Raw genomic sequence first — 57671 nt, forward strand, 5'->3', positions numbered from 1 at the left:
TTTTTTATCCCGCATCATCCTGAGGATTTCACCCACAGGAGTGTCCCCTGCTCCCCAAGGAAGGTTGCCTTTTCCATTTTCTGGCGTTTGACGGTCTTTGATATGCATGCTCCAGATTCTGGTATGCTGTTTTTGAATAAGTTCCATCATATCAGTATGGCCTGCTGCTACATAGTGACCTATATCGAAATTCAATCCATTGCTTTTGTTTTGGCCTAAGGCTGTATCCCAAAAGGTAAAAGTCTGCTGCTCATGTCCATGATAGCCTACTTTCATTCTATTGGAATCTCCCAATCTGCCTAAACGCTGGGTTTGATTATCATCCGAAGGATGTTCTAAAGTAATATGGCTGGCACCGAGAATTTTGGCAGCTTTCATACCGTAAGCTACTTCTGCATCTGTATTATTCACCCCAAATGCATTGGGCTTGAAAGCATAGACCTCAATTCCGGCATCTTTAAACATTTTTGCGGCTTGCTCAAATTTCTTGAAATCGGTTTTGTTTCTCCAATCCGTCACCAATTTGGAATAGGCCTCTGATTGGGATCTGATATCTGCCAATTCTTCTTTTTCAGTTACGGTCAATTCCTCACCCCTTCTTTGCTTACCTCCAAGCTGAAAGGCACGCATTCTATTAAATGCCGGCTGTGGCATCCCTGCAAAATATTCTACAGGTTCTCCCATCATTTCTACAGCACTGATTCCTGATTCCCTGATATACTTGATGTTTGCCTCAAGACTTTGGTCCTGCATAGTTCGGTAAGAGTAGGTAATGCAACCTATCTGTACCCCGTTGATTTTTGAGTTTGGTTTATTGTAGGATTTGATAATGGAAGGAGCCCCTTCAAGCCACATGGGTGCCAAAGACAAGCCTGTTGCTCCCAATAAGGTGGTCTTCAAAAATTCTCTTCTGTTTTTCATTATGAATCGGATTTGAGGTTAGAGCAAATTGAGGTAATTTTAACCCTATATGTACTAACAACATAATGAAAATCGAATGAATGAGAAATCAATCATTTAACTGGTGAAAATCTGGTATGGATGAATGATAGAATTTAAATCTGCAATATGCCTTATAATTACTGTTCCACGGTTCATAATTTATTTACTTGGCCATCCTTCCCGGCCTCATAATCAATTGCTTCTCTGAATAGCTTCATTCACCAACCGGTATGTACAGGATGCTTCATTCTCTAAAAATTTGATTCTTTTGTTTCTTGGCCTCTTTCCGATCTATTTTGACAGTCAGGTTGTCATTGTAAAACAATGATATTTGCAAATTTCATCACTTAGTCTTCAGTTTGATGCCTAACGTAGTGATTTTAAAATTCTTAGAATCCGGGTGAATAATTTCTGTGTTTGATTTTTAGCTTTTTGATGAGGAAATAATAGGAGAGGGCCAATAGAATTGCCTGGAAAAAGAAGGAAATCGGAATGACTTCCCAACCAAATGGATCAGTAAGAAATCCTGAAACAGCCGGTAGGATAGCTCCTCCAATCATTGCTGCAGAAATCTGGAAACCAATGATATTCGCTGCGAATTTTTCTCCAAAGAGCCCGGGAACCAAAGCAATCATGGAAGGAAATACAGGGGCGCATGAGAATCCGATCAAAAAAATTCCTAAAAAGCTCATAGTATTGGAAACATCAACCAGAAATGCTCCTGACCCAATTATTATCCCAAACATAGCCAGATGAAGAACCTGCACTGTGCTGATTTTTTTAAGGATAAATCCGAACAAAATTCTTCCTAAAGTAAGGCTCCCCCAAAAAGTACTAACCCATAGGCCAGCGGATTCTTCAGCAATACTCCTGGACTTGGTCAGGATGGTAAAGGTCCATTGACCTACACACACCTCCAACCCGGTGTAAACGAAAAAAATCAGTATACTAAGCCAGACCAAAGGTTTTTGGAGGGTCAACCTATATGAAATTTTTTCCTGGTTAATTTCTTTGGTTTTCTCTTTTACCAACCACATTTTGGAACTGAGAATGAAAAGGATGCCAAGTGAAATTTGGATAGAGCCTACAAAGTAATATCCTGATTTCCAGGTCTGGCCCATGGTGAAAAACCAGGTAAGGATCAAAGGGCCTGAAGTGGCTCCTATTCCATAAAAAGCATGCAGCCAATTGACAACACTGGGACTGAAATTAGCTGATGCAAAAATATTGAGTGAGGTATCTATGGCTCCACCTCCGGATCCCAGAAAGTATGCGGAGAAAATCAGAAAAATCCATTGATTGGATAAGGCAAATCCAAAAAGGCTTACCCCTGTAAGGAAACAACTGAAAGCAAGAAGCCAGCCCAGACTTATCCATGACATAATTTTACTGCTTGTCATACTGGAACTTAGATACCCCGCGACAAAAAACATCAGCAACACACCCAGATTTTCCAAAGGAATATCCAATTTATCTGAAATAAATGGCCAAGCAATACCCAATAACCCGTCCGGAAGTCCAAGACTAACGAAAGCGATAAAGGAAATAAGAATTAGAAACCTGAGTTTGAGAGATGTTGTCATAGAATGAAAATTAAGCATTTTTGGTTTTTTCTTAAATCAAATTCAATTGATTTGGAGATAATAATTAACCTATCTAAAATAAATTTTCTAAAAGCTTTATTCATGAGGCTCTTCATCCTATGTATTGTTTATCATTTGACATTAACAAATCTGCCAGCCCATAATCCAACAAATATTGATTTACCAACAGAACTACTTCGTACATATCCCAATGGGATGGACAGTGGATCAGCTCGTGGGAATGAGTTCAGTTATGTCCCTATTTTGGGAATCACAACCAGAGCATGAAACCATTTTGACATTCACAAGATTAAAAGGAGGGCCTAAGGACTATTTCCTGGGATTTTTTCATTTTGAACTCAACCAATGTGAGAAGGAGAGAACTACCCGGGTCAATTACTGCCAATTCCAAGCAGGAAGCCTTATTTGTCTTTTTTTACAGTCCTGAATACATGATTGGGTACATTCCGGAAAACCTTGAAAAATACCCTGACCTTTTGAAATTTATGGTGGATATCTCTATGACTTGGGAGGAAAGTATCGTGTTGGATTCCAAACCTGGTGATTATGTGGTTTATGACAGAAAGGACAAATATGGAGTTTGGTATATAGTTGACATTTCAGATGAAGAGGAAAGGGAGGTCACTTTAGACTTGACTTTCCTGCAGAAAGGGAAAAAAATACCATGCCCTTTTTGTTATAGATGCCATTGATGCTTCATACGATCTCAATCCTACTGCATATGAGCAAAATTTCATAACAATTCAGGCGGAAAGCCTTTCAATATCAGGATGGCCAAGGGCGGAGGATTTGCATTGAAAATTTTTTAAGATTAGGGATTAATCAGTAAACCAGATTTAATGTGAGCAATTATTTGCAACAAACTATTTTTTTGTTGCCACAATCACGCCCCGGAAATATCCGATGGATTCAGCGATTCCGGAGAAGGGATTGTCAAAATTACGTTCATGTTCGAGGCTGCACACCCCGGAATAACCTGTTTTTCTCAGCATCTGTACAAAGGCAGGGATATCTAGGATGCCTCTTCCGATTTCTATAGATTTCCCTTCCTTGGTGGCGGCTGTGACATCTTTGATGTGCATGTCAAATATTCGGTCCTTGTATTTCTCCAGATCGGCTACAGGGTCTTTTCCGTTTCGTGCCGTATGGCCTATATCCAGACACATGCCCATTCTTGTGTCCAAGTCCTTGATATGGGACCAGATATCATCGGCATCCGGATAAAGGGCTATATCAGGTCCGTGCATATGAATTGCATATTTGAAATCATAGGCCTTTACTTTTTCATTGATGTAGGGGAGGAGTTCGGTATTAGGTACCCCTACGATCAGTTTTACCCCAACTCTTTTTGCATAGTCAAAAGCATTGTCCACATCCTCTTTGCTTCTCATGTAGATAGGGCCTACCGCATAGCCGGTCACCCCCTTTTCGGCCAGTTTTTGGTGGAAAGCGGCGATTTCCTGTTCTGAGCTGTTGAATGGCAAATGAAAATCCTTGATGCAGAGGTATTTGACCTGATTGGTGGCCAGGTCTTCCAAAGTCCTGTCCAGGTCAAATTTATGGTAAGTATATCCTGCCATCCCTATTTTGAAGGGTTCATTGGCCTCCGGGAGTTTTTGGGAAAAAGAAAGAAAATGGATGCAAAGGAAGAGGGTTAAAGAAATACAAAGGGTAAGGTAAGTTTTGCTCATGGTTTTTCGGGATCTTGTGGATTGTGGTTAAAATTAAGCTTACTTAGCATAAAAAGAAACTCTTTTTATTTTGTGCCTTATGATGTTTCAATTAAGGCCTGATGCCATTTAATACAGCGTTAAAAATTTTATTTTTTAGTTGGTTATTTAAAAGTTATAGTTTATGTTGAAATAGTTAAATAATGCACTATGAAAACAAACAAAAAAACAAACAAAAAAACAAACAAAAAAACAAACAAAAAAACAAACAAAAAAACAAACAAAAAAACAAACAAAAAAACAAACATTTATTATTTAAATGCTTTGTTATCGGACTGATGCTTTCAGTAGCAATTTCAGCAAATACTGATTTTTACTTTTTAGGAACTTGTAATGGTATGACTTTGCCATCAAGTATTAGACCTGCCCTTACAGCTATGGGGATGCAATCTAATGGAAGTGTTTCAACATTTAATCCTAATTTGTTAAGAAATGAATTTTCTCAAGGTTATCCAGCTATTTTTTATGGTTATGATAATGTTTTTACAGAATGGCACATATGGACAAGTGATGGATATAGGAGACATAATTATAAATCTTACAATTGTGATACAGATGGCTGCGTAGAGTGGCATTATTCATGGTTTTATATGAATTGGGGCTGGAATAGTGGGGCAAATGCTTGGTATGCTTCTGGTATGTTTCAACCCAATGGATCTAATTCCAATTACAACAATAATTTAAGAATGATAATCGGTATCCGATGAAAAATCACATTTTATTAATAATAGTTATTCTATTTGCCAGTTGCGATAGAATCAAATATCCTGAAGGTTCATTTTCTGTGACGCCAGTAAACCTTGATTTTATAAACTCTTCCTCAGATGATATCAATTCAAATGCCCATTTTTTTGAAGATAGGATTGAATTTGTTTTTTCAACCAATAGACCTGGACCATTTGGCAATGATTTTAATCTATTGACTTTCAATATTGCTTTTTCCTGGGATCAAAAGGAGGGTATATTTGCGGTAAGAGAATTGAGTCCAAATTTTCAAACTGCTAAATATACCAGTATAAAAAGGTTAGCAGAAAGTACAGCATCTCCCTCTGATGAAAAGGGGCCTTATAGTTATCAAGAAGCAAAAGATAATATGATTTTATTATTTTCTCGTAATTATGAAGGAGTACATTCAATTACTGCATTACCTCAAAAGCCTGTAATTTCATTAAATTCCAATACCCTCCCATACTTTCGTGTGAAAGAAGATTCCTCCAATGAAATGTATCCCTGTTTTTATGGGAAGGAATTTATCAAGGGAAATTTGAACGGAGACGGAATTCCTGAAAAAATACTCTTTAGTTCGGATAAGGATGGTCAATTTGATATTTATGAGATGGACATTCCAACAGGAATGACACCTTTGGAATTTCTGGCCGATGCCGCACCCAAGGAAATCAGGAAGCTATCTATCAATACTTCATCCAATGACCATATGCCTTTTGTGTTGGGAGATAAGCTTGTATTTGCTTCGGACAGACCTGGTGGATTGGGAGGGTATGACCTTTATTATGCCAAGAAAACAGCAGAGGGCTGGTCTAGTCCTGTTAACTTTGGGCATCCTATTAATTCTGAGTTTGACGAATACAGGCCTATTATTTCCCCATCAGAAATGTTTCAAAATAACCTTATGATATTCTCTTCCGACCGACCGGGAGGTAAGGGAGGCTTTGACCTGTACTATGTAGGGGTGCCTAAGTGAGACTAATTTTCATTTGAATTAACCAATCTATTAAAATTAGCTCAGACTCTTTTTCGGAATTTTATTTCTGAAGTTAAGGGTCTGAGTTTTTATTTTAAAAAATCAGTCTGAAAGTAGTCAATAACTTAATCATCATAACATTTGGAGGGAACGGCATTGACAGGTTATAAGTCCTTCATTAACTTCAAATAGATTATTTGGCATTTATTTCCATTCTTGTAATAAATGTTCCGTAAATCCCGGGCAAATCTTAATTTTCAAAGACCAAACTCACACCCAAAATGAAAAAATTACACTTCTTGATCTTGCTGATTTCCGGCCTTGGCCTTTGGATTCATCCGGTTTTTGCTTCTCTGCCCAATGATGCGCCTTCCACAGGAGGGGACTACCGCTGGGTAGTAGAAGGTTTTGATTGGGGGCCAGCAGTCAATAAAGTCATTCTTTCCTTACCGGAAAATACCAAGGAAGCCCATGTGGCCCATTACCAGGTATTTGCCAAAAGGTCATTGGAGGGAGTGGAAATTCCTGCGGAAAATGCCTCTGGAATGCGTTCGGTGGTCTATGCCTATGTGTCTGATGAAAATGGCAACAGGCGTGAAGAAGGAAAGCATATTACCTTGGTGCTATCTGTGAGCCCTGTTATGCCACTGAGTTCACCCTTCCAATATACCAGGATCAACAACAGGGGAGGGAACTATTGGGTAGATTACGGTTTAACCGTCATTCATACCAAATCCGGTCAGGTTTGGAACAATCCTGTGGGCAAGATCATGCCTTTGGTGGATGATTTTGATCTTAGGGGAAAATTTACTTATGGTAACAACCAGTCCATGTCCTATGCGGCTTTCACCCCATCCACTATCAAAGGGAAGGTGCCATTGATCATCTGGCTCCATGGAGGGGGTGAAGGAGGATATGATCCCACAGTTGCCTTGCTTGGCAACAGAGCAGCGAACTACGCCTCACCTGAAATCCAGTTACTTTTTGGTGGAGCTTATGTTTTGGCTCCCCAAGCCCCAACCTTTTGGATGCAGGCTGCTGAAGGGATGACCAGAGGAAAAGACAATGATGTGTACAATGAGGCACTTTTTAACTTGATAAAGGATTTTGTGTCCAAAAATCCCAATATTGATCCCAAAAGAATCTATGTGGGCGGTTGTTCAAATGGGGGCTATATGGCCCTCAAACTGATCTTGGAGCAACCGGATTTTTTTGCTGCGGCCTATATCAGTGCTTTGGCTTACAGCAATGAGTTCATTACTGATGCACAGATCCAAAAGATCAAAAACGTACCCCTGTGGTTTATCCATGCCAAGGAAGATCCCACCACAGTGGCAGATCAGACGGTGCTTCCGTTATACCATAGGTTGAAGGCCGGAGGGGCAAAAAATGTTTACTTTACTTTCTATGACCATGTCACGGATATTACTGGATTTTATGGAGGGGAAAATTACCGCTACAATGCCCATTGGTCCTGGATTTACAGCCATGCCAATCTGGCCAGGACAGATTTTGATGGTTCGCCGGTAATGGTCAATGGCCGTCCTGTCACTATTATGGAATGGATGGCAGCGCAGCGAAAAAAGTAAACAATTGAGTTCAGCTATTGCAGAATTTTAATCTGGGCCAAATAAATGATTTTGGCCCAGTCATTTTTTATTTTTCTCAGATAAAACCTTAATTTGGTAAATATTACCTCCCTAAGCCACTGAAGTGTCTGCCTTAAGTCAGGCCCAAATTTAAAGCACTAATTTTCAGGTTTCTTGATTGCCAGTAGGGGCATTTTCTACCATTGGTTTCTGATGCCAATCTGGAAAAAAGCTTCCTGCTCCAATTGATTTTATCAAATAGGTATCGAAAAAATCGATTTCATTAGCCCGGATTGAGAAATTAAATTTGTCTTTCAATCTGATCATCCATTAAATACAAAATAAAATATATATGAGAAAATTTATGCTAATCAGCTTCCTGTCTTTTGCCTTGGTTTGGTGTGTAAATGCACAGGAAAGCTACAAAGAAGCTCATGTGGACGGTTGGTCCGGTGCTACTAAAAAGAGTAGTAGTGCAATGAAGGCTACAGGGAATATTGATTGGTGGCCCAACCAATTGAATCTGGGGATTTTACGTCAGAATTCCTCCCTTTCCAACCCGATGGGTGCAGATTTCAATTACATTGAAGCATTCAAAAGTTTGGATTATGAAGCACTTAAGGCTGACCTCCGTACCTTGATGTCCGATTCTCAAGACTGGTGGCCTGCTGACCATGGCTATTATGGAGGTCTGATGATCCGTATGGCTTGGCACAGTGCCGGTACCTATCGTACAGGTGATGGCCGAGGAGGTTCACGTGCGGGACAGCAGCGTTTTGCACCATTGAACAGCTGGCCTGACAATGCCAATTTGGACAAAGCAAGAAGATTATTATGGCCTATCAAGCAGAAATATGGTAACAAAATCTCCTGGGCTGACTTGATGATCCTTGCCGGTAATGTGGCTTTGGAAGCAGCTGGCTTTGAGACATATGGATTTGCTGGTGGTAGAGAGGACGTATGGGAACCTGAGATTGATGTTTATTGGGGTGCTGAAGGTGAGTGGCTAAGTGATGCCAAGCGTTATTCAGGAGATAGGGAATTGGAAAATCCTTTGGCTGCTGTTCAAATGGGTCTTATTTATGTCAACCCAGAAGGTCCAAATGGTAATCCTGATCCGCTTTTGGCAGCAAAAGATATCAGAGAAACTTTTGGTAGAATGGGTATGAATGACGAAGAAACTGTGGCCTTGATCGCCGGTGGTCATACTTTGGGTAAAACCCATGGAGCTGGCCCTGCCAGCCATGTAGGCCCAGAGCCAGAAGCCGCACCTATTGAAGAACAAGGTTTTGGATGGAAGAGCTCCTACAAATCAGGTAAAGGCGCCGATGCCATCACCTCAGGTCTTGAGGTAATATGGACTTTGACACCTAATGAGTGGAGCCAAGGATATTTCAAGAGTTTATTTGAGCATGAGTGGGAGCTTACCAAGAGCCCTGCAGGTGCCCATCAGTGGGTAGCCAAAGACCCTAAGGTATTGTATCCGGATGCTTTTGATCCAAATGTGAAGCATAAGCCAACAATGTTGACTACTGACCTATCCTTAAGAGTTGATCCAGTTTACGAGAAAATCTCCAGGAGATTTTACGAAAATCCAGAGGAGTTTAACAAGGCATTTGCTAAAGCTTGGTTCAAGTTGACGCATAGGGATATGGGGCCAAGATCTACCTATATTGGACCTGAAGCGCCTAAAGAAGATTTGATCTGGCAAGATCCTATTCCGGTTGTGAACCATGAATTGGTAAATGCTCAGGATATCGCTGCATTGAAAACTCAGCTTTTAAACTCTGGTTTGTCTCTTTCTGAAATGGTCTCTACCGCGTGGGCATCCGCTTCAACTTATAGAGGTTCTGATAGAAGAGGGGGTGCCAATGGTGCCAGAATCATGTTGGCTCCTCAGAGAAACTGGGAGGTTAACAATCCTGCACAATTGAACAAAGTATTGGCAGCATACGAGAAAATCCAGAAGGATTTCAATGCAAAGTCAAGGAATAAGAAAGTTTCCATGGCTGATCTGATTGTATTGGGAGGAACTGCTGCAGTAGAAAAAGCAGCTGCCAATGCAGGGTATAAAGTAAATGTTCCATTTACACCTGGCAGAATGGACGCCAGCCAAGAACAAACAGATGAGGTTTCCTTTGCATTGCTTGAGCCAATGGCTGATGGTTTCCGTAACTACTTGAAAAAGCAATATACGGTGTCTACTGAAGAACTATTGGTGGATAAAGCGCAGTTGCTGACCCTTACCGCTCCTGAAATGACCGTCTTGGTAGGTGGAATGAGGGCTTTGCATGCCAACTATGATGGTTCTAAGCATGGCATCTTTACTGATAAGAAAGACATGTTGACGAATGATTTCTTTGTAAACCTTTTGGATATGAGCACAGAGTGGAAAGCTGCTGATGAAACCAAAGAGAAGTTTGAAGGAAGAGATAGAAAGACAGGTGCATTGAAATATACTGCCACCCGCGCTGACTTGATCTTCGGCTCTCACTCCGAACTGAGAGCATTGTCTGAAGTTTATGCTCAGGAAGATAACAAAGAAAAATTTGTAAAGGATTTTGCTGCAGCTTGGGCCAAAGTAATGAACCTAGACAGATTTGATCTGATCTATAAATAACGGTCCGCTTTCAAATTCTAATCAAATTTAAGTGCCTCCGCATTCCTTTGACTATTGTTGGTAGTTTAAAGAAGCGAAGGCACTTTTCTTTTTTCTTTATAGAAAAGTCCTTTTGGTTCCTAAATTTGAATGGATATGGGAACGGGCACACTTTTAATATTGGCAATTTTGATTCGGATAATTTCCAATCCGATTTCTAATGTCGTCCAGAAAAAACTTACGGTATATCAGCATCCTTTTTTTGTAAATTTTATTTCCTATTCCTGCCTTGCTGTCATAAGTATTATTTTGGTTTGGGATTACCCAGTGATGGAATTATCCTCAGGATTTTGGGCTTATGCCATTTTTGGTGGGATATGTGGTGCTTTTGGAAATGGATTTTTGATTAAGGCTTTGGAAATGGGGCAGTTGTCTGTTTTAGGGCCTATCAATTCCTATAAATCCGTAGTGGGGATAATCATAGCTTATTTATTGATGGGTGAAATTCCAAGTATTTGGGGCTTCTCAGGAGTAACTCTAATTATAGCTGGAAGTTATTTTGTCTTGAATGACTCAAGGGGTAAATTTTCTTGGAACTTGCTACGTCAAGAGGCAATCATTTATCGTTTCATGGCTTTGATATTGACAGGAACACAGGCAGTTTTCGATAAACAAGTAATCCTCCATTCCAACCTTACTTTAGCTTTTGCCAGTTGGTGCATTTTTGGTGCACTTTTTTCATTCCCTGTTTTGGTACTATTTAAGGTGGATATTCAAAAGGAATTCCGGAAAATCAATCAGTACTCTATACTGAAATATTTTTGGCTTATTATCTCTATAGCAATAATGGTGGTATCCACTAATTATACCTTTAGTCATATGCAGGTTGGGCCCGCACTTGCTTTATTTCAGGGTTCAATTTTGGTGACTGTCTTTTTTGGTTACCGTTTTTTTCAGGAAGGGCATTTTGTCAAAAAGATCGTTGGATCACTTATCATGATAGGTGGTTCAGTTCTTATCATTTTGTTGAATTGAGCTTGCAGTCAGTTAAATTGCCCAAGCTGAATTACAATTTCACTATTTTTTCCAAGCCCAGTTTGCGAATTGCCTTTTGTTTGAGCTCTTCATTCAGGCTGATTTTTCCTGTAAACAGGTCGGTAAGTATCTCACAGAATTTTTGGCCTTCTTTTTTTATCATAAAATTCCTGATGGAAGCATAGGAATAGAAAAATCTTGAGAGTTTTCCATTGAACCTAAGCTCTGGTAATATCCTTTCTTCCAAAGCAGATAAATAATCACTTTCTGCGATCAGAGGATCTTCAAAATGTTGGGCAATCGCCTTCCCGGCCAATATTCCGGAATGAATCCCATTGGTGATGCCTTCAGCAGTCAATGGATCAGCAAAACCTGCTGCATCGCCAGTGAGAAATACATTGCGGCTGACGAATTTGTCAGATCTGAATCCTACGGGAATTTGAAAGCCATGTGCTTCCTCGGAAATTACCAGTCTAATGCCCAATTTTCTAACATATTGTTGGTAATAGTCCCTCAAGTTTACCCGATCCTTCTTAAAGGTAGCGATTCCAATGGACAGGTGGTTTGCTTTAGGAAAACACCAACCATATCCATGAGGAATGGCATCTATATCAAACCTTGCCTCATTTTTGAGTTTATCGAAATCCTCTGGACCGACTTCAACCTCATATTCCAAAGCTGGTATCAATGCTCTGGTCTCTTTCCATCCCGCCAATTTTGCAGTGGGCCCCAAAGCACCGTCAGCTGCCACCACATACTTTGTTTGGAGAGTTTGTTTATCAGTTTGAAGGATAATTTCTTCCTGAAATTCTATTTTTTGAAGCATATTTTTTTCAAGTAGCACAGCTCCATTTTTTATAGCTTCTTGACAGATCAACTGATCCAGTTTATCCCGCATTACCATACTGATGATGGGAAAGTTTCTCTTTGAAACATAAACCTGATCCAATTGAGAAAAATAGACATGAATGTCTGAAAATTCTTTTTCAATAGCCGTTTCCAGATTGAAAGGAAGCATTTCCCTTCCTCTGAAAACTAAACCTCCGCCACAGGTTTTGTACCTTGGCAGATTTTCCTTTTCCAGGATGGCCACTTTCAGACCGGCTTTTGCCATTTCGTAAGCGGCCATACCACCAGAGGGGCCAGATCCAATTACTATTGCATCGAATTTTAACATAGTCCTTTATTACACATAAGCGTTTACTTCAAAAAATATTATTTTAGAAAATCAAATTTGGTTTTATTTAAAAACCTGCCAAGTTGACTTAAGGTAAGCAATGAAAGAAATCTAAAGTACTTCATACAGCCTGGAAGGAATTCTTGTTAAAATTAAACAGGACTTGGAAATTATCAAGGATACTTCAAAGGCTTCACGAAAATAAAAATCAACAGTACTATTCTTTGATTTTGTACAGCAAGGGGACACATCTATCTTTGGGGAAAAAATGAAAAAAGATGTTCGAAGGTCCAAATTATCCAAAGCCACTTGATGAATCACTTTTTGATGAATGGCTAGAAAATGGCCGCTCTAGAAAAATACCCTATGCCTATTTGCTGGTCATATGGGATGAATTGGATGGGATGTACCTTCCTTTTTTTGCAGAAGACCGGAGTGAAATTCAATCCTATCCCCGTTATGGGAGTTCGCCTGAAAATCAACTCTTAGTGGCTGCCTATGATTTATATTCCGGAACGCGCGTTATTTGAATATTTCAAAGAGAATTTTTGCAGAAAGAACTCATAGTTATTCTTTATGCACTACAAAAATTTCAGGATAGATTATCATCTGCTTTGTTAGGAATTAAAATTAGAAATTATGAATATCCGCAATTAGACCAATAACCAGTTTAAAATGGGTCCTGAATCAACCTGATATTAATAGATATTGGATCCACCTCAGCGGACAAGATATTCATTGATATTGGCTCGAAATTGTAGGTTTATTTTATTGGGAAGATTCTACTGGTAAGAAAGCGGTCATTCATATTAGAAATTCTAGAATTCCTTTTCTCCAAATTCGCTTTTTACAAATTTTGAGCGGTTTTTGCTACTATTAAGGGTATACCTTAGGTTGATGATAAGCATGTCTACCTCATAAATGTAATTGGTAGTGGTAAAGAATTCCATGGGGCGGAAAGTAGTAATTCTTTGCTCATTGGATTTTAACAGACCCATATCCATGTTTTGCCAAAGCAAATTCAATGTTAACCGCTCATTTATCAATGATTTTCTGATGTTAAGTGATGGTTGGTAAAACCTGGAATCATTCCCCTGTGCTGTAACCCGGCTGGATAGATAATTGAAGGTAAATTGAGCACTTAATGTACTTAGAATGGATACAGTAGTGTTGAGATTGAAAGAATAAACCCAAGCTGACTGATTTACAGGTAGGTCATCGAATTCTCCCTTAATGGAGAAGCGGTAAACATTTCCTCCAAGATAGGCTTTCCATTTTGAACTGATAAAAAGCTCATTTCCCATTTCTAAACCCATAGAACTTCCTGTTCCCACATTAGAATAGATTCTATTGAGGATGGTATCGTTGAATACGGTATTTACACGGTTAACTAAATTATTTATCTGTGTGTAATACGCTGTGAGATAGAGGTTGTTATCCTTCCAGTTTTTCACCAAGCCTCCTTCGATCTGATTGATGAATTCAGGGAGAACATTTGGATCTCCTTGTTCCAAAGTTTCACTGTGTTCCCTTTCCGGAAAGGGGTTCATTTTAAAGGTGGTTTCCCTTTCCACCCTCTGGCTTAAATTCATAAACCATTTGAGGTCTTCTCTTGCTTGGTACGAAATGTTGCCCGAGAAAAAGGGGCGGATATAGTCGTATTCATAAAGGGTGTCTAGAGTCCCAGTTCGGTCCTGTAACCTGAAATCCCTGTTCATCAATTCCATTCTAACACCTGCCCCATAGCTCCATTTTTTGAGACTTTTGTCCAATTGTACAAATCCTGAATGAATAAGACGATTTAGTTTAACCTCACTCGAAAACTCAGGGACTAATTCAAAATTACCGGTTTCATTGTTTTTTCTTTCATACAAAAAATCTCCCACATGGTTGAGGAATCGGAATTGATAGCCGGCTTGTAATTGTCCAATGGGCAATGGCTTGAACTTATAATCCAAATTCCATCTCACCCCATTAAGGGGATTGTTATTGGTATTGTATTCATCCTGGTAAACCAAACCGAGGTTGGGATAACCTAGGTTCCTGTTGATGGTAGGTCCACCAAGAATGGTGTATTCATATAAGAAAGAAGAAGTGATCGAAGCTTGGGAATCAAACTTAAAACTGTAATCCAAACTTCCCAATATAAAATCTCCCCGCCTGCTTTGGTCATTGGCGTTAAAGTATTGAAAGGGTTCTGTACGGACCCCATTGATTTGCCGGTGGTTGTCAAAGTACAGAATATCAGCAGTTCTGACCCTGTCCCTTACACCTGCATAAAAGCCCAAGTTCAGACTGTTTTTTTTATCTGGATTATATCCTAGGGTAAATCTTCCGGAATTATTTATTTCATTGATACTTCTTTCACCTATAGATGGAAAATGTGTGGAGCTGTCACCTCTATAAGTAATGACATTCCCATCTCTAAGGCCTGCTTGGTCATTTCTTAGGTATCCTGCTCCTAAGGAGATATCCCATTTGCCTTTGACAAAATTGAGGTTAAAATCAGTACCATAACGCTTTGGGGAGGCTGCATTCCCGTAATTTTCAATTGAAGGCAGGCCATAACGTCCATTTACTTCAAGATAAAGGCCATCCGTGCTTCCTTTTACAGTGGTAATGTTGATGATTCCTGCCTTTCCTTCTGAGTCATACTGTGCAGAAGGTGATGAAATCCACTCAATTTTTTCGACCGCGTTGGCCGGAAGTTGGCCAATAATCATCATAGGATCCCCTTGGACTGGCCGGCCATTAATCATCACCACAAATCCTACATTTCCGCGTATTGTTAATTGACCTTCTCCATTGATACTTACACCAGGAAGATTTCGAAGAATATCAGTGGCTGAACCCCCTATGGCAGATTCAAAGCTTTCTGCAGAGAAGCTTTGTTTTTCCGCTCTGAAATTTGTAGATATCCGCTGCCCTTGAATATCAACTGTTTGTAGGTTTTGAAAGTCCGGATATAGAAAAATGGTTTCTAGCTTTCTTTTTTCATTTTCTTTAATAAAAATTCCAGCAACAATTTGGGTTTTGTAACCAAGAAAACTCACAGCAAGGTAATAGTTTCCTTCCCTTATATTGCCTACCTCAAACTTCCCTTCAGGATCAGTGATGTTTCCTCCTACCAATGAACTGTCATTACTTGAATATACACCAATGGATACGAATTCAATCGCCTCATTATTAGTATAATCTTTTATAATTCCTGAGATATTACTTTGTGCTTGGAGTAAATTTGTCCCAAGCACGGAAAGTAAGACAAGAAATAATTTTTTCATATCTTCCAAAGGTAAGCCTTTGGGTAATATTTGGACCGTTTAAAATATATGAACGGAATTTATTCCATAATTAAGGAATACAAATGTGGTTTTACTAGACATTCAATAATTAGGTGTGTTTCTCATATTCAACATACTTAAAGGTATGATTTCCATCTGCAAAAAGTTCAAATAGTCCATAACCCTTATTGGTGCCTTCATAGGGTTCATCATTCCACCAATTTCCCGAAACGGCTCCGCAGCAATGGTAGTGCACATTTTGGTAAATCAAAGATTCTACGAGATGTATATGTCCGCTTATGCAAGCTTTGACATTTTTGTGTTGGAAAAACAGATTGATCAGGGACTTGGCATCAATATGCATCCATGCTCCCGGTACAATCCAATTTCCTGTTTTTGCATTGTCTCCATCCAAAAAGGGTGTAGCCCCCAAAATTGGAATATGGGAGATGATCAAAACAGGTTTGTCGGCAGGAATATTTTGAAGAGACTTCTCCAACCATTCTCTTTGAACGGTGTCTAGTTTGGCAGTGTACCAAGTTCCATCTTCTTTTTGGTGGGTACTGTCCAATACGATAAAATGCCAGCCTTTTGATTCAAAAGAATAATAGGGTTTTTCCAATCCATGTTCTTTCATCGCCCATGCCTTGCCTGGAAATTTTTCTTCATGGGGTGTTCTGCCCCAGACATCGTGATTTCCTATGCAGTGGTAAAAGTTAAGATCAGGAAATTCCGCTTTTATTTTCCGCCAAATCGCCCATTGTGCTTCAGTTTCACCTTCACTTTTGTCCAAAGCATCCATGATCAGATCACCTCCATTGATAAAAAAATCCACCGGTTCTTCTTTGTTGAGAATATGACTGATGCATTTTTTTACGCCTTCTTCGGCCCCTAAACCAGGTTCAATATGCATGTCGGTCAAATAGGCAAACCGTAGAATTGGGACTTTATCTTTATTTTCTGAAGTACTGCTACTGGTACAAGCTAAAGCAAATGCACCAAGCCCAATAGGGCTAAGGCCTAAGGCATGAAGCAGTTTTCTTCGGGTTAATTTTACCAATGATTTACTTTTTTCTTCAGTTGAAGCCTTATGTGATGGCTGGGAATGATATAAATCTCCTTTATGCTTATTATTATTATTATAATTCATCAGAGAATTCATTTAGTTGAGTCAGGCTAATTTAAACAATTCAGGCCTATTTAGTACCGGCATAGTATGTCAAAATCAGTTTTCAAGAGTATTTTAAAATTATTTTCAGAGTACAGTTTTTATGCCCAAAAAGGGAAAGGGGATGCAAGTACTGTTTTAGCTAAAAAAAACCTGGATCTACAAAGTTTTCTTAAATCTTTTCATTCCTTTGATGTTTTTACCTATGCCCTAGTCGATGTGTCGGATTTAAAAATCATTAAGGTAGGTGATACTTTTAAGCAAATAACAGGGTATGAACCCGCTCTTTTTGAAGGAAAGGGGTTTCACACCATTTTAAAATTACATAAGATTCAGGATATTTTTAAGTCCATTAAAGGAGGAAATCAATACTTTAAGTATCTATATGCTCTCCCTAAGAAAAACAGACCATTTGTAAAGGCTAATAGGACTTTGGATCTTATCAAAGCTAATGGGACAAAAATCCATGTCTTAGTTCAAGGGATTCCTGTTTTGTTCAATGAAAAGATGGAAGTAATCCTATTTTTGCTAATATGTACGGATATTTCGGCTATCAAAACAGACCATAAGTTTACCCATTTTATTATTGATGCAAGTGATGAAAATGAGATTAAAAAAATATATATCGATCATTCTGAATTAGAAAATAATAATGAGAAGGTACCGTCCTCTGCTGAAATCAAAATCTTGGTAAATTTATCCCACGGATTATCCAGTAAAATGATAGCAGATAAGCTGTTTATCAGTGAGCATACTGTCAAAACACATAGAAAGAATATGCTCAAAAAATTCCAATGTGCAAGCTCTTCAGAGCTTATTAGAAAAGCAATTACAAAGGGATGGATTTGAGAAAATTCACTTCCCATAGTCTTGAAATGGTTGAATAACTCCCAAGTCTTATGGAAAAAAGAATATTATTTTTCATCATTTTGTCATTAATATGTTCTGCCACTCAAGCCCAAAGGTTGATGGACAGCAGTAGGAAAACAGTAGGTTATATTGAAAACAATAGGGTTTTAAATGCCTCTAGGGGCACTATTGGATTTTTTGAGAACAATAGAGTTCTTGATGCCTCAAGAAGAACTATCGGTTATTTTGAGAATGGAAGGGTACTTGACGCTTCGAGAAGAACGATTGGTCATATTGAAAATGACAGGGTACTTGACGCATCACGCAGGACAATTGGGTTTGTGGAGTCTGATAGGGTTTTGGATACTTCTCGCAGGACAATTGGTTTTTTCAATGGAGTTAGGAAGGAAGAGGTGGCATTGCACTTTTTTTTCTTTTTCTTAGAAATGTAGTGAACATTGTTTCTTTATGTAGTAAGCTACGCAAACCTTTCCGTTGATTTTTTTACCTTATTTGCGATTTTTAATTCTGACAAACTAGATTGAGAACCAAATCGCAAACCAATAAACCCTTAATGAAAAGTATTTAGCTGGATTTGCGTTTTTATAGCGCCAAATCATAGTTCAGTAGTACCAAAATAACCATAATATGTCCACTAACCGTAGAGATTTTATCAAAACCGGAGCCACCGCTGCTTTAGGGCTTTCGGGTTTAACTTTGATTTCCCCTTCCGTCCTTGGGAAATCCATGGGTTACATAGCGCCCTCTGACAAAGTCAATCTAGCCTGCGTAGGCATTGGCAACAGGGGAAATGAAATCATCAAAGCCTTAAATGATACAGGCCTTTGCAATATTGTCGCACTTTGTGATGTGGATATGGGAGCCAGCCAAACGCTGGAAATCATGAACATGTTTCCAAAAGCCAGAAGGTATCAGGATTTCAGAAAGATGTTTGATGAAATAGGGGGGCAATTTGATGCAGTGAGTGTTGCCACTCCGGACTTTTCCCATTTTCCTGTGACCATGATGGCCCTGGCGGAAGGAAAGCATGTCTATGTAGAGAAGCCCATGGCGCGTACCTTTCAGGAAGTGGAGCTGATGATGGCTGCAGCCAAGAAAAATCCAAAGCTTGTAACCCAAATGGGTAACCAAGGGCATTCGGAAGCCAATTATTTTCAGTTTAAAGCCTGGAAAGAGGCAGGAATTATCAAGGATGTCACTGCCATCACAGCACATATGAATATGAGAAGGCGTTGGCATGGATGGGATCCAACTATAAGCAAGTTTCCTGCATCTGAACCTGTACCTTCTACCCTGAATTGGGATGTTTGGTTAAGTCAGGCACAACCCCGTGGCTATCACAAAGATTTTCACAATGGACAGTGGCGCTGCTGGTACGACTATGGCATGGGCGCTTTAGGTGACTGGGGGGCACATATCATAGATACAGCCCACGAGTTTTTGGACCTGGGTTTACCTTACGAGATCAATCCAGTTAAATTGAGTGGGCATAATCCTTTCTTTTTTCCTATGTCCACTACATTGGAGTTTAAATTTCCTGCCAGAGGCGCAATGCCGCCCGTGACCATTACCTGGTATGATGGAATGGATAATATACCAGCTGTACCAGAGGGTTATGGTGTGTCTGAATTGGATCCCAACATTCCACCACCAAGTACCGGTCAATTACAGCCTGCCAGACTCAATCCCGGGAAGATAATTTACAGCAAAGAACTTACATTCAAAGGTGGATCACATGGCAGTACACTTTCCATTATCCCTGAGGGAAAAGCAAAGGAATGGGAATCAAAGCTTCCCGAGGTTCCTCAAAGCCCTTCTAATCACTTTGCCAATTTTTTCAAAGCCTGTAAAGGTGAGGAGAAGGCAAGGTCTCCATTTGAAATAGCCGGACCGCTGAGCCAGGTGTTCTGCTTGGGCGTGATGGCCCAACAAATGGGTGTTAAACTGGAATTTGACCGAGAAACGAGACAGATTGTTAACAACCCACTGGCAAATCAGGTACTGGCAGGTATGCCGCCACGGAAAGGTTGGGAGGAATTCTACAGGGTTTAGTTAATGATTTAGAAAAGAAGTGCCATTGGAATCCTCCGGTGGCACTTTTTTATATTTCCACCTTAGCGTCAATTAAAAATCGATATCAATTACTTTTCAAACTCCACAATATACTCGGATAGGTATTTCCCCAAGTCCGCATATTTGAAGAAAAGTCTTGCTCTTTTTCCAAGTTTTAAACTGGTGTTTTTCTCCAATATGTCTTCGGGTGTATTCATTGGCTGAAGTGAGGGATACCAAAGTATATGTCCCGGTTTTTGAACCAAAAGCTGTGGGCTGGTCCAGGCTTGGGAATTATTGCCTTCTCCTAATTCCCGATGGGGATTAAAAGAGATGTAAAGTTTGTCTCCTATCCAGTTTTGGCCTTCCACAAGTCCCATGAGCATCACCCAGCATTCCAAATAGGTATTCCAGCTTACCGAAGGTCCCCAATGAAAGCCTCCTTGGGCAGAAGATGCTGGACCTCCGCCTTTTTCAAGAGGAACCTGAAGCGAAGCAATTGGAGATCCGATACCATCCCAAGTGGCATTGAAGCCCTTGCCATCCCATCTCTTGGCCTTACCTTGTGGATCGTCGAGATCTTCTAATCTGATTCTGGCCACACTGATACATTGGCCTGACCAATCTTTCTCAAATGAGTAAGTGTTGGGATCATAATCGCCCGGGTAACTGTACTCCCCATAAAATAAGTAGAGGTATTCTCCAACGGCCACTGCACTAGGATCCCCTACACCTCCGGCAAAGGTTTTGGAAGTGTTATGCGGCTTTAGGACCATTCGGGCCTGTTTGTCCTCTAGGAAAAGCCCTTTATTTTCCCAGTTTAGCCCACCGTCAGTAGACTTCATCACGCCGATCCTTGGTACAGCAGCCGGTGTAATTCTTTCTGTAAGGCCCAGTGGCCAATTTTCATCTTTATAGCCTTCACCGGTTTCAGGGTTGTAAGGAAGTGTTTCAGGATAATTTTCATTGTGATAAATGGCATAAAGCGTTCGGCCAGAGGGATCTTTATGGTCCTGATATAAGGTTTCAAACCAAACTGCTCCGTGAAGTCCTTTCTGGCCAAGGGGAGCGTTTTTTGGCAGATTGGGGGCGATGTAGCGTTCAGCAGGAGTGCTAAAGACCTCATCTGCATTCGTTCCTGAAGCAAATTTCAAATCTTCTGCAAATCCCCAAACTGGATCTTCCCCATATTTTCCAGGAAAAATCCGGAGAGTATCCCCCACCCAAGCTTCGGCCATGTTACAATCCACAAAGTTGTTGAAGTGAAATGTGTCGGTGGGGATTAATCGGTAATTTGGGGTTTTAAATTCTATTGCCACGGCTTGTTCATGGGCGTTTTTTGATTGACAGGCCCAATGAAAGCAGAGAGTGGACAAAATCAAATATGGAATATAGCGGGAATTTTTAAACGGATCCATTTTAGCAGCGAATTGAACAAGAACTACAGAGGATATTTTTCTTATAGAAAGATAAATGAAAAATCTTTCTATACATCCTTGCATTGTTAAATTTCAAGTCCTTATTGATAGCATTTTTTTATTTGATTTCATTATAAATTCGCCTAATCTCATGGTTAAACTTTCTAGGTTCTTCAAATACCGGACTATGTCCGGATTTTTCAAATAAAATAAATTCCTTGTGGGGTGCACTCAAATGGTCAACGTATTCTTTTACCAACTCCCATGGTGTGTTATAATCATATGCTCCTGAAATGAAATATACAGGAACTTCAACTTTCTGGATTTCTTTAAAAAAGTCAATATCGTTAAACTGTTCATCAAAAATGATATTGCCAGCGGAAAAAGCTGACCCTTTTCCATACCTGATCAAATCAGCAAACGAATATTCCCTGGAAAACCAAATAGAAAAAATCCAATCTATGTAGGTCGTTTTTTGATAGCGTTCCCCTCCAAATTTTAATAACCAGTGTTTTTGCCTAACACCACCCCAAAAACCTGTCGCATACATGTCTTTATAATGCCCGCTCTGAGGAGGTCCCATTTCTTCTAATTCTTTCAGGGCCTTTTTATGTCCTCTTTCTTCTGCTTTTTGCAAGGTGTAATGATAAGATAAAAGCTCCCCTCTGTAAGCATGCAGTTCCTGTCCAATGCCAACGAAGGCGGAATAATTTTCAGGATTTCTCTGCACGGCGTACATGCCAAGTCTGGAACCCCAAGAGTGTCCAACCAGAAAGACTTTTTCCTTTTCAAATCGGTTTTTTAAATAGTCTACAAGCCACTCTACATCCTTAATGTAATTTTCTACGGTTATTTCTTCTTTGGTAATATGTTTTGAGAAAGATTTGCCCGCAGCCCTTTGGTCCCAATAAACCACAGTGAAATCATCTTCCAGTTCATGGTTGAATTTCCGTAACAATGCCGTAGCGGATGCTCCAGGGCCACCGTGCAGAAAAAGTAGTATCGGATTGTTGATATCTTTCCCCCTGATCAACACATATTGCTTGCGATCATTTATTTCTAAATAGTTGATTTCTGAAATACCGGAAGAAGTTTTTATTTTTTTAGTAGAGGTACAAGCAGAAAATACCATTCCAAAAAATAAAGCTTGTATGTAGATTTTCAATACTGTCTGTTTCATAAAGTTCTAGCAAATTTTGTTTGTTTTTTTGATTTGATTTAATGCCTGCCTAGCTTACTTTTTGCCTCAAAAATTGTGTGGGAGAAGCCTCTTTCAACCTTAGAAAGGGACTTTCTAAGAAGCGGAAGGATAATCGGCAGAAGATCAGGCTAAGCAGAAAAGTGGAAATGGTTTTACCATAAAATACCCACCAAGCTGACTCATGGATTCCACCCATCATTGCAAAACCCTCAGTAAACACCATAGCAGGGATATGCAGGCAATAGAGCCCATAGGTGAACTTGCCCCAAAAGCTTATTTTTTCAAAATTTCCAATTTTAAAAAGTGATGTCCTGGCGAATGTTTGATCGAAAATAATGAAGGCAAAATATATGGAGAATATCAAACGCTCAAGTATCACCATTACCGGACCTACGAACAATTCTTTTCTAAAAAGGATCAAAGTAAGGCCTAACAGATAAATAAGTACGCTGTATTTTTTGGGAAGTGAATTGCTTTCTTCCTGTTTAAGACTTTTTGTAAAACTCCACCAGGCTAGCCAAGCACCAATTACCAAATCAGACATCACACTGAATGTATGATAAAAAATCAATGTGTGGTCCTGGTAGTTTATCCCTCTAAATACCAGGGATATGATGATCAACACAATGAATAAGAGCAATCTTGACCTTTTAAAAATAAGTAATAAGATAGGCCAAAAAAGGTAAAACTGTTCTTCAATGGCCAGGGACCAAAGAACTGACAAGCTGCCTGAAAGAGGATCGCCGTTAATGATGCTATTGAAGTTACCAAGGAAAAAAAGATAGTACCAAATATTTGCATGCTCTTCTATTCCCGCATTCACCAAATCCAGAAGCAGTTGAAAAATGAAATAACCAAATACCAATGTTGCATAATACAATGGCCAAATCCTAAGGGTTCGTCTCCAGTAAAAGCTTTTGATTGAAAAGACACCTTTTACCTTTTCTTCCACTAAAAGAAGATAGGTGATCAAAAAACCTGAAAGGGTGAAAAAGAAATTCACCCCTAAATCTCCATTTTCCCATAATTTGTGGAAGACCAAATAAATAGTATTGTTTTCTCCGATTTCTGGAACTGCGAAGTAACAGTGATACATGAAGACATAAAAAAACGCAAGGAACCTTAGCCCATCGAGGTTCCGGAAATACAATTTTTGATTCATTATTTATGCTTTTTTAGGGCACAAATATTGAGGGCAGACTTTTCTTTTGCGTTGCAATAGGTAGGATGAAACGGATTTGATCTGAAAAAATTTATTTATTTACGTTTTTTGCTCCTTGAGATATTCCGAAGGCGTTTGTCCCGTGTACTTTTTAAAAAACCGATTAAATGTTGCTTTAGAGTTAAAGCCAGCCTCAAGTGCAATCCCCAGAAGCGTTGTGTTTTTGTGATCTCCATTGGCTAACCTAATTTTTACCGCTTCAATTCTGTATGAATTGATGTACTCATAAAAATTCTTTTTGTAAAACTGATTGATGACTTGGGAAAGTTGATTGTTACTAAGGTTAAGTTCAGTTGCCAATTTGGATAGGTTCAATTCCGGATCTATATATGGTTTTTTTTCAGCCATTAATTCCTCCAAATGTTTTGCATACTGTTTGACCAAGGCTTCATCCAGTGATGAATGATGATATTTTTCCATCATAACTTCTTGTTCACTTCCGGCTTGTTTAGCAAATGTGGAAAGGGATCCCCCCAGAAAAACTGGAGCCTGTCTAAAACCATAATACCCCATATAAATTACCAAGACACTTACTGCGATATTGATGAATAGGTCTTCATTGGTCAGATCCAGTGTAAAAAGGTCTGTGATCACTGCGAGCTGACTAAAAAATCCGATAAACCACAAAAAGAGTACAGATTTTAAAGCCATTTTTAACCACGCCAAATGTTGACTTTCGATGTTAGAAAAATTATCCTCTGCAAATCTCAGGGTTTTGTTGATCATATGAATTGACCAAAGGCAATAAATCAATATACTCCCTAGTTTTGCCCAAGCAAGAATAGTACGGGTAAAATCAGAAAAAGGAGCCAGCGTATTTTGAAGCGCATAGGGAGCAATGATGGCCAGGTTTATAACGAATGGCAAAAAGTGAACGACTTCTTTCCATGAAATTCTTTTTTCGAATAAACTCCTTGTATAAAGCCATAAAACCGGACCATTGAGAAAAACGGCCGCGCTGCTGAGTTCTAATGAGAATGAAAAGCGATTATTGGCAGATAGGTAAAAAACAAAGATGTGGAACAGGATGATCGAAAACCACGAAATTAAAAGCCAATCATAAACCGCTTTATCTCTTTTGCTCATCAAAAGGATAATGAAAAAAGTGGTAATGGAGCCACTGAAAAAGAATAGGTTTTCCATGTATCAAGAGTAATCTATCTATAGAATTTTTAAGGCTAAATTAGTCAAGAACTCTGATTATTTTGACATCTCCAAATTTAGGTTGTTAAAAATACCTTTGAGAGACACAAGGTTTTTGCTCTCCTTTTCCACGATAGTTGCAATCGGAGCAGGGTGTTTTTGGTTTTAAAAGAGGTAATGAAGGAGTTGATTAATTAATACTTTCACTCAGCGAGATTGTAAGAAGTAATCGCACCAAATATTATCTTCATGGATTGGGTCTTGTCCCACAAACCTCCACCCCTTAAGCCGCCTCCGAAATCCCGTTGATAAACGTCTCCACGAAACCCAAGATTTTGTCCTTGATGCGCTCGGCAATGCTCTTGCGCTCTTTGAGTGCAGGCTTTTGTTTGAGCAGTCCAATGATATCGTCACGCAGGGGTTCTTTCTCGGTGTAGATAAAGTCACCGATGACTTTTTCCAGCCCGTCGGAGTCCAGTCCTTCACTCTCGCAGAGGCTTTTGAGCGCGTCCATGCGCTCTTTGGTCCAGAAGATGGCAAACTCCTCGGGGATGTTTTCAGTGTCCTGAATTTGTGGTAATTGCTCTCGGATAAACTTCTCGATCAGTTCCCGCTTGCTTCGGAGTTGGGCTTCTCCCACCATCAGGTCGATGATGGCTTTCTTCTGTTTCTCCTGGTCTTCTGGTTTGGCGTCTTTCAGGTTGGCCAGCAGTTTGAGAATGTAGGTCACATTGATCTCGTCCCGGTGGATCAGTTCCAGCTCAAAATCGATGTCGTTGAGGATGGAAACTTTCTCTTTTTGCTGGGAGCCTTTGCTACGCTCGTACAGGTCCAGGTACTTGCTTTTGTAGTCTTCGAAGGACTGCTCGGGCATGGAGAGATCTTCAAACGTAAACTCCGTGAAGGTTCCCAGAACGTTCTTCAAGCGCATAAGCTCACGGAAGGCTTTGATGAATTCCAGCTGGGCTTCTTCGTCGGGCAGATCGTTTACAGCGTTGACGGAGGGCGTTACAGTAAGCAGCTCAATGTAGGCTTCGTTGAATTTCTGCACGTACTCCTCATAAGGAGCCATGATGATTTCGTCCTTGGCGTTCAGGTTGGAAAAGAGGGCAATGGCTTGGTCTGTTGCGGATTTCAGGTTGCGGAAGGCTACGATATTCCCCTGTGATTTGAGTTCGTCTAGGATGCGGTTGGTACGGGAGTAGGCCTGTATCAGTCCGTGGTATTTCAGGTTTTTGTCCACGTACAGGGTGTTCAGGTTCTTGCTGTCAAAACCTGTCAGGAACATGTTCACTACCAAAAGGATGTCCACCTGCTTGTTCTTTACCTTTTTGGCAATGTCGTTGTAGTAGTTGTAAAAGCTCTGACTGTCCTTGGTGGAAAAGTTGGTACCAAATTCACGGTTGTAGTCTTTGATGAAGTCGTCGAGGAATTCTCTCGGGTGTTTCTGACTGTTGTTGCCATAAGGAGCAAGGTATTTTTCCTCCGCAGCCATGGGCAGGTCATCATCGCCAACTGCTCCCAGTTCGTCAATATCATCATCTATCAGATCCACATTGGCACCATAGGAGAAGATGGTCGCGACACGGAGTTGGTGCTCTCCTGCTTGCTTCTTGGATTGGAACAGCTTGTAGTACTCGATGAGTACAGGCACGCTGGACACACAGAAAATGGCTGTGAATGTCCTGTTGTGGGTCTTTCTGCCGTGATGGTTGATGATGTAGTCCACCACATTGTTCAGCCGTATTGGGGCATTCATGACTTCTTCTTCATCTATCGCCTCCACGTTGATGTCGAAGATATGGTCTTTCTTTTTGAAGGTGCTGATGTACTCCACGGAAAACTTGAGTACGTTTTCATCCCGGATGGCATCGGTGATCACATACTTGTGGAGGCAGTCCCCAAAGAGCATGGTGGTGGTACGTTTGCCGAATTCGTTGGAACCTGCATTTTCCTCAAAGATGGGCGTTCCTGTGAAGCCGAACATCTGGCACTTTTGGAAAAAGTCTTTGATATCCGCATGGGTTTTCCCAAACTGGCTGCGGTGGCATTCGTCAAAGATGAACACGATGCGCTTGTCCTGCAACTGCTCCATCTTGGACTTGTAGGCGTTTTTGTTGACCGCATTGGCCAGCTTCTGTATGGTGGTGACAATGAGTTTGTCGTTTCCGGTCAGCTGCTCCACCAGTTTCTTGGTGTTGCTGGTGGCATCAATACTGCCTTTGCTGAAGCTGTTGAATTCCTGTGAAGTCTGGGTATCCAGGTCTTTTCTGTCCACCACAAATACCACTTTGTACACCTGTGGCAGGTTGGTCAGAATCTGGGCGGTTTTGAAGGAGGTGAGTGTCTTTCCAGAACCTGTAGTGTGCCAGATGTAGCCGTATTTAGGGGAGGTTTTTACCCGCTCCACGATGGCTTCGGTGGCATAGTACTGGTAAGGCCGCAACACCATCAGGGATTTAGCGGTCTCATTTAGTACAATGTATTTGGTGATCATCTTGGAGAGGTGGCATTTCTCCAGGAAGATGTCCGTAAATTCCGATAATTGGGTAATCAGTTTGTTTTTGGTGTCGGTCCAGTAAAAGGTCTGCTTGAAGGAACGCTGGTTGAAAGAGCTATTGGCGTAGTACTTGGTGTTGACGCCGTTGCTGATCACAAAGATCTGAATGTATTGGAACAGGCCCTGACCAGCTTCGTAGGAGTGGAGGCCGTAACGCTTCGTCTGCTTGAAGGCTTCTTTAAGTTCCAGACCACGGCGTTTGAGTTCGATCTGCACCAAGGGCAGCCCATTGATCAGGATGGTGACGTCGTAGCGGTTTTTGTACTTGCCTTCCATAGTCACCTGCTGGGCGACCTGAAACTCGTTTTGACACCAATGGATTTGGTTGATCAGTTCGATGGTTCGGGCTTCTCCGCTTTCATCGGTATAGTCCACACGGTCACGGAGGATTTTGGCCCGTTCGAAGACCGACCCCTTATTGAGTGCATTCAGAATCTGGGCAAACTCCTTCTCGCTCAGCTGGGTTTTGTTGTGTTTTTCCAGCTGGGATTTCAGGTTTTTGAGCAGGGCAGCTTCATCCGGTATCAGCACCTTCTGATAGCCCAGCTGCTGCAATTGCTGCATCAGATTGTTTTCTAAAGCCTGTTCGGGTTGTGTGGTCATGTATGAAAAATGCCTCTGTGATCAAAACAAAACTGTTGTACAAGCAAGATGTGGAAATATCAACGTAAAACCAAGTGCAAAAGGTAGTCGAGGGCTTAACTTTTCCAAAGTTTAGAACTTTGGAAAAGTTATTCTAGCCTCCAAGTCAAAAAATGTTTAGTACCCCATATTCATTTCCTGGGCCTCATTTGTGATTTCTTCCAAAGTTTTGCGTCTGGTTTCTTTCAAGGCTGTTTCGTATTTTTTGATGTCTTCCAGCTTAACCCTTCGGTGTGCACCAACTTTTTTGAATGGTATTTTCCCACTTTCCAGTAATTTCACCAAATGGGGGCGTGATACGTTCAGTAAATCCGCTGCCTCCTGTGTACTGAGTTCTTCAGCAAATGATGTGATGGCTACTGATTTTCCATCTGCCATTTCTTCCAGTACCTTTTCCAAAAGCCTAATTGCATGATGTGGAAGCTTGATGTTTGTCCCTTCTATGTGGAAAGTCAGCTCCTCTTTGTTTGTCGCTTTGTCTGTGATACCTTTCAGCAATTCGACCGACTGTTTGGCAGCCAATCTGTCTTTTGCTGTGGGTTTTTTGGAAGTTGTGGAAGTTGCCATGATGGAATAATCGTGTGTTTTTGTAAAGATATTAAACGAAACAAACGAAACAAATGTTTGTGCGCAAAAGTCGAGGTTTATACCCCAAAAACTCCGGCAGGAGTTTACTACCGTTGGTTATTAGCCCCGAGTGATAACTCGGGGATTTGGGATGGCATGTCAATTGTTTATTCCAACTCCGGAGGAGTTGAACAATACAGCATCTGATTTTATCCGATTATAACCGTTTAATTGTCGAATTGAATGGATATGATTTTTTAGATTTAACCATCAAAGCTACTATTTATGGCAAGCACATACACTTCTATCCACTATCATGTCATCTGGACGACCTACTTGAGAAAACCTATTTTGCGAAAAGAAGGCAGAAAAGAGCTTTTTAATTATCTGTATGGGATATTGAAGAATAAAAACTGTCACGTCCATCGGATTAACGGAGTAGAAGACCATTTGCACTTGGCTATTTCACTCCATCCTGCTATATCCTTGGCGAATTTGGTGAAAGATATGAAGCTGGCTTCTAATCAAATGATTAAGGGCCAAAATCTCTTTGATGGTTTTGAAGGATGGCAGTAAGGGTATGGAGCGTTTACAATTGGGTATTCAGCTCTTGGTGATATCGTTAATTATATCATAAATCAGGAAGCGCACCATAAGAAGGTTAGTTTTTTAGAAGAGTATGTGATGATTTTGAACGAATACGGAGTCAAATATGATCCTAGGTACCTCCTTTAATTCAACCCCTACCGGGGTTGGGGGATTGGGGGTACGGATTCGTTTTTTTACCCCGAGTAGCGACTCGGGGTTAATACCCTTGCTGGATTGAACCCCTGTCGGGGTTTGGGGGAATGGCGGGTAGGAATATGGTGGATACGTGGTAGCTTGTTTCCTCTGATTTCGGGTTTTGGGGTTAATGCCCTGATGGGTTTAAGCCTCTAGCGGGATTTTTGGTATTCCCGATTTGGATTTTGATTATGTTTTTTAGAGGCATGTTAAAAACTCCGATAGGAGTTTACTACCGCAGGTTATTAGCCCCGAGTGAGAACTCGGGGATTTGGATGGTTTGTCTAATGGTTATTTCAACTCCGGAGGAGTTGAATTTTTCACAGAGGAGTTGCGTGTACCTGTAATTCAACTCCTGCCTGTAATTCAACTCCTGCCGGAGTTGGGAGATTGGGGGTGGTGGGGCGTTCTTTTACCCCGAGTAGCGACTCGGGGCTAATACCCTTACGGGATTGAACCCCTATCGGGGTTTTGTAGAACATCAAAGCTATAATCTCTTGAGTGTTTTTACTTTAATTAATATTTGCGCACCAGGTTCATTTCTAAAGCCTGTTCGGGTTGTGTGGTCATGTATGAAAAATGCCTCTGTGATCAAAACAAAACTGTTGTAACAGCAAGATGTGGAAATATCAACGTAAAACCAAGTGTTAAAGTAAGTCTGGGGCTTAACTTTTCCAAAGTTTCAAACGCTGTAAAAGTTTTTACCCAAATTGAAAAATCTTTTTTGTTGAGCATGGAATTTGAATTCTACGGTTTTAGCGATTTTTGCTGTTGAACGGTGAAATTGTTGTTTTATCTGTATTGATTCTAAATAAAATCTCCGTATCTTTGCATTGAGTTCATCCTACCGTTCGGAGGAAGGAAATCGGAAAACGCAAAGCCTCGATGTTTTGCGTTTTCTGCATTTATAGGAGTGTGTCAAGTCTCCGCCTCCACTTTTTTTCAAACTTATTCCGATTGGCATCTTTTCCTTCGACATGGAATGCTGTGAGCAGATAATAAGCAGATCTATCTCTCAACGGTTCTAAAATCACGACATAACTTTCAGTTTTATCATAGATGTAAGTTCTAACGCCTTCTGGTTCCTTTACTGAAAAAGTAAGCATTTCATTGTCTTTCCTCTGATCAAGATGATGTCTGACCCAATGCAGACGAACAGACCTCTTCAATTCAAATTCCCTTTGTTTGGTTTTCTGATCAACAACTACAGTTGTCAAGTGGGCAAACAAAGTATCCATCTCAATTTCGCCTTCTTTTGGTGTCGGATAAATTGGTTTTCCATTAAATGATGGCTGCCCCAGATCTATGAAGTCGCGATTGAAAACACCTCTAAGTGATCTGTTTCTTTCATGTGGTCCAAGACCAATCAAATCCAGCAGCTCATTGTAAATTTTCAGTAAATTGAGTGGCATCTTATCTCAGTTCGATGAAAAACAAGTTCATTTTGTTCTCTGTGTATCTGCTTGAAGCTTCAAGAGTTTGATCTGAATGTTGCCTGATTCGCTCAATCAGATTTCTTTTTGCGGAAACTTTTTTTTCAGTGACATTCAAGTTGTAACTCAATGCCCCGAGCAAGAGATCAGTAAGCTGCATCATCAAGCTTTCTTTTGAATGAATGTTCTGAACGTTCCTAAACACCCCCATCTTTATGTTGAGAATGTCTTTCAGTCTTTGCACTTTGTGTGCGCTTAGGGTGTCTTTGATGTCTAAGTAAACGTTGTAGGTGTATCGTGAGTCTTTGTTGTGGTTCAAAAGCTGGTAATACATTTTGTAATAGAGATCGTCGAAATCCTGATTGAACCTTTGGTTGTCCACCTGATCTTTTTTCACGATGATTGCTCTAAAAGCAATGTCTGTGGCGAAAAAATACTCGATCAACTCTTTGTAAAAGTCATATTGGGAAGCCGAAACATTGCTCCATTTGATCTCCCCATAATAATGATGCTTTTTTTTGATGTTCTTGATCCGCTCATTGTGTCCTTCAAGCTGATTGTAAGCAACCGAGGTGTAACCAATCAGCATGTAAGGCTTATGGTCATTTTCAAGGTGACAGCTTTCGTCACAGTACATGTTGAATGTTTTCATGTTGAGTTTCTTTAGTTAAACAAACATCTGCTGCAACAGCCCCTTCTTCCAAGTGCGCAAGCCCTGAATCTGGCTGTCTAGATTCGAAATTGAGTTCTGAATTTCTTCGGTAAATGCTACGATTTTGAGTTGTTCATTTGTTGAAGGCAACATGATTTGAAGCTTCTCAATGGTGGTCTTTGAAAGACTTGGAACCCCCGAAGCTTCATTGTGTACTTTCCAATTGATAGTTTGAAAGACCAAGTAAACAAACCTTGGAACGATTTGCTTGAAGCTGTGGGTGTAAAAAAGTGTGTCCACCGTCCAGAATTTACCCTTAAGAAACATCGGTTTGTCGATTGTGCCCTTTCTTCCAATTCCAACACTTTCTCCTTCATAAAGGAAATCGTCAACGTAAGTCATGAGTCCCCCAGTGCCGAATACAGGAATATTCCCGTTTCCAAGATGTTTATAATCTTTCCCACTTCCGATTTTCAAAACCTCCCCCAACCGCTTCTCCTCCCAATCCGGAAATTCGCTGCCATCATCCTGCTTGAAACGGATTTGCTGGCTGAAGATCTGCTGCATCACGCCCTTTTTGTAGGCTTCCAGCTTTTCCTTCTTCCGCTCCAGCAACTCGATCCGCTCGTCCACCGCCGAAAGGAATGACGCGATCTTTTGCTGCTCGGGGAGGGAGGGTGTATATAGTTCAAAAGTTTTGAATTCTTCAGAATTTATACCTGGTTGCCCTGAACGCATGGACATGACTTTAACCCATTTGTCATATTTTGCTGTTAAAGTGTGCTGAAAGACGAAGAATGGATCATTGTCGGAAATACGAAATTTGATTAAAAATCCAGCAAAATAAAGATCACCATCTTTGGAATTATACAGGTAAGTTTTTCCCGTACTTGCTCCTGTACGAGCAAACACCAAATCGCCTTTTTCAAGCTTGTATTTACGCTCAATTTTTCCTTGAGGAGAGGTTAGTGGATCCGGATTGTATTTTCTGGTAATTTCATCAATATCTGTGATTCTGATGTATTTGTGTTTTCCATCATAATCGACAGCAGAAGAATTCATTCCGTACATTCCATCTTTTGTAATTTCGCCGAATTTTACCTTTTTCCAAGGACCCGAGAAACCGTTGAATCTGATCTTAGGTGTTTTTGTATCCATCATCAAAACGGCGCTTTAATTCCCAATTCCTCACAAAATGCTTTCAGTACAGCATCGTTGCTTTTCAGTGCTGCATCCAATTGCTGTATTTCTGCTGCTGTGGCGTCCAGATCCACAGGTGCTTCTTCCTCAAAGGTGTCCACATAGCGGGGGATGTTGAGGTTGTAGTCGTTTTCAGCGATTTCTGCTAAAGATGCCACGTAACTGTACTTGTCGATGGTTTTGCGCTCGCGATAGGTCTGCACGATCTTGTCCACGTCTTCTTCCCGTAGCTCGTTCTGATTCCCTACTTTGATGTAATTGCCCTCTCCGCTGGCATCGATAAAGACCACGTTGTCGTCCTGCTCCCGGCACTTTTTCAGTACCACAATACAGGTCGGAATGCTGGTACCATAGAAGATGTTGGCCGGAAGTCCGATCACGGCGTCCAGTACGTTCATCTCTTTGATCATGTACTCCCGGATATGTCCTTCTGCCCCTCCACGGAAGAGCACCCCGTGAGGGAATACGCTGGCCATGATGCCATTGTCTGCCAGTTGGTACAGCATGTGCTGCATAAAGGCAAAGTCGGCCTTGGTCTTTGGGGCCAGTCTTCCGTATTGGGAGAAGCGCTCGTCTGTATGGTACAAGGGATGGTCGTCTCCTTTCCAATGGGCGGAAAATGGTGGGTTGGCCACTACTGCTTCAAATCTATAATCCAGATGCTGTGGGTGCATGAGGGTATCTTCCTGTGCGATGTTGAACCTGCGGTAGTGGATGCCGTGCAGGATCATGTTCATTCGGGCCAAGTTGTAGGTGGTACGGGTGAGTTCTTGTCCGAAAAATTCGCTGACCTCGACTTCTTTGGCTACACGAAGGAGAAGGGAACCTGAACCCGTTGTGGGGTCATATACGGATTTGAGTTTGTCTTTACCGGTGGTTACGATCTTCGCAAGGATCTTGGACACTTGCTGCGGGGTGTAGAATTCCCCGGCGGTTTTGCCTGCACCTGCGGCAAACTTGCCGATCAGGTACTCGTAGGCATCTCCCAAAACGTCCGACTCGATGGCCTGCAATTTGAAGTCGATTTTGCTCAGGTGGTTTAGGATCTGTACCACCACTTCGTTTCGGGCTTTGGGGGTACGTCCGATTTTGCTGGAGCTCAGGTCTATGTCAGAAAACAGGTCGTTGAAGTCTTCCTCGGAGTCCGTGCCCATGGTGCTTTGCTCGATGTGGTTGAGCACGGCTTTGAGGTCTTCTAGAATGTAATTGCTGTCCGTTTCGGTGGAGGCATTGCCTTTGGCCGTCATGGACTCGAAGAGTTCCTCGGGTTTGAGGAAGTAACCCAGGTGCTGCAGGGATTCTTCTTTGATGGCGTCCAGCAGTTCGGGGTCAGTAAGTTGCAGGTAGTCCTTCACTTCCTCTGTTTCCAGAAGGTTGTTGGCGTAAATGTACTGTCGCTCGGAAAGGTATTTGTAAAATATAAAGCCCAGGATGTAATCGCGGTAATCATCTGCACTGACTTTGCCCCGGAGGACATTGGCGATATTCCAGAGCTGGCTTTCCAGCAGTTGTTTTTGATCTTCTGACATAAATTTCTTCAGTGTTTTTCTTGCGTACTTTTACAGAATGACGCAATCCTCTGCTTGTTTTTGCATGCGCAGGGGGTCTCCTTAAGGAGATGGCTTCCGGTATTGTTCCCAAAATGAGCGAATGTCTCGAATTTTCTCTTTGCTGTGAAAAAGACCCTGCTATCGGTTGGGATACAGGTAAGTTCCACACTTCCATGTTTTTGGGTTGCGGTTCTTATGTCCTGCCAAGTTTTGCCCCTGATGGTAAAAACGTTTTGCTGGCTAAGATAAGCGTTTAGGTGGAAAATGCCAGCAATTTGAAAAGAGAAAAGCCCCACCCTAGAGGTGAGGCTTGGAGAGTTAAATGTATCTCGTTTAAATGGTCGGCATTTACCGTTTTACCCAAATACCTTTCGGCAGACTTGCTCATGCATGTTGTCCAGCACTTCATTGTCAAAGAGTTCCAGATAAATCCCTGTCACCGCGTTCCCGTACTCATGCCCAAGGGCTTCCGCAATGATGTCTTTGCTGAACCCCAGTTGTTTGGCGATGTTGGAATAGGTGTACCGGAACACGTAAGTGGTGATGGGTTCTTGGGTATTGGCCATCTCGCCCAGCTGCTTGAGGTATTTGTTGATCAGCTTCCTTTTTTGACCAGAGATGTACACAAAGCGTTTGGGGTCAGCCATTTGTTCATTGGTGAAAATCCCCAAGAGTGTGTGGTTTGGGTGGAATTCTCTGAGAATGTCCATGGCTTCTGGCAGGAGCTTGATGCTGTACATTTTTCCAGTTTTTGAGCGCTTGTAAATCAAACGGTCCCCTTTGATGTCTTCTGGTTTTGCTTGTAACAGATCCTTTAGATTGATGCCTCTGAGCAGGAAAATCAGCTTGCCAATACACCAAGAGCTGTACAGGAATTTGTTTTCGCTGGATACTTCGAGCTTTACAAAGCGCTTCATTTCTTCCAAAGTGAGCACCCTAGGGGTGGTTTTACCCCGTTTGATGGTGTATTTGTAGAAAGGGTACCATGCTTGGTCCACGAGTTCCTGTTTGATGGCTTTGTTACAGATGGCTTTCAGCGCACGCATGTACACACCCACTGTGTTGACGCTCAACTTTTTTTCATAGAGCCTGCGCTCGATGTCCAAAATGTCTTTGAATACAAATTCGCTGAAAGGTTTGTGGAGATTGTGGATTTTCTCCAGAACTGAGAGACTGTTTTTGTACACAGTGGCATTTCCCGTTCGGCCCGTTTGGTACAGGTGGTCGATTTCTCTTTGCCAAAAGATATGCATGGTCACCTCATGATTAGACTCGATTTGGAGCAGGGTCAACTTCAGCTGCTGCGCTGTAAGTTGTTTCAATTTCTGTACAGGGATCTCCTGCAAGCGTTGATTGTAGAGCTGAAGTTGTTCGAGAAGCTTGGCATTTCCTTCGGGATTGTTGCGGTATTGTCCGCCTTTTTCAGAAAATTCCGATTTTTTTGCACGCAGACCAGTCGGAATGTTACGGTGTTCGCGGTTGTGGGATACTCTTAAGACGATGGAGTAAGCCCCGTTTTTCGCGGTTTTTCGCGTGTCCAGGTGGATTTTGATTGTTGCCATAAGCGTTGTGTTTATGGCTTTCGCGGTGCTGAAAAAGGTGCACGCATTTTGCACGCATTTTGGAAAAACATGGTGAAAATGCTGGTTTTTCAGCTCGTTTCAACTGCGTTTTTCAGTGAATGCTTTTCCGCTTGTTGTAATGAAAAAAGCCCCAGAAATGCATTCTGAGGCCGTTTTTAAAACAAAAAAAGCCCTGCATTGCTGCAAGGCTTTTGCTCCCCCTCTTGGGCTCGAACCAAGGACCCCATGATTAACAGTCATGTGCTCTAACCAGCTGAGCTAAGGAGGAATTTTGTTGTTTTGTTAAGCGCTTTCGTTTAACGTGATGCAAACTTAGCAGGTTGGTCTATTTTTTCCAAATGTCATCCTTAAAAAAAATGACTTTTGACAGACAATTCCTTAATTTTAATTCAAAATCAGGGACTTATTTTTTTGCTTTTATTAGGTTTCCTGCTTGTTGAGCAATTTGTTGTAGATGTATGTAACCCCTAGTACCATTAATCCAGCAATCACAGCCAACATTACATTAAAATATGCAGGAGCGGATAATGTCAGCCTTAGAAATATAGTTGCCAAGGCAAATGAAGAATACCTGAAAAGGTTGTAATATTTTGTGGTGTACCTAAGGGAAAATAATAGAATAAATACATCAGTAAAGATCAGCAAAGTATAAAACAGTTTGATGCTGTAAATAAATTGATGGTTCTGATAGGCTGAGACCAAATCATAAACTCCCAATCCGATGAAAGAAATTGTTAGGTAAATGGAAATCAATTTTTTGATCCCTATAAACTTCTGTTGCTCTTCATAGCTTCCGGTAATCCTGACGTGTTTTTGTGCCCTGTAAAAAAGTCCCGTAATCAGGAATATCAGTATGGCGCCAAAAGCATCGGAAATGATAGGGAGCAGTTCCAGCAGGAATTCTACTCCCCAATTTACTTCACCCAGATAATGTCCAAATTCCTTGAATGCATCGCGTAACAAAACCAGGGATATGATCTCAAACTGCTTTCCTACTGCATCTGCCACAGATTTGGGAATCAGGAAAATCAGCCCCAAAACCTCAAAGATCAACAGGACATTAAAGGCCAGTTCAATGGCAAAGAAAGCACTGTATCCTACACTTACCTGATAGATATCCAAATATGCCAAAACTCCAAGTAATAATCCCGCCAGGAAAAATGCCACAACGATATTGCTGATGATCTTCGAAATCGGTCCGCTTTCCCAGCGCTCATCCAGCATATCAAAAGCCTTGATCTGAATTTGGAAAAATTTTTTTATCATGGCATGATTTTGGAAACGTATCTGTTTGCAATTCAATCTACCAAAATAAAATGTTTGGATTGTTTTTTCGGGGACAAAAATCACATTAACTTATAATCCTTATTTTCAAAGCCAACAATCATCAAAACAATATTCAAGAATCGATGGAAAAATTCACCCTGATAATCAACGGAAAAAAGCAGCAGGTGGAGGTAGAGCCGGACATGCCTTTACTCTGGGTGCTGAGGGATATCCTTTCCTTAAAAGGAACCAAATATGGTTGTGGTCAGGCACTTTGCGGCGCCTGTACTGTTTTATTGGACGATGAGGCCATACGTTCCTGTACCTTTCCTGTATCAGAAGTAGGAAGTCAGAAAATCACAACGGTAGAAGGGCTTTCCAAAGACGCTAATCACCCTATCCAAAAGGCCTGGGTAGAACATGTAGTTCCGCAATGCGGTTACTGTCAGACAGGACAGATCATGAATGCCGCCGCTTTGTTGAAACGGAATCCAAAGCCATCAGAAGCTGAAATTGAATCTGCGATGGCAGGTAACCTCTGCCGCTGCGGTACCTATAACCGTATCAAGGAAGCCATCCTTACCGCTTCCAAATCCTATTGATTTTTCCACAGAAAAGAAAAATGTCATGATACCAAAATTGCCCTTTCTGAAATCCAAAGATCCTGAAGATAAAAGTAAAGTATTTATTCCCTCACGAAGAGATTTTCTGAAAATCAGTTCCCTTGCCACAGGGGGGTTCCTTTTAGGAGTGAACTTCCAATGTAGTGGTCCCAAAGGCAATACCATCACTTTTGCTCCCAATGTATATTTGAGCATTGATTCTGATAACCTGGTGACAATTATCGCCCACCGCTCTGAAATGGGGACCGGTATCAGAACTTCTCTGCCTATGATTGTTGCCGATGAGCTTGGAGCTGACTGGACTAAAGTTAAAATCGTACAGGCAGAAGGAGATGAAGAAAAATATGGAGACCAAAATACGGATGGATCCTACTCCGTAAGGATGTTTTATGAGCCGATGCGTAGGGCTGGAGCAACAGCCAGGCATATGTTATTGGCAGCAGCTGCCCAAAAATGGGGAGTAGATGTTTCCGAATGTAGGGCAGAAGATGGTCAGGTGATCCATTCAGGAGGCAAAAAAATCAAGTTTGGAGATTTGGTAGAGATAGTCAGGGAATTGGAAATGCCAAATGCGGATAATATCACACTTAAAGACTTTTCTTCATATAAGCTTATCGGCAAGGATGTTGCAATTTATGATAACTTAGATATTGCCATAGGTAAGGCAACATTTGGGGCTGATATCGATCTGCCAAATATGCAGGTTGCCATAGTAAAAAGGAGCCCTGTAATTGGTGCCAAAGTTATTTCTTATAATGATGCAAAAGCATTGGCCATTCCTGGCGTCAATAGGGTGGTGAAAATTGAAGGGTCTGGAATTCCTCCGGGCCTCGACAAGCCTTTGGAAGGAGTTGCCGTAATTGCAGACAATACCTGGGCTGCGATGAAAGGTAGGGATGCCCTTGAAATTGAATGGGATTTAGGGCCAAATCAAAATTATTCCTCAGAAAAACAGTTGCAGGAAATGTTGCAGAGTACCTCAGGAAATGGTAAGGTAAGAAGAGAAAGAGGCAATTTTAATTCCGCCCGGCAACAGGCAGGACAGGTAATTGAAAAGACCTACCTGGCGCCTTTTTATGCTCATGCGACCATGGAGCCTCCTACAGCCATGGCGGATTATAAAGGAGATGGAACCTGTGAAATTTGGGCGCCCACACAGCATCCGCAATGGGCAAGACAAGCAGTCGCTGAGGCATTGGGCATTGACTATCAAAATGTCAAAATGAATGTTACCCTCCTGGGTGGAGGATTTGGAAGAAAATCAAAACCGGACTTTGTGGTGGAAGCTGCACTGCTTTCCAAAGCTGCAAAATCACCTGTACGTGTACAATGGACAAGGGAGGATGATCTTCATCATGACTTTTATCATGCCCAAAGTGCCCAGCGCATCCGGGCAGTTTTGGATAAAAATGGCAATCTGAGCGGTTGGAACCATCATACAGTATTCCCCGCTATTGGAGCGACTGGAAATTCCGATGAACTCCATCCTTCTGATGGAGAATTGGGTCTTGGTTGTATAGATTTTCCTTATGAAGTTCCCCATATCCGGATCGAAACCCACGAATCCAAAGCGCATACTAGAATAGGATGGTTACGTTCGGTGAGCAATATCCACCATTCATTCGCTGTCAATTGTATGCTGGATGAGGTAGCTGAAATCAAAGGAGTTGATCCGGTAGATTTTCTGTTGGGCATGTTGGCAGAGGATAAGAACCTTACTTTTGAGGGAGAATTGAAAGGTGATTTTGGCAATTACGGAGAGCCATTGGATAAATTTCCATGGAATACCCGCAGATTGAGAGGGGTTATAGAAAAAGTAGCTAAAGAGGCAAACTGGAAGCAAGCTATTGCTTCTGGGAAATCAGTAGGATTTGCCGTCCAAAAAAGCTTCCTTACTTATGTGGCCTGTATCGTAGAAGTGGAGAAAGGAAACAATGGACAGATTTTAATTCCGGAAGTGCACTATGCCGTAGATTGCGGAATAGGTGTAAATACAGACCGTATCCGGTCACAATTTGAAGGAGGTGCCCAATTTGCGGCCAGTTTGGTTCTCACTTCTGCCATAACCTTTGAAAATGGGAAAGTACAGCAGAATAATTTTGATGGGTATGAACTGATCCGAATGCCACAGGCACCGAAAAAGACCCATATTCATTTAGTAGAAAGTATGGAAAAGCCAACGGGGGTCGGTGAACCGCCCGTACCGCCATTCATACCTGCAATGTGCAATGCAATCTACAAATTGACAGGAAAAAGAATCTATAGATTGCCCTATAATGGGTAAGGTCTTTTGGGTCAGAGGATATTATTTTGAGTGTGTTTATGCTTGCTCAAATATCTTTCTTCCAACAGTAAATTGTTATTTACTTAGTTAAAAGGGTCTCAAAATACCCAAATAGTCAAGTATAACCTTTAGGATTGCGGAAGCAAACCTAAAGGTTTTTTTATTTCCAATGTAACCATGTCTAGGGCGCTTGCCGTTTGTGTAGGAAATTTCAAATGCCTCATGAAAGTTTGGATAAAGAAGGTAATCATTGCCCTGTTTGCCCTTCCGTTTTTTTTGATAGGGCTGACCGCTGCTGTGTTTGCTTTGAAACAGGAAGCCATCACCCAAAAGGCCATTGATGCTGCTAATGGACAGTTTTTAGGAAAGCTGACCGTGGAAAACAGCCGGATTTCTGTGTTGTCGGATTTTCCATATATCTCCATTGACCTCCAGGGAGTAGCATTTTATGAAAACAAGGACAAAAATACCCGGCCTTTTTACAGGGCAGGGGACCTGTATGTAGGGTTCAATATCTGGGATATCTTAAGAGGAAATTATAAGGTGAAAAGCATCCGCATCAGTGAGGGGCATGTAGATGTGGTCAAATATCCTAATGGTGACATCAACCTTCTTTTGGCTAAGGGTATACAGAGCAAAAAATCGGAACAGGAAGAGATAATGGAGTTTGACCTGGCCAAGCTTAAAATCAATAATTTTTCAATTTCTTATGAGGACCTTTCAGACACCATGTCCTACAGGATTCACCTGGACAATTGGAAAAGCAGTATTCGGAAAAGGGATGGGAATTTTGAATTTGATTTGGATGGGAAACTGGTGTTTGATTTATTGCGTAAGGGGCTGCCAACCTTCTTTTTCAACAAGCATATCAGACTGGATTTGGATTTAATTTACGATCTGGAAAAACAGATATTGAACTTAAAACCTTCAAGTGTGATGTTGGGAGAGGCTTTGTTTGAAGCAAAAGGAAAAGTGGATGTTTTGGAAGAAGGAATCGATCTTGATCTTAAGTTAGATGGCCAAAAACCTGATTTCAATATAATCGCCGCATTTTTGCCAGACCTGGTGTCCCAGGCACTGAAGGAGTACCATAATCAGGGTGAAGTGTTCTTCAAGGGCTCGGTAAAGGGACTTATTGCTGAGGGCCACAGTCCATCCATGAATTTTGAATTTGGATGTGAAAATGCCTTTTTTCTCCGGGCAGAAAACAACAGAAAAGTGGATGACCTGAGGTTTTATGGTTTTTTCACCAATGGTGAGGAAAAAAGTCTAAAAACTTCTGAGCTAAGAATCCAAAACTTCAATGCCCGACCGGATCAGGGAATATTTCAGGGGGATCTGATCATTCGTAACTTCGAAGATCCCTACGTAAAGGTAAAACTGAATGCGGACATAGATTTGGGATTTGTCAGGGAGTTTTTCCGATTGGACGCCTTTGAAGGAATGAGCGGACAGGTGCTACTCAGCATGGATTTTGATGAATTGGTGGAAATAGATGCCTCAACCGCCGATCTGGCGAGGCTGAAGCAAAGTGTTCAGTCTGAATTGAGTTTGAGAGACCTTAACTTTTCCTTGAAAGGTTATCCCTATCCTGTACAGGAGGTCAATGCTTATGCTATGATGCAGGCAGGGAAAATTACGCTCCGGAGATTGAATTTTAAAATCAAGGATTCTGACATCGAACTGAAAGGAAGTTTGAGTGACTTTCCCGCACTTTTCCACCGATTTTCCAAACCCATCGACCTTAACATAGAGGCCAAATCAAAATTGCTGGATCTGGGACAGTTGCTTGACAATGGAAATACAGAAGAAAAAATCCATGATTTAACGCTGAGATTTGGTTTTACAGCTCAAGCAGATGAACTTTTTGATTTTGCCTATTTACCCAAAGGGCAGTTCAGGATTGAAGATTTTCATGCAAAGCTGGAAAATTACCCCCATACATTCCATGATTTTGATGTTGAGGTTTATGTGGGAGAAAAGGAACTTGATGTACGGAAATTCAAAGGAGAAATAAATGATTCGGATTTCCTTTTGAAATTCAAAGTGCAAAATTATCCAAAGTGGTTTAAAGATGAGCGGGAAGGTGCGTCAAGTATTAGGGGAGTATTTCAGTCCAATAAACTGAAAATCAGTGACCTTATGACTTATAATGGGGTCGATTATCTACCTGAAAGCTGGAGGGATGAAAAAATCAGCTCTCTGAATTTCCAAGGTAAATTGGACCTGTATTTCAATGATGGCCTGCAATCTGCTGATTTTATTCTAGAACAGCTTACCGGAAGGATGCAAATGCACCCGCTCAAACTTGAACATTTTAGAGGAAAGGTAAATTGGGACAAAGGTTACCTTTCCATTAAGGATTTTGGAGGAAAAATGGGAGCATCTGAATTTGCCTTTGACCTGGGACTCAATATGCGGGACAGTGTCAAAACCAGAAATGATTACTTTCATTTAAGAGCAGCTGCCCTGGATCTGGATGCTTTATTGGGATTCAAAGGATTTGAGGAAGATACCAACCATGCAGAGGCATTCAATATTTTCAAGATTCCATTCAGGGAAATGGAGTTTTCAGCCGATATCAAGCGCTTGAATTATCATTTTAATTGGTTGGAAGACATTAGGGCAAAAGCGCGGACAAACAGCAATCACTTCCTTCATTTGGACACGCTCAGTCTAAGAGTAGCTAAAGGTAGCCTGGGAATGAAGGGCTACTTCAACGGATCCAATCCCGACGAGATTTATTTACATGCTGCATTGCATGCTGAAAAATTAGACTTAGATAAATTGTTATTTAAGCTGGAACATTCAGGAAAAGATATCATGATCAATGATAATTTAAAGGGAAGCATTTCCGGAAATATTGAGGGCAGGTTTTTGGTTTATCCTGATCTGACACCAATAATTGATAAGTCAGAAGCAAAATTGGCTCTGACGGTCTATGATGGAACCTTATTGAATTTTGCGCCATTTTCAGCTTTATCAGACTATTTTTCGGATAGGAATCTGAACAGGGTAAGGTTTGATACCCTATCCAATACCTTTGAACTTAAAGAAGGAGCCTTGATAATTCCAAGGATGAATATCAACTCCAGTCTAGGTTTTTTGGAGATTTCGGGAAGACAGGGCCTTGATATGGATATGAATTACCAGATTCGGATTCCTTGGAGCCTTGTAACACAGGTAGGTGCAAGGGCATTATTTGGGGGAAGATCCAGAGAGGAAGTTGATCCGGATCAGGAAGATGCCATTATTTTCAGAGACCAAAACCGCCGGGTAAGGTTCCTCAATATCAACATGCAGGGCAGGCCGGATAACTATCGGGTTTCATTGGGCAGAAGGTAGGTTTAGGACCTTTGGGTGCGCCGCGGCTTACCCAAAGGTCTTTTTGATTTTTTTTCAACATAATTCAAGAGTTGGGTTAAACACTTCATTTCTACCAATGACAAATAGTCATTTCTCGCGGCGATCGCTGCGACTGCGCTGCGCCCGCCACGTGAAACCTTTTGTCATTTTGTGATCTGTAAATACTGAATTTTAAAATCTCAGCGTGATGCGATGCACTGGATATCATCCTCTTCTCTGTAAATGCTGAATTTTAAAATCTCAGGAAGACCCCAAAGGCCGATCATCACAATCCACATCTCCGACCACATATTGCAAACCGTTCAAAAAGAACCGGAGCAAGTCCGGGTTTTCAAAACTCTGGGCATTGTGGGAGGGGGAGCAATACATCACCTTGCCCTTGCCTTCTGATCTGATCCAGGCCAAAAAGGTTTTTCCTGTCTTGGCAGGCTGCCTTTGACCCCTGATTTCTTCATTGTTGAAATAAAGCAAGGGCCTGAAATCGATATCTTCATAAGCGTTGCTGTAGAAGTAGGGTTCATCTATATGGTTGAAACCTTCTTTTGGAAAAACCTTTATAAGGGGATGTTCGGGATCTACCAGACGCACTTGAATGGGCTGTTGGGGAGGATGGTAATCAAAACTTGCACCTACCAACCTGCTAAATGCCCTGGATTTGTTTTGGGTTGTAATTCCGCCATGGACCACCATCAGTCCACCTCCATTTTGGACATATGCCAATAAATTATTTTCTAATTCCAGGGCCTTTTGCATTAAAATCAGGCTGTCAGTATCTGACTCAGCCCTAAGTTTATCCCAGAAAAGATTACGGTGTTTAGGTTTTGAACAAGTGTTATTAAGCACTACAGCACTGAATTTTTTTAAGTTTTCGGATTCAAACATCCTGATGTCCTTGCTGTCCATGACTTCAAATGCCCCACTTTTTTCACTGATGATCCGAATCATTTCGGACGTATGGGGGATGACCCAATGTTCAAAACCGGTATGTAAGGAAAAAACCAAAATCCTTTTCTTTTCAGAAGCGGGAAAATCCGTTTTCTCCGGAGCCAAGCCATGAATTTTTTGTTTCCATGCATCATTGAAAGGGATTACAGGTAAATCTTGGCAATAAGAGGGATGAACAGACCCGGTCAGAATGAGCATCAAAGTGGATATTATTCCAACCATCCTAAAATCGGAATTTTGCATGGCAGCTTTCGATATTTTGTATAAATTGATCAATCCAAACCAAATAACCTAATAACCAATGATTTTCAAAAGACTTTTCTGTGGAATGGCATGGCTTATAATATTGCCGGTTTTAGCTTTTGGCCAGGAAATCCAATTAAGGGAATCAGAAAAAGGGATAGATTTTGTATTTGAAGATAAGATCTTACTGAGGTATCAGACAGCCATGGCTCCTGTTCCTGAGGGAGTAGATGCCCAATTCAGCAAATCTGGATTTATCCATCCGATTTATTCTCCATCAGGGCAGGAACTTACCCGGATTCAGCCTCCTGATCATTATCACCACTATGGGGTATGGGGGCCTTGGACCAGGACATTGGTGGAGGGAAGGGAAGTGGATTTTTGGAATTTGGGAGATGGACAGGGTCGAGTGGATTTTGATCGTCTCCTGGCTTCCAGGGAACATGCAGAATATGCTCAAATCGTAGCCAGGCAAAATCATATTGATCTATTAGCACCAAATGGACCACAAGTGGCCATTGAAGAAGATTTGGGAATCAGGGTTTGGAACGTGCAGGATAAGCGATATGCAGTGGATTATATTACTGAAATCTCAACGCCATTAAGCAGTCCGGTAGTATTAGATGCATATCGTTATGGTGGAGGAATTGGATTTAGGGCCACAGCCCGCTGGGGAACAGCTAACAGCCAAATAATGACTTCAGGAGGTGATGACCGCAAAACAGCAGATGGGAGTTTTGCCAAATGGGTGATGGTGTATGGGGAGTCTGATGACCCTTCCGGCCAAAGCGGCATACTCTTTCTTAGCCATCCCAACAATAGAGCACATCCTGAGCCAATGAGGGTATGGCCAGAAGAGGATTATGATGGTGTAGGAAATGTATTTGTAGAATTCTGCCCTATCCGACATGAAGCATGGGAAATCCAACCCGGCAAGACTAATATACTCAAGTACAGAATGATTGTGTTTGACGGAAAATTATCAGCTGAAGAAGCGGAAGCCTACTGGATTGAATTTGCAAAATATTGAAACCATTAAGCCCGAATTATGCATTAGGGTTCATAATAACTTGTGCGCCGTGGCGTAGAAATTCTAATGCATATTTCGGGTTAAACCTAAATAACCTATGAAAAGAAGAGATTTTATCAAAACTACCGCTTTATCAGGTGCTGTATTGGGTTTTCCAACCATAGTACCTGCATCGGTATTTGGGAAAAATGCACCCAGCAATAAAATTCACGTAGGACAGATCGGTTGTGGCCGAATTGCAAGGGACCATGATTTACCAGGAACATGGAAACATGATGTAGCGAGGATTGTGGCGGTCTCCGATGTAGACAGTAAGAGGATGAGGGAAGGAAAAGAGTTGGTTGAGCGTTATTACCGCAATAAAATGGGTTCGGCTTACATGGATGTCAGGCAGTATGGAGATTATCGGGAAATGCTCCTGGATAAAGACATCGATGCTGTGATTATCAGTACGCCTGACCATTGGCATTCCCAACCTGCCATGGAAGCTGCATTGGCAGGCAAACACATCTACCTGCAAAAGCCCACCTCACTCACCATCAAGGAAGGCAGGCAGTTGACAGATTTGGTGAAAAGAACCGGTGTGGTTGTGCAATTAGGTACCCAACAGCGCTCCAGCCCCCAGTTCAGGATAGCGGCGGAATTGGTACGTAATGGGAGAATTGGGAAACTGCATACTGTTCGCATAGGGTTGCCAGGTGATCCTTCTGGACCGGAAGCAGTTCCTATGACTGTGCCTAAAAACCTGAATTTTGACATGTGGCTGGGCTCAACACAGGAATTGCCTTATTCTGAAATAGGCGTGCATCCCCAAGAAGGATATGACCGGCCGGGATGGTTGAGGCATGAAAACTATGGAGCAGGAATGATTACCGGATGGGGACAGCATCATTTTGACTGTGCTGCCTGGGGTATGGATACCGAACTCACCGGGCCAAGCTATATTGAAGCAGTCGCAGAATTCCCCAGATCGGGGTTTTGGAACGTGCATGGGGATTTTATGGTCAAAGCTGAATACAGCAATGGAATTACCATGTTGACCAGCGGGGGTTATCCCAATGGCATCCGGTATGAAGGTACCGAAGGTTGGATATGGGTTTCCCGCGGGGACTATGTCGTTTCTGCCAGTGATCCAGTGAGCAAAAGCGAAAGTGCCAAAGCACTGGATGCTTCCGATCCGAGAATATTGGAGTCGGTAATTGGCCCCAATGAGATACACTTATACAAGAGTGATGACCAGCATGGCAACTGGCTGGAATGTATCCAAACTGGTAAGAAACCTATTTCCCCGATTGAAATTGGGCATCGCTCCTGTTCCGTTTGTCTGATCAGCCACGTGGCCATGAAAGTGGGAAGAAGATTGGAGTGGGATGTGGAAGCAGAAAGATTTGTCAATGATGATGAGGCCAATGCACATCTAAGCAGGCCCCAAAGAGCACCTTATGGAACAGATTATGTTAAAGTTTAAAAGCATCAAAGTTTGGGCAATTCAAATGTTGGGATTACTTGTTTTGCTCCTTTTAGCCAATTGCTCATCCCCAAAAAAAGACAGTATGGAGGAAAGTGACAAGGTGGTATTTATGAGTTTGGATCCTGGGCATTTTCATGCCGGATTGATCCATAAATCCATGTATCCCGGAGTGGATTCTACCGTGTATGTTTTTGCACCGGATGGGGATGAACTCAAGGATTTCCTTCAAAGACTTGAAGGGTATAATACAAGAAGTGACCATCCTACCGCCTGGAATGTGGAGGTTTATAAGACGCCCGATTATCTCAATCAGATGATCCGAAGGAAGCCCGGGAATGTGATGATGGTGGCCGGTAAAAACGACCAGAAAATAGATTATATCTTAGCCGCAATTCAAAATGGAATACATGTCTATGCGGATAAACCTTTGGTGATTGATCAGGAGGGATTCGGGAAATTGCAGCAGGCATTTGCTTTGGCACAGGAGAAAGACCTCTTGCTTTATGACATCATGACCGAGCGTTTTGAGATCACTTCCATTTTACAAAAAGAGATGTCTCTGATTCCTGCAGTTTTTGGGACTTTGGTGGATGGAACACTGGAGGAACCTGCGATTACCAAGGAAAGCGTACACCATTTTTTCAAATATGTTTCCGGACAGCCCCTGATCCGTCCGGATTGGTTTTTTGATGTGACCAAACAAGGAGAAGGCTTGGTTGATGTGACCACGCATTTGGTAGATCTGATCCAATGGGCAGCTTTTCCTGATCAGGTTTTGGACATGTCTGAGGTAGATATGCTTGCTGCGAAAAGGTGGTCTACCCCTCTTTCGTCAGAAGAGTTTCAAAAAGTTACCGGAAAAGCAGATTTTCCGGAGTTTTTACACAAAGACCTTCAAGATGGGCAGCTTCAGGTCTATGGCAATGGAGAGATGCATTATACTTTACGGGGTAAGCATGCCAAGGTCAGCGTCATTTGGGATTTTCAGGCTCCAGAGGGAGGAGGAGATACCCACTACAGTGTGATGCGGGGCACCAAAGCCCATCTGATCATCCAACAGGGGGAAGCAGAGGCTTTCAAACCCACTTTATATGTGGAGTTATTGGAAGGGCAGGAAAGGGAATTGGAGGAAGCCATTCGTGTAAGCCTACAGGAAAAATACCCTAGGCTTGGCTTGGAGAAGTTGCCCGATGGAAAGTACCTGGTACAGATTCCCGATAGTTACCATGTAGGTCATGAGGCCCATTTTGCCCAAGTGACGGGAAGGTTTTTGGAATACTTCCAAAAAGGCAATATGCCCGATTGGGAAGTGCCCAATATGCTGGTGAAGTATTTTACTACTACAAAAGCTTTGGAACTGGCAAGGCAAAGTCCATGAAAAGACCGGCTGGGTACCCGTGAAGTTTTTTACGAACCACCAAATAGACAAAAGGAACACAAAAGTTGGATTTATTTTAGAAGCGAGACGTCAGCTGTTCGGGATTTGTAATCCCGAACCCTGATACCATGTATTTTAGAATCGGTTTTTTTACCACATACTTCACAGTAGATCACTGCCAGTCCCGTAACCTGCTGTCACGCGGTTGCACCGCGGGACCATTGAATATGGAGCTTTCAGCGCATTTTTTTAACCGCTAAGGACGCCAGAGTTTTCGCAAAGGACACAAGGAAAAGAGGTTCTACGTTGTCACGTGTTTCTGAACGCGGGACCAATGATCCCTGGGTTTCCGAATGCAGGAACCGAAAAACCAATCTCCTTTGTGTTTTTGAGCCTTTGTGGCCCATTATCCCGTCTTAAATCTCTTATTACTTTAATTGGCCTATCTTTTCTTCTATAGCGCTACTCCATTAAAAGGATTGAAGCGTCTTCTTCCTACCTGCATGCCAATGGCCCGGCACACAGTTTTATCCCCGTATTTCACGTTGATCTTGTCCAGGGCCTGATACAGGCGGATCTGCTCTTCGGTGTCCTCAAAGAGATTGATCTGATAATTCCCATGGACGAGGTGGCTGAAGCGTACGCCGATCAAGCGGATAAGCAGACGGCGTGTGTACAGCTTTTTGAACAGTTCTTTCACCGTTTTGATGAGTGTATGGTCCGCAGAGGTGTAGGGGATGCGCTGCTGTACCGTATGTGTGTCAAAGTCCGAATAGCGGATCTTCACACTTACACAAGCCGTGAGCTGCTGCTTTTGACGCAGTTTGCCGGCCAACTGCTCTGTCATGGCGATGAGGTTGGCCTCCAGCATCTTCACATCAATGGTGTCCTGCTCGAAGGTGTTTTCCGAAGAGATGGACTTGGCCTCTGTGTAAGGGACCACAGGAGAGCGGTCGATTCCATTGGCTTTTTCCCAGATGCTCAATCCGTTTTTGCCAAAAGTAGCTTCCAGCAATTCTGAGGGCATAACCTGCAGGGTCTTGACTGTCTTTACGCCCATATTGTACAGGGTAAGGGAAGTCTTTTCTCCGATCATCGGGATTTTCCGCACAGAGAGGGGAGCAAGGAAGGGTTTTTCTGTTCCCCGGGTAACTTCTTTGTAATTATTGGGTTTGGCTTCTCCTGTGGCCACTTTGGATACAGTCTTATTTTCAGAAAGGCCCAGAGAAATGGGCAGGCCGCTTTCCTTCAGGATCTTTTCCCGCAGTTCTTTGGCCATCTTTAAGCAACCAAAAAACCTGTCCATACCGGTATAATCTATGTAGAATTCATCGATAGAGGATTTTTCAAATAGGGGTACATCCTCCCGGATGATTTCCGTGATTTCATGGGATTTTTGGCTGTATTTCTCAAAATCCCCCCGGATGATCAAGGCTTCCGGGCAGAGCTGTCTTGCAGTCCGCATCGGCATGGCCGAGTGTACCCCAAATTTTCTCGCTTCATAGCTGCAGGAAGCCACCACTCCCCGGTCTCCCGATCCCCCGATCAGGATGGGTTTACCATTCAACCTGCTGTCGTACAGCCGCTCCACCGACACAAAAAACGAATCCAGATCCATATGGACTATACTTCTTCCACTGCTCATTTTGTCAAATATTTTAACATTTTACTGTTTATAATTTAAACAAATTTTTCTATATTTGAAAAGGAAAATCACAATGCACGACAGTAGCTGACAGAAAAAATGTATCTCAACGCCAACATTAAATTTCTACGCAAGCAAAAAAGCCTGACCCAAGAGACCTTGGCCAATGCCTTAGGCATCAGCAGGTCCAAGCTGGCGGGGTATGAACTGAACATCAATCCGCCCTTGGAGATCATTTTGGAGATGGCGGATTATTTTGGGGTTTCGGTGGATATCCTTTTGAGGAAGGATTTGGGCGCGCTTTCTGAATACAAACTCCGGCAGCTTTTGGAGACAGATCAGTTTCTCCGGGGTCGGAACCTCCGCATTCTCAGTACCACAGTAGATGCAGAGGGTAAAGAGTTGATAGAGGTGGTGTCCCAGAAAGCCAAAGCGTCTTATCTGGCTGGCTTTTCGGATCCGGATTTTATAGAAGAGTTGCCCCGCTTTTCTCTGCCCTTTTTGCCTCAGGATAAGAAGCACCGGGTTTTTCAGGTGGATGGGGATTCCATGTTGCCTGTTCCTGAAGGCGCCTGGTTGGTCTGTGAGTATGTAGATGACTGGTTTTCTATCAAGGATGGGGAAAAATATGTCATCGTCACCGAGCAGGACGGGGTGACTTTTAAGATTGCCTACAATCAGATCAGGGAAAAGGAGCGGATTTTGCTATGTTCCAGCAATCCCATTTATAAACCGTTCTATGTTTTGATTGCGGATGTAAGGGAAGTATGGAGGTACAGGTTGATGATGGTGTGAAGGAGAGGTTAGAGACGAGATGCGAGAGGTTAGAAACAAGACTCAAGACTCAAGAATAAGAGATTCGAATTAGAAGCACCAAGTACAATGTACTATGCACCAAGTGATTTCGATTGTGGGAGGACCGATCGTAAATAAATCAGCCCTTTGGCTGATTTGGGGAGAGCCTGTCCCGATTAAGTATCAAGTAAAACAAGGGTGTGGCATCGGAAGGCGGATTTCGGAAGTGATTTTGTCCTGAGCAGAAATAAAATCCTATTTCAAAGACAAAATCCATTTAAATCCGTTATACCTTGTAACACGCTTACGTTTAATTGACATATTGAATTATCCTCACCCTTAAAAGAGTAATGGCATGAAAGAATTTGCAGTGATGGAAACTCCATTGGGTAATGTACGGGCTGAGGCCTGGGATGGATACCTGGTCAGCTTACAGTTTACCGATGAGCCGGTTACAGAAACCTTTTTGGATGGCGTTTTGATGGACGTCAGGATACAGCTGGGGCTGTATTTTCAAGGAAAACAAGAAACGTTTGATATCCCGGTCGCCTTTGGTGGTACAGATTTTCAGCATCAAGTCTGGATGGAGGTCAACAAAGTGCCTTTCGGAGAGACGAGTACTTATGAGAAAGTTGCCCTCAACTTAGGAAATCCCAATGCCGTAAGGGCTGTTGGTACCGCTATTGGGGCCAATCCGATTTTGATCATGCTGCCCTGTCACCGCATTGTAGGAAAGCATGGCCAGCTGACAGGCTATGCCGGAGGCTTGTGGCGGAAATCCAAACTCCTTGAATTGGAGCAAAAGGATAAAGTGGGCAAACAGGTTAAATTGGAGTTTTGATCTTTTTGCCCATGGGAAGGTAAAGTCACTTAACATCCCGTTTCCATTTTTTTCTCTGCCCAAAAGCCTTATTTTTGCGTAGCTTATTTGAAAATTAAACTTTAAAAATATGTCTTCAACAAAATATGATGTGATTGTTGTAGGGTCAGGTCCCGGAGGGTATGTAGCGGCTATCCGTGCTTCTCAACTGGGTCTGAAAACTGCAGTAGTGGAAGCTGCCGAATTGGGCGGAATCTGTTTGAACTGGGGTTGTATCCCTACCAAAGCATTGATCAAGAGTGCTCAGGTTTTTGAATACATCAACCATTCGGAAGACTATGGCATCAAAGTAAAAGGTGCTGAAGTCGATTTCGGGGGCATGATCAAAAGGAGCCGCGACGTGGCTGCCGGTATGTCCAAAGGTATTCAGTTCCTTTTCAAAAAAAACAAAATCGACCAATTGTTGGGCTGGGGTAAAGCCCAGCCGGGCAAAAAAGTAGAAGTTGAAGATAAAGACGGAAAGAAGACAGTTTATTCAGCAGACCATATCATCATTGCCACCGGTGGTAGAGCCAGAGAACTTCCTGCGCTGAAAATAGACAATGAAAAAATCATTGGCTATCGTAAGGCCATGGTTCTTGAGAAAAAACCTGCCAAAATGGTAGTAGTAGGTTCAGGTGCCATAGGTGTTGAATTTGCTTACGTGTATAGTTCCATTGGCACGGAAGTTACCATTGTGGAATTCATGGACAGGATAGTGCCCAATGAAGATGAGGAAGTATCCAAGGCTTTGGAAAGAATCTACAAGAAAAATGGTGTCAATATCATGACCAGTACCGAAGTGACCGCTGTGGATACCAAAGGTAAAGGTTGCAAAGTGACCGTTAAGGATAAGAAAGGGAACGAGTCTGTTATCGAATGTGATGTAGTGCTTTCTGCTGTGGGTGTAGTTTCCAATATCGAAAATATTGGACTGGAAGATGTTGGAATCCTGGTGGAGAAAGGAAAGATCAAAGTGGATGAGTTCTACAAAACCAATATGCCGGGCTATTATGCCATAGGTGATGTAACCCCCGGTCCGGCCTTAGCACATGTAGCTTCTGCTGAAGGGATCATCTGCGTGGAGAAAATCGCCGGCCATCATCCTGAGCCATTGGATTACAATAACATTCCCGGCTGTACCTATTGTGTGCCTGAAATCGCTTCCGTGGGCTATACCGAAGCAAAGGCCAAAGAAGCAGGTTATGAAGTGAAAGTAGGTAAATTCCCATTCTCTGCTTCCGGTAAAGCATCAGCTGCAGGGGCCAAAGACGGGTTTGTGAAATTGGTTTTTGACGCGAAGTATGGGGAGCTTTTAGGAGCCCATATGATCGGGGCCAATGTAACAGAGATGATCGCTGAGATTGTGGCTATCCGTAAATTGGAGACTACAGGTCATGAACTGATCAAGACTGTCCATCCTCATCCAACTATGTCTGAAGCAGTAATGGAAGCAGCAGCTGCAGCTTATGGTGAAGTGATTCATATTTGATGGATTTTTCAGCCCTATGGGCTGTTATATATGATATGCCTTGAAACCCGTCAATTCTGACGGGTTTCATTTTTTTAAGTTAAGGCATCTGTTGGTAGGCCTAAATGATTTTTAGAAAAAAATTACTAAATCACTGCTTAAGGTTTTTTTAATGGTATATTGGAAAAAAACACGATTACATTATGTCCAATACCAAAGTACCTAAGTCCAGTAAAAATGTCAGGGGTACCATTACCTGTGACAATACCACCATCCATTTGCTTCAGGCCAATGATTTTGTGGCAGAGAGTATCCGCAATCAGATGGCGGAAAAAAAAGTGCTGATGATCAACATCACCTCATCTGCTGGAAGCGGTAAAACCACACTTATGCAAGAAACAGTCAAACGATTAAAGGATGAGATAAGCATGGGTATTCTTGTTGGTGACCTTGAAACGGAAAGAGATGCAGACCGCATCAAACAAGTAGGAGGGAAAGCTTTGCAAATTGTGACAGGTGGAATTTGCCATTTGGAGGCTCAAATGGTTTGGCAAGCATTAAAGAGTTTTGACATTTCAGGTTTAGATGTACTCTTCGTCGAAAATGTAGGCAATTTGGTTTGTCCAGCATCTTTTGATCTGGGAGAAGATTATCGGGTCACCCTCATTGCCACTACAGAAGGTGACGATAAACCCCAAAAATATCCTAAAATGTTTTTGACCAGTGAATTGATGTTGGTTTCCAAATCTGACCTTTTACCTTATCTTCCATTTAGTGTGGAAGCAGTAACAAATGACGCCAGGGCTATTAACCCAAGCATTGAGGTGATTGAAGTTTCATCTGTGGACGGTACAGGTATTGATGCTTGGTGCGATTGGCTTAAGGCTAAAATCAAGGAAAAAAAATCAGCTGACTCGATTGCTGTATAGTGCCATTTTGGAGCATTCATATTGAAGGACAGGTTCAGGGAGTGGGGTTTAGACCAACTGTTTTACGTGTTGCCTATGCAATGGGTTTGTGCGGTAAGGTTTTCAATACAAACGCCGGAGTAACCATTGATCTCTTTTGTTCAAAAAGAGAATTAGATGAGTTTTTGAAAAAATTAAGATCCAAGCTTTCATCCCTGGCTGTCATTTCCAAGTTGTGGATCGAAGAACTTCCTAAGATAGACAGTTTTCCAAATGATTTTTATATTTCACCCTCGCTGCTAGGCGAGAACAAGAGCGCAAATATCAGTCCTGATTTTGGAATTTGCCCATCCTGTCAATCAGAGGTATTGAATTCAGAAAATCCCCGCTATTTGTATCCTTTTATTTCCTGTACGCAGTGCGGTCCCAGGTATTCTATTTTAAATGGTATCCCTTATGACAGGCTTCGCTCTTCCATGGGGCATTTTGAGATGTGTACTTCCTGTGAGGAGGAATATTTGGACTTACAAAACAGGCGTTTTCACTCCCAAACCAATTCATGTCCTGATTGTCCAATAGATTTGAGGATTTTTCCCGAAACGGATCATACTTTTCCTATGCCTGTTGATCTGATGGATCATGCAGTAACAATTATCCAATCGGGTGGAATTCTTGCAGTTAAGGGGACAGGCGGGTTTTTATTGCTAACAGATGCAACAAATCCTGATGCAATTCAAATGCTTAGAAAAAGAAAGCGGAGACCCAGAAAACCTTTAGCTTTGATGGTTCATGATGAAATTATGCTTTCAGATTTTTTCACAGTTTCACATGAAGAAAAAGAGTTGTTAAGGTCAGCTGCCCGGCCCATTGTGCTTTGCAAACCTAAGAAATATACTGATCTTCATGGCACTCAAGCTTGGGTTGCTCCTGGTCTTTCTCTTTTAGGTGTGTGTTTGCCTGCAGACCCATTGATGTTCCTTATTTCCAGGAAAGTTGGCAGACCGATTATTGCCACCAGTGGCAATCTTCACCAAAGTCCTTTACAGTATAAAGACCAGGAAGCTATTGAAAAACTAATGGGATTTGCCGATGCAATCATTTATCATAATAGGGAAATTTATTTCCCTCAAGATGATAGCGTTTTTCGGATAGCGGAAAATTCCGGGCAAAAAATAGTTTTGAGAAGAAGCAGGGGCTTGGCTCCGACTTTTTGGAATAAGGTCAGGATAAAAGCTGAACTTCCTGTTTTGGCATTAGGAGCTGATCTAAAAGGTACTTTTGCACTTTGGGAGGGGCATAATGTTTATGTGAGTCAATACTTAGGAAATCTGGAAAGTTTTGATACGCAGGAGAGATATTTGGACACATTGACCAAGTTTTTGGATCTTACCGGCATCCAACCTCAGCAAATATTGATGGATAAGCATCCTTTATACCATAGCAGAAGGTTTGCTGACAATTTCCCTTATGTAAATGTAACAGAAGTTCCCCACCATGAAGCGCACTTTGCCGCCTTGCTTTGGGAACATGCTGCTCTTGATGCTGATGAACCTATCTTGGGAGTGATTTGGGATGGGCTGGGATTTGGAAATGATTCAGCTTTATGGGGTTCTGAGTTTTTTGTGTTCCATTCAGGAGCTTTTGAGCGGGCTTGCTCTTTTGATTATTATGATTATCTCTTGGGGGACAAAATGTCCATTGAACCACGACTTTCAGCTTTGGCTATATGTTACATTTCAGGTGGAACTCTCGATCTGATTAAAGGAAAATTTTCTTCACAGGAATGGTCCCTCTTTACAAGGATGCTAGATAAAGGGGGCCATGCCCAGACCAATAGCATGGGAAGGTTGTTTGATGCGGTATCTTCCATCTTGGGGCTTTGTGATTTCAATACGTATGAAGGGGAGGCCGCCATGCTATTGGAACAATTGGCCAGGAACTACTTTGACGCGAATGGTCAAGCGGCCATCCAATCTTATTTTATGGATTCCATTGTAAAAGATAAGATTTCGGGTGCTGATTTAATTTCTCAAATAATAAAGGACAAGTCAAACGGCTTGGATTCAGGCCTTATTGCTGCCAAATTTCATCTGACCTTGGTTCACATCATTTCTCAAGTCATCCAAAATACAGGTTGTAGAAAAGTAGGATTTTCAGGAGGGGTTTTCCAAAATGCCCTTTTGGTTGATTTGCTCCATCAATACCTGGGAGAAGAATACCAACTGTTATTCCATGAGCAGTTACCTCCTAATGACGAGAATATATCCCTAGGCCAAATGGCCTGGTTTCATATAAAAAACAGATCACAAAAACTTAAAATAAAATCTTATGTGCTTGGCGATTCCCGGTAAAATAAAAAGTATTGAGACCATGTATGATGGTCTGGTCAGAATGGCTAAGATCCAATTTGGCGGTATTGTAAAACAGGCAAGTCTTGAGATGGTTCCCCAGGCAAAAGTGGGGGATTATGTGCTTGTCCATGTAGGTGTAGCCATCAGTATTGTGGATGAGGAGGAAGCCAGAAAATCATTCGAATACTTGGAGATGATTGGTGAGATTGATGAATTGATCGAACATACCCAAACCGATAGGAATGACCTGCCTCCAATCGATTCCAGTAAAAGCCAATCAGCGGATGGTGCCTAAGGTTATATTATAAGAAAGGCTAGATTTTCAAATGTCTCGCTCTAAAAACAACAAACTCACTTGACCACAAAACCTGTTTAAAATGAAGTACCTATCGGAATACAGAGATCCTGAATTGGTGAAAAAATATTTGGATGAAATACATCAAAGCACTACAAAACCATGGATCATTATGGAAGTATGTGGAGGTCAGACCCACAGCATTGTGAAAAACGGATTGCTCCAATTGCTTCCCAAAGAAATTACTATGGTCCATGGACCAGGTTGTCCTGTCTGTGTGACACCGATGCATCTAATAGATAAAGCGGTTTATCTGGCATTTAACGAGAGGGTGATTTTATGCTCTTTTGGGGATATGCTAAGGGTACCGGGATCCACAGACAGTTTATTGGAAGCAAAGTCCAAAGGTGCAGATGTAAGGATATTGTATTCCCCTTTAGAGGCAGTGAAGTTGGCAAAGGATAATCCTGATAAACAGGTGGTATTCTTTGCGGTAGGTTTTGAGACCACCGCCCCTGCCAATGCCCTTTCTGTGCTTCATGCCCACAGAGAGGGTTTGAAAAATTACTCCATTCTGGCTTCTCATGTACTTGTTCCACCAGCCATAGATGCAGTAATGAATGATGATTTGGTCAAAATCCAGGGCTTTCTTGCAGCAGGACATGTATGTACAATCATGGGAATCGGGGAATATCGGCCACTTGTCAATAAATACCAGGTGCCTATTGTTGTTACAGGATTTGAGCCTGTAGATATTTTGCATGGGATTTTGATGGTTGTGAAGCAGTTGGAGAAGGGCGAGTCTAAACTGGAAAACCAATACGCCAGGGTAGTCAGACCTGATGGCAACCCGGAGGCAAGAAAAGTGATTGAAGAAATTTTTGAAATTACCGATAGGGAATGGAGAGGAGTAGGAAATATACCCTTAAGTGGATATCAGGTTAAAGAAAAGTATGCTGCATTTGATGCCAATAAAAAATTTGCAATTAAAATGCCCAAAGTGGAGGAAAACCCGGAATGTATTGCAGGTCAGGTGTT

General features: G+C 41.8%; 44 protein-coding genes, 1 tRNA gene and 1 pseudogene (2 of these 46 cut by a window edge). 24 read left to right on the forward strand and 22 right to left on the reverse strand.

Going from position 1 to position 57671, the window contains the following annotated elements:
* Both CLV48_RS11745 and CLV48_RS11750 read right to left on the reverse strand, forming a co-directional pair.
* Nucleotides 1-921: the 5' portion of a sugar phosphate isomerase/epimerase family protein gene (locus tag CLV48_RS11745; protein ID WP_106567485.1), read on the reverse strand. The gene continues 108 nt to the left of window position 1, outside the view; only the first 921 of its 1029 coding nucleotides appear in the window; its start codon is at nt 919-921; the stop codon falls past the left edge of the window.
* 410 nt (nt 922-1331) lie between these two features.
* Nucleotides 1332-2525 (reverse strand): MFS transporter, encoded by a 1194-nt coding sequence (locus tag CLV48_RS11750; RefSeq protein ID WP_106567661.1) that lies wholly within the window; start codon nt 2523-2525, stop codon nt 1332-1334.
* Between the two features lie 368 nt (nt 2526-2893).
* Between CLV48_RS11750 and CLV48_RS11760 the strand changes: the two genes are divergently transcribed.
* Nucleotides 2894-3238 (forward strand): glycoside hydrolase family 97 C-terminal domain-containing protein, encoded by a 345-nt coding sequence (locus tag CLV48_RS11760; RefSeq protein WP_146140094.1) that lies wholly within the window; start codon nt 2894-2896, stop codon nt 3236-3238.
* A gap of 171 nt (nt 3239-3409) precedes the next feature.
* Here CLV48_RS11760 and CLV48_RS11765 read toward each other — a convergent pair whose 3' ends face one another.
* Nucleotides 3410-4237 (reverse strand): sugar phosphate isomerase/epimerase family protein, encoded by an 828-nt coding sequence (locus CLV48_RS11765; protein ID WP_106567488.1) that lies wholly within the window; start codon nt 4235-4237, stop codon nt 3410-3412.
* Nucleotides 4238-4419: 182 nt separating this feature from the next.
* Between CLV48_RS11765 and CLV48_RS11770 the strand changes: the two genes are divergently transcribed.
* The 5 genes from CLV48_RS11770 to CLV48_RS11790 all read left to right on the forward strand — a co-directional run bounded on the left by CLV48_RS11770 (nt 4420) and on the right by CLV48_RS11790 (nt 11201).
* Nucleotides 4420-4983, forward strand: coding sequence for a C10 family peptidase (locus tag CLV48_RS11770; protein ID WP_106567489.1), 564 nt, complete (start codon nt 4420-4422; stop codon nt 4981-4983).
* Nucleotides 4980-5978, forward strand: a complete 999-nt coding sequence (locus CLV48_RS11775) for a TolB family protein (protein ID WP_106567490.1) — start codon at nt 4980-4982, stop codon at nt 5976-5978. Before CLV48_RS11770 ends, CLV48_RS11775 begins: the two co-directional genes overlap by 4 nt.
* A gap of 281 nt (nt 5979-6259) precedes the next feature.
* Entirely contained in the window at nt 6260-7567 is a 1308-nt protein-coding gene (locus tag CLV48_RS11780) for a prolyl oligopeptidase family serine peptidase (RefSeq protein WP_106567491.1), read from the forward strand.
* A gap of 352 nt (nt 7568-7919) precedes the next feature.
* On the forward strand, nt 7920-10187 hold the full coding sequence (gene katG, locus CLV48_RS11785) for a catalase/peroxidase HPI (RefSeq protein ID WP_106567492.1): 2268 nt from the start codon (nt 7920-7922) through the stop codon (nt 10185-10187).
* A 135-nt stretch (nt 10188-10322) separates the two neighbouring features.
* Nucleotides 10323-11201: a DMT family transporter gene (locus tag CLV48_RS11790; protein WP_106567662.1), complete on the forward strand. Its 879-nt coding sequence runs from the start codon at nt 10323-10325 to the stop codon at nt 11199-11201.
* 31 nt (nt 11202-11232) lie between these two features.
* Here CLV48_RS11790 and CLV48_RS11795 read toward each other — a convergent pair whose 3' ends face one another.
* Nucleotides 11233-12378 carry a geranylgeranyl reductase family protein gene (locus CLV48_RS11795; protein WP_106567493.1) on the reverse strand — a complete coding sequence of 382 codons (1146 nt, stop codon included), beginning with the start codon at nt 12376-12378 and terminating at the stop codon, nt 11233-11235.
* A gap of 278 nt (nt 12379-12656) precedes the next feature.
* On the opposite strand from CLV48_RS11795, the gene CLV48_RS11800 reads away from it, so the two are divergent.
* The gene (locus tag CLV48_RS11800; RefSeq protein WP_106567494.1) at nt 12657-12908 is read left to right on the forward strand and encodes a hypothetical protein; all 252 of its coding nucleotides are present in this window, start codon (nt 12657-12659) and stop codon (nt 12906-12908) included.
* A gap of 288 nt (nt 12909-13196) precedes the next feature.
* Here the strand turns inward: CLV48_RS11800 and CLV48_RS11805 are convergent, their stop codons facing one another.
* Both CLV48_RS11805 and CLV48_RS11810 read right to left on the reverse strand, forming a co-directional pair.
* Nucleotides 13197-15659 (reverse strand): TonB-dependent receptor, encoded by a 2463-nt coding sequence (locus CLV48_RS11805; protein ID WP_106567495.1) that lies wholly within the window; start codon nt 15657-15659, stop codon nt 13197-13199.
* Between the two features lie 109 nt (nt 15660-15768).
* Nucleotides 15769-16809 carry a metallophosphoesterase family protein gene (locus tag CLV48_RS11810; protein WP_106567663.1) on the reverse strand — a complete coding sequence of 347 codons (1041 nt, stop codon included), beginning with the start codon at nt 16807-16809 and terminating at the stop codon, nt 15769-15771.
* Between the two features lie 66 nt (nt 16810-16875).
* Here CLV48_RS11810 and CLV48_RS20835 point away from each other — a divergent pair, with 66 nt between their 5' ends.
* The 3 genes from CLV48_RS20835 (at nt 16876) to CLV48_RS11825 (ending at nt 19749) form a co-directional block, all read left to right on the forward strand.
* Nucleotides 16876-17676, forward strand: a complete 801-nt coding sequence (locus CLV48_RS20835) for a LuxR C-terminal-related transcriptional regulator (protein ID WP_106567496.1) — start codon at nt 16876-16878, stop codon at nt 17674-17676.
* A gap of 50 nt (nt 17677-17726) precedes the next feature.
* The gene (locus tag CLV48_RS11820) at nt 17727-18128 is read left to right on the forward strand and encodes a 5-fold beta-flower protein (RefSeq protein WP_106567497.1); all 402 of its coding nucleotides are present in this window, start codon (nt 17727-17729) and stop codon (nt 18126-18128) included.
* 196 nt (nt 18129-18324) lie between these two features.
* Nucleotides 18325-19749, forward strand: a complete 1425-nt coding sequence (locus CLV48_RS11825; RefSeq protein WP_106567498.1) for a Gfo/Idh/MocA family oxidoreductase — start codon at nt 18325-18327, stop codon at nt 19747-19749.
* Nucleotides 19750-19838: 89 nt separating this feature from the next.
* Here CLV48_RS11825 and CLV48_RS11830 read toward each other — a convergent pair whose 3' ends face one another.
* The 6 genes from CLV48_RS11830 to CLV48_RS11855 all read right to left on the reverse strand — a co-directional run bounded on the left by CLV48_RS11830 (nt 19839) and on the right by CLV48_RS11855 (nt 28502).
* Entirely contained in the window at nt 19839-21167 is a 1329-nt protein-coding gene (locus CLV48_RS11830; RefSeq protein WP_211299935.1) for a hypothetical protein, read from the reverse strand.
* Between the two features lie 118 nt (nt 21168-21285).
* Nucleotides 21286-22347 carry an alpha/beta fold hydrolase gene (locus tag CLV48_RS11835; protein WP_106567500.1) on the reverse strand — a complete coding sequence of 354 codons (1062 nt, stop codon included), beginning with the start codon at nt 22345-22347 and terminating at the stop codon, nt 21286-21288.
* A gap of 49 nt (nt 22348-22396) precedes the next feature.
* On the reverse strand, nt 22397-23530 hold the full coding sequence (locus CLV48_RS11840) for an acyltransferase family protein (RefSeq protein ID WP_106567501.1): 1134 nt from the start codon (nt 23528-23530) through the stop codon (nt 22397-22399).
* Nucleotides 23531-23629: 99 nt separating this feature from the next.
* Nucleotides 23630-24733, reverse strand: coding sequence for a helix-turn-helix domain-containing protein (locus tag CLV48_RS11845; RefSeq protein ID WP_106567502.1), 1104 nt, complete (start codon nt 24731-24733; stop codon nt 23630-23632).
* A 283-nt stretch (nt 24734-25016) separates the two neighbouring features.
* On the reverse strand, nt 25017-27896 hold the full coding sequence (locus CLV48_RS11850) for a type I restriction endonuclease subunit R (RefSeq protein WP_106567503.1): 2880 nt from the start codon (nt 27894-27896) through the stop codon (nt 25017-25019).
* 156 nt (nt 27897-28052) lie between these two features.
* Nucleotides 28053-28502, reverse strand: a complete 450-nt coding sequence (locus tag CLV48_RS11855; protein ID WP_106567504.1) for a helix-turn-helix domain-containing protein — start codon at nt 28500-28502, stop codon at nt 28053-28055.
* 285 nt (nt 28503-28787) lie between these two features.
* On the opposite strand from CLV48_RS11855, the pseudogene tnpA reads away from it, so the two are divergent.
* Nucleotides 28788-29237 (forward strand): annotated as a pseudogene (tnpA, locus tag CLV48_RS20910) (IS200/IS605 family transposase).
* Between the two features lie 368 nt (nt 29238-29605).
* Here the strand turns inward: tnpA and CLV48_RS20565 are convergent.
* The 8 genes from CLV48_RS20565 to CLV48_RS11905 all read right to left on the reverse strand — a co-directional run bounded on the left by CLV48_RS20565 (nt 29606) and on the right by CLV48_RS11905 (nt 36969).
* Entirely contained in the window at nt 29606-29767 is a 162-nt protein-coding gene (locus tag CLV48_RS20565; protein ID WP_170069021.1) for a hypothetical protein, read from the reverse strand.
* A 423-nt stretch (nt 29768-30190) separates the two neighbouring features.
* Nucleotides 30191-30697, reverse strand: coding sequence for a hypothetical protein (locus tag CLV48_RS11870; RefSeq protein WP_106567506.1), 507 nt, complete (start codon nt 30695-30697; stop codon nt 30191-30193).
* Nucleotide 30698: 1 nt separating this feature from the next.
* A complete protein-coding gene (locus CLV48_RS11875) occupies nt 30699-31370 on the reverse strand; it encodes a DUF3800 domain-containing protein (protein WP_106567507.1) in 672 nt (223 codons plus the stop codon).
* Nucleotides 31371-31385: 15 nt separating this feature from the next.
* On the reverse strand, nt 31386-32531 hold the full coding sequence (locus CLV48_RS11880; protein WP_211299936.1) for a restriction endonuclease subunit S: 1146 nt from the start codon (nt 32529-32531) through the stop codon (nt 31386-31388).
* On the reverse strand, nt 32531-34099 hold the full coding sequence (locus tag CLV48_RS11885) for a type I restriction-modification system subunit M (RefSeq protein WP_106567508.1): 1569 nt from the start codon (nt 34097-34099) through the stop codon (nt 32531-32533). The genes CLV48_RS11880 and CLV48_RS11885 overlap by 1 nt, the downstream gene beginning before the upstream one ends.
* 377 nt (nt 34100-34476) lie before the next feature.
* Entirely contained in the window at nt 34477-35736 is a 1260-nt protein-coding gene (locus CLV48_RS11895) for a site-specific integrase (RefSeq protein WP_245889544.1), read from the reverse strand.
* Nucleotides 35737-35897: 161 nt separating this feature from the next.
* Nucleotides 35898-35971, reverse strand: a tRNA-Asn gene (locus CLV48_RS11900).
* 152 nt (nt 35972-36123) lie between these two features.
* Nucleotides 36124-36969: a hypothetical protein gene (locus CLV48_RS11905; RefSeq protein ID WP_106567665.1), complete on the reverse strand. Its 846-nt coding sequence runs from the start codon at nt 36967-36969 to the stop codon at nt 36124-36126.
* A 143-nt stretch (nt 36970-37112) separates the two neighbouring features.
* On the opposite strand from CLV48_RS11905, the gene CLV48_RS11910 reads away from it, so the two are divergent.
* From CLV48_RS11910 to CLV48_RS11920, 3 genes are all read left to right on the forward strand, one after another.
* Complete coding sequence (locus CLV48_RS11910; RefSeq protein WP_106567511.1) at nt 37113-37571, forward strand: (2Fe-2S)-binding protein; 459 nt, start codon at nt 37113-37115, stop codon at nt 37569-37571.
* Nucleotides 37572-37596: 25 nt separating this feature from the next.
* On the forward strand, nt 37597-39876 hold the full coding sequence (locus CLV48_RS11915) for a xanthine dehydrogenase family protein molybdopterin-binding subunit (protein WP_106567512.1): 2280 nt from the start codon (nt 37597-37599) through the stop codon (nt 39874-39876).
* Between the two features lie 222 nt (nt 39877-40098).
* Nucleotides 40099-43221 carry an AsmA-like C-terminal region-containing protein gene (locus tag CLV48_RS11920; protein WP_106567666.1) on the forward strand — a complete coding sequence of 1041 codons (3123 nt, stop codon included), beginning with the start codon at nt 40099-40101 and terminating at the stop codon, nt 43219-43221.
* Nucleotides 43222-43482: 261 nt separating this feature from the next.
* Here the strand turns inward: CLV48_RS11920 and CLV48_RS11925 are convergent, their stop codons facing one another.
* Entirely contained in the window at nt 43483-44409 is a 927-nt protein-coding gene (locus CLV48_RS11925; protein WP_245889545.1) for a ThuA domain-containing protein, read from the reverse strand.
* Between the two features lie 79 nt (nt 44410-44488).
* Between CLV48_RS11925 and CLV48_RS11930 the strand changes: the two genes are divergently transcribed.
* The 3 genes from CLV48_RS11930 (at nt 44489) to CLV48_RS11940 (ending at nt 48309) form a co-directional block, all read left to right on the forward strand.
* Nucleotides 44489-45460, forward strand: coding sequence for a DUF6807 domain-containing protein (locus CLV48_RS11930; protein ID WP_106567513.1), 972 nt, complete (start codon nt 44489-44491; stop codon nt 45458-45460).
* A 97-nt stretch (nt 45461-45557) separates the two neighbouring features.
* The gene (locus CLV48_RS11935; RefSeq protein WP_106567514.1) at nt 45558-46928 is read left to right on the forward strand and encodes a Gfo/Idh/MocA family protein; all 1371 of its coding nucleotides are present in this window, start codon (nt 45558-45560) and stop codon (nt 46926-46928) included.
* Nucleotides 46915-48309: a putative oxidoreductase C-terminal domain-containing protein gene (locus CLV48_RS11940; protein ID WP_342748299.1), complete on the forward strand. Its 1395-nt coding sequence runs from the start codon at nt 46915-46917 to the stop codon at nt 48307-48309. Before CLV48_RS11935 ends, CLV48_RS11940 begins: the two co-directional genes overlap by 14 nt.
* 454 nt (nt 48310-48763) lie before the next feature.
* Here CLV48_RS11940 and dinB read toward each other — a convergent pair whose 3' ends face one another.
* On the reverse strand, nt 48764-49954 hold the full coding sequence (dinB, locus tag CLV48_RS11945; protein ID WP_106567515.1) for a DNA polymerase IV: 1191 nt from the start codon (nt 49952-49954) through the stop codon (nt 48764-48766).
* Nucleotides 49955-50053: 99 nt separating this feature from the next.
* On the opposite strand from dinB, the gene CLV48_RS11950 reads away from it, so the two are divergent.
* The 7 genes from CLV48_RS11950 to hypD form a co-directional block, all read left to right on the forward strand.
* Nucleotides 50054-50749, forward strand: a complete 696-nt coding sequence (locus tag CLV48_RS11950; protein WP_106567516.1) for an XRE family transcriptional regulator — start codon at nt 50054-50056, stop codon at nt 50747-50749.
* A 355-nt stretch (nt 50750-51104) separates the two neighbouring features.
* Nucleotides 51105-51590, forward strand: a complete 486-nt coding sequence (locus tag CLV48_RS11955; protein WP_106567517.1) for a methylated-DNA--[protein]-cysteine S-methyltransferase — start codon at nt 51105-51107, stop codon at nt 51588-51590.
* Nucleotides 51591-51699: 109 nt separating this feature from the next.
* Nucleotides 51700-53100, forward strand: a complete 1401-nt coding sequence (gene lpdA / locus CLV48_RS11960; protein WP_106567518.1) for a dihydrolipoyl dehydrogenase — start codon at nt 51700-51702, stop codon at nt 53098-53100.
* A gap of 182 nt (nt 53101-53282) precedes the next feature.
* Nucleotides 53283-54008, forward strand: coding sequence for a hydrogenase nickel incorporation protein HypB (hypB, locus tag CLV48_RS11965; protein WP_106567519.1), 726 nt, complete (start codon nt 53283-53285; stop codon nt 54006-54008).
* Nucleotides 54008-56338 carry a carbamoyltransferase HypF gene (gene hypF, locus CLV48_RS11970; protein WP_165389870.1) on the forward strand — a complete coding sequence of 777 codons (2331 nt, stop codon included), beginning with the start codon at nt 54008-54010 and terminating at the stop codon, nt 56336-56338. Before hypB ends, hypF begins: the two co-directional genes overlap by 1 nt.
* Nucleotides 56316-56633: a HypC/HybG/HupF family hydrogenase formation chaperone gene (locus CLV48_RS11975; RefSeq protein ID WP_106567521.1), complete on the forward strand. Its 318-nt coding sequence runs from the start codon at nt 56316-56318 to the stop codon at nt 56631-56633. The genes hypF and CLV48_RS11975 overlap by 23 nt, the downstream gene beginning before the upstream one ends.
* 82 nt (nt 56634-56715) lie before the next feature.
* On the forward strand, nt 56716-57671 hold the 5' portion of the coding sequence (gene hypD, locus CLV48_RS11980; protein WP_106567522.1) for a hydrogenase formation protein HypD. 151 nt of this gene lie beyond the right edge of the window; the window shows 956 of its 1107 coding nt (coding positions 1-956); it begins with the start codon at nt 56716-56718; its stop codon lies beyond the right edge, outside the window.

It is taken from the genome of Cecembia rubra (assembly GCF_003014575.1).
GTDB lineage: Bacteria > Bacteroidota > Bacteroidia > Cytophagales > Cyclobacteriaceae > Cecembia_A > Cecembia_A rubra.

Excerpts from the sequence above, each read along its gene's own strand:
- CLV48_RS11750 (WP_106567661.1), bottom strand. The coding sequence starts at position 2,525 with ATGACAACATCTCTCAAACTCAGGTTTCTAATTCTTATTTCCTTTATC.
- CLV48_RS11765 (WP_106567488.1), bottom strand. The coding sequence starts at position 4,237 with ATGAGCAAAACTTACCTTACCCTTTGTATTTCTTTAACCCTCTTCCTT.
- CLV48_RS11770 (WP_106567489.1), top strand. The coding sequence starts at position 4,420 with ATGCACTATGAAAACAAACAAAAAAACAAACAAAAAAACAAACAAAAA.
- CLV48_RS11775 (WP_106567490.1), top strand. The coding sequence starts at position 4,980 with ATGAAAAATCACATTTTATTAATAATAGTTATTCTATTTGCCAGTTGC.
- CLV48_RS11780 (WP_106567491.1), top strand. The coding sequence starts at position 6,260 with ATGAAAAAATTACACTTCTTGATCTTGCTGATTTCCGGCCTTGGCCTT.
- katG (WP_106567492.1), top strand. The coding sequence starts at position 7,920 with ATGAGAAAATTTATGCTAATCAGCTTCCTGTCTTTTGCCTTGGTTTGG.
- CLV48_RS11790 (WP_106567662.1), top strand. The coding sequence starts at position 10,323 with ATGGGAACGGGCACACTTTTAATATTGGCAATTTTGATTCGGATAATT.
- CLV48_RS11795 (WP_106567493.1), bottom strand. The coding sequence starts at position 12,378 with ATGTTAAAATTCGATGCAATAGTAATTGGATCTGGCCCCTCTGGTGGT.
- CLV48_RS11800 (WP_106567494.1), top strand. The coding sequence starts at position 12,657 with ATGTTCGAAGGTCCAAATTATCCAAAGCCACTTGATGAATCACTTTTT.
- CLV48_RS11805 (WP_106567495.1), bottom strand. The coding sequence starts at position 15,659 with ATGAAAAAATTATTTCTTGTCTTACTTTCCGTGCTTGGGACAAATTTA.
- CLV48_RS11810 (WP_106567663.1), bottom strand. The coding sequence starts at position 16,809 with ATGAATTATAATAATAATAATAAGCATAAAGGAGATTTATATCATTCC.
- CLV48_RS20835 (WP_106567496.1), top strand. The coding sequence starts at position 16,876 with ATGTCAAAATCAGTTTTCAAGAGTATTTTAAAATTATTTTCAGAGTAC.
- CLV48_RS11820 (WP_106567497.1), top strand. The coding sequence starts at position 17,727 with ATGGAAAAAAGAATATTATTTTTCATCATTTTGTCATTAATATGTTCT.
- CLV48_RS11825 (WP_106567498.1), top strand. The coding sequence starts at position 18,325 with ATGTCCACTAACCGTAGAGATTTTATCAAAACCGGAGCCACCGCTGCT.
- CLV48_RS11830 (WP_211299935.1), bottom strand. The coding sequence starts at position 21,167 with ATGGATCCGTTTAAAAATTCCCGCTATATTCCATATTTGATTTTGTCC.
- CLV48_RS11835 (WP_106567500.1), bottom strand. The coding sequence starts at position 22,347 with ATGAAACAGACAGTATTGAAAATCTACATACAAGCTTTATTTTTTGGA.
- CLV48_RS11840 (WP_106567501.1), bottom strand. The coding sequence starts at position 23,530 with ATGAATCAAAAATTGTATTTCCGGAACCTCGATGGGCTAAGGTTCCTT.
- CLV48_RS11845 (WP_106567502.1), bottom strand. The coding sequence starts at position 24,733 with ATGGAAAACCTATTCTTTTTCAGTGGCTCCATTACCACTTTTTTCATT.
- CLV48_RS11850 (WP_106567503.1), bottom strand. The coding sequence starts at position 27,896 with ATGACCACACAACCCGAACAGGCTTTAGAAAACAATCTGATGCAGCAA.
- CLV48_RS11855 (WP_106567504.1), bottom strand. The coding sequence starts at position 28,502 with ATGGCAACTTCCACAACTTCCAAAAAACCCACAGCAAAAGACAGATTG.
- CLV48_RS20565 (WP_170069021.1), bottom strand. The coding sequence starts at position 29,767 with ATGTTCTACAAAACCCCGATAGGGGTTCAATCCCGTAAGGGTATTAGC.
- CLV48_RS11870 (WP_106567506.1), bottom strand. The coding sequence starts at position 30,697 with ATGCCACTCAATTTACTGAAAATTTACAATGAGCTGCTGGATTTGATT.
- CLV48_RS11875 (WP_106567507.1), bottom strand. The coding sequence starts at position 31,370 with ATGAAAACATTCAACATGTACTGTGACGAAAGCTGTCACCTTGAAAAT.
- CLV48_RS11880 (WP_211299936.1), bottom strand. The coding sequence starts at position 32,531 with ATGATGGATACAAAAACACCTAAGATCAGATTCAACGGTTTCTCGGGT.
- CLV48_RS11885 (WP_106567508.1), bottom strand. The coding sequence starts at position 34,099 with ATGTCAGAAGATCAAAAACAACTGCTGGAAAGCCAGCTCTGGAATATC.
- CLV48_RS11905 (WP_106567665.1), bottom strand. The coding sequence starts at position 36,969 with ATGATAAAAAAATTTTTCCAAATTCAGATCAAGGCTTTTGATATGCTG.
- CLV48_RS11910 (WP_106567511.1), top strand. The coding sequence starts at position 37,113 with ATGGAAAAATTCACCCTGATAATCAACGGAAAAAAGCAGCAGGTGGAG.
- CLV48_RS11915 (WP_106567512.1), top strand. The coding sequence starts at position 37,597 with ATGATACCAAAATTGCCCTTTCTGAAATCCAAAGATCCTGAAGATAAA.
- CLV48_RS11920 (WP_106567666.1), top strand. The coding sequence starts at position 40,099 with ATGAAAGTTTGGATAAAGAAGGTAATCATTGCCCTGTTTGCCCTTCCG.
- CLV48_RS11925 (WP_245889545.1), bottom strand. The coding sequence starts at position 44,409 with ATGGTTGGAATAATATCCACTTTGATGCTCATTCTGACCGGGTCTGTT.
- CLV48_RS11930 (WP_106567513.1), top strand. The coding sequence starts at position 44,489 with ATGATTTTCAAAAGACTTTTCTGTGGAATGGCATGGCTTATAATATTG.
- CLV48_RS11935 (WP_106567514.1), top strand. The coding sequence starts at position 45,558 with ATGAAAAGAAGAGATTTTATCAAAACTACCGCTTTATCAGGTGCTGTA.
- CLV48_RS11940 (WP_342748299.1), top strand. The coding sequence starts at position 46,915 with ATGTTAAAGTTTAAAAGCATCAAAGTTTGGGCAATTCAAATGTTGGGA.
- dinB (WP_106567515.1), bottom strand. The coding sequence starts at position 49,954 with ATGAGCAGTGGAAGAAGTATAGTCCATATGGATCTGGATTCGTTTTTT.
- CLV48_RS11950 (WP_106567516.1), top strand. The coding sequence starts at position 50,054 with ATGTATCTCAACGCCAACATTAAATTTCTACGCAAGCAAAAAAGCCTG.
- CLV48_RS11955 (WP_106567517.1), top strand. The coding sequence starts at position 51,105 with ATGAAAGAATTTGCAGTGATGGAAACTCCATTGGGTAATGTACGGGCT.
- lpdA (WP_106567518.1), top strand. The coding sequence starts at position 51,700 with ATGTCTTCAACAAAATATGATGTGATTGTTGTAGGGTCAGGTCCCGGA.
- hypB (WP_106567519.1), top strand. The coding sequence starts at position 53,283 with ATGTCCAATACCAAAGTACCTAAGTCCAGTAAAAATGTCAGGGGTACC.
- CLV48_RS11975 (WP_106567521.1), top strand. The coding sequence starts at position 56,316 with ATGTGCTTGGCGATTCCCGGTAAAATAAAAAGTATTGAGACCATGTAT.